At 31.5% G+C, this 57,671-nt stretch carries 51 protein-coding genes and 1 tRNA gene (2 of these 52 running past the window's edge); 24 read left to right on the top strand and 28 right to left on the bottom strand.

The window, feature by feature from the left end; all coding sequences use genetic code 11:
- Window positions 1-231, top strand: the 3' portion of a protein-coding gene (locus ACUN3A_RS00930) for an Lrp/AsnC family transcriptional regulator (RefSeq protein WP_445549471.1). The gene continues 222 nt to the left of window position 1, outside the view; the window shows 231 of its 453 coding nt (coding positions 223-453); the start codon falls outside the window, past its left edge; it ends in the stop codon at window positions 229-231.
- Between the two features lie 213 nt (window positions 232-444).
- On the opposite strand, the gene ACUN3A_RS00925 is transcribed toward ACUN3A_RS00930, so the two are convergent.
- From ACUN3A_RS00925 to ACUN3A_RS00900, 6 genes are all read right to left on the bottom strand, one after another.
- Window positions 445-518: transfer RNA gene (locus ACUN3A_RS00925), tRNA-Arg, on the bottom strand.
- Between the two features lie 276 nt (window positions 519-794).
- Window positions 795-932, bottom strand: a complete 138-nt coding sequence (locus tag ACUN3A_RS00920) for an SsrA-binding protein (protein WP_445549470.1) — start codon at window positions 930-932, stop codon at window positions 795-797.
- An 86-nt stretch (window positions 933-1,018) separates the two neighbouring features.
- Window positions 1,019-2,890, bottom strand: coding sequence for a M56 family metallopeptidase (locus ACUN3A_RS00915; RefSeq protein WP_445549469.1), 1,872 nt, complete (start codon window positions 2,888-2,890; stop codon window positions 1,019-1,021).
- Window positions 2,891-2,896: 6 nt separating this feature from the next.
- The gene (locus tag ACUN3A_RS00910; protein WP_445549468.1) at window positions 2,897-3,256 is read right to left on the bottom strand and encodes a BlaI/MecI/CopY family transcriptional regulator; all 360 of its coding nucleotides are present in this window, start codon (window positions 3,254-3,256) and stop codon (window positions 2,897-2,899) included.
- 5 nt (window positions 3,257-3,261) lie between these two features.
- Window positions 3,262-3,654, bottom strand: coding sequence for an ankyrin repeat domain-containing protein (locus ACUN3A_RS00905; RefSeq protein ID WP_445549467.1), 393 nt, complete (start codon window positions 3,652-3,654; stop codon window positions 3,262-3,264).
- Between the two features lie 523 nt (window positions 3,655-4,177).
- Window positions 4,178-5,395, bottom strand: a complete 1,218-nt coding sequence (locus ACUN3A_RS00900; RefSeq protein ID WP_445552800.1) for an MDR family MFS transporter — start codon at window positions 5,393-5,395, stop codon at window positions 4,178-4,180.
- Window positions 5,396-5,541: 146 nt separating this feature from the next.
- On the opposite strand from ACUN3A_RS00900, the gene ACUN3A_RS00895 reads away from it, so the two are divergent.
- The 5 genes from ACUN3A_RS00895 (at window position 5,542) to ACUN3A_RS00875 (ending at window position 9,499) form a co-directional block, all read left to right on the top strand.
- Window positions 5,542-6,144, top strand: a complete 603-nt coding sequence (locus ACUN3A_RS00895; RefSeq protein WP_445549466.1) for a DUF1684 domain-containing protein — start codon at window positions 5,542-5,544, stop codon at window positions 6,142-6,144.
- Window positions 6,144-6,800 (top strand): TatD family hydrolase, encoded by a 657-nt coding sequence (locus ACUN3A_RS00890; RefSeq protein ID WP_445549465.1) that lies wholly within the window; start codon window positions 6,144-6,146, stop codon window positions 6,798-6,800. The genes ACUN3A_RS00895 and ACUN3A_RS00890 overlap by 1 nt, the downstream gene beginning before the upstream one ends.
- 107 nt (window positions 6,801-6,907) lie before the next feature.
- Window positions 6,908-7,624, top strand: coding sequence for a tRNA threonylcarbamoyladenosine dehydratase (locus ACUN3A_RS00885; protein WP_445549464.1), 717 nt, complete (start codon window positions 6,908-6,910; stop codon window positions 7,622-7,624).
- Between the two features lie 94 nt (window positions 7,625-7,718).
- Window positions 7,719-8,372: an HAD family hydrolase gene (locus ACUN3A_RS00880; protein ID WP_445549463.1), complete on the top strand. Its 654-nt coding sequence runs from the start codon at window positions 7,719-7,721 to the stop codon at window positions 8,370-8,372.
- A 281-nt stretch (window positions 8,373-8,653) separates the two neighbouring features.
- The gene (locus tag ACUN3A_RS00875; protein ID WP_445549462.1) at window positions 8,654-9,499 is read left to right on the top strand and encodes a DUF2911 domain-containing protein; all 846 of its coding nucleotides are present in this window, start codon (window positions 8,654-8,656) and stop codon (window positions 9,497-9,499) included.
- A 119-nt stretch (window positions 9,500-9,618) separates the two neighbouring features.
- On the opposite strand, the gene ACUN3A_RS00870 is transcribed toward ACUN3A_RS00875, so the two are convergent.
- The 3 genes from ACUN3A_RS00870 to ACUN3A_RS00860 all read right to left on the bottom strand — a co-directional run bounded on the left by ACUN3A_RS00870 (window position 9,619) and on the right by ACUN3A_RS00860 (window position 15,297).
- On the bottom strand, window positions 9,619-10,728 hold the full coding sequence (locus tag ACUN3A_RS00870; protein ID WP_445549461.1) for a Fic family protein: 1,110 nt from the start codon (window positions 10,726-10,728) through the stop codon (window positions 9,619-9,621).
- A 188-nt stretch (window positions 10,729-10,916) separates the two neighbouring features.
- Window positions 10,917-12,644: a sodium:solute symporter gene (locus ACUN3A_RS00865; RefSeq protein WP_445549460.1), complete on the bottom strand. Its 1,728-nt coding sequence runs from the start codon at window positions 12,642-12,644 to the stop codon at window positions 10,917-10,919.
- Between the two features lie 121 nt (window positions 12,645-12,765).
- Entirely contained in the window at window positions 12,766-15,297 is a 2,532-nt protein-coding gene (locus tag ACUN3A_RS00860; RefSeq protein ID WP_445549459.1) for a PIG-L family deacetylase, read from the bottom strand.
- Window positions 15,298-15,579: 282 nt separating this feature from the next.
- Here ACUN3A_RS00860 and ACUN3A_RS00855 point away from each other — a divergent pair, with 282 nt between their 5' ends.
- The gene (locus ACUN3A_RS00855) at window positions 15,580-16,536 is read left to right on the top strand and encodes an alpha/beta hydrolase (protein WP_445549458.1); all 957 of its coding nucleotides are present in this window, start codon (window positions 15,580-15,582) and stop codon (window positions 16,534-16,536) included.
- 82 nt (window positions 16,537-16,618) lie between these two features.
- On the opposite strand, the gene ACUN3A_RS00850 is transcribed toward ACUN3A_RS00855, so the two are convergent.
- The 8 genes from ACUN3A_RS00850 to ACUN3A_RS00815 all read right to left on the bottom strand — a co-directional run bounded on the left by ACUN3A_RS00850 (window position 16,619) and on the right by ACUN3A_RS00815 (window position 23,835).
- On the bottom strand, window positions 16,619-18,436 hold the full coding sequence (locus ACUN3A_RS00850) for a hypothetical protein (protein ID WP_445549457.1): 1,818 nt from the start codon (window positions 18,434-18,436) through the stop codon (window positions 16,619-16,621).
- An 87-nt stretch (window positions 18,437-18,523) separates the two neighbouring features.
- The gene (locus ACUN3A_RS00845; RefSeq protein WP_445549456.1) at window positions 18,524-19,624 is read right to left on the bottom strand and encodes an AI-2E family transporter; all 1,101 of its coding nucleotides are present in this window, start codon (window positions 19,622-19,624) and stop codon (window positions 18,524-18,526) included.
- A gap of 201 nt (window positions 19,625-19,825) precedes the next feature.
- Window positions 19,826-20,377 carry a hypothetical protein gene (locus tag ACUN3A_RS00840; protein WP_445549455.1) on the bottom strand — a complete coding sequence of 184 codons (552 nt, stop codon included), beginning with the start codon at window positions 20,375-20,377 and terminating at the stop codon, window positions 19,826-19,828.
- Between the two features lie 41 nt (window positions 20,378-20,418).
- Window positions 20,419-20,952, bottom strand: a complete 534-nt coding sequence (locus tag ACUN3A_RS00835) for a mechanosensitive ion channel domain-containing protein (protein ID WP_445549454.1) — start codon at window positions 20,950-20,952, stop codon at window positions 20,419-20,421.
- Between the two features lie 3 nt (window positions 20,953-20,955).
- On the bottom strand, window positions 20,956-21,537 hold the full coding sequence (locus ACUN3A_RS00830) for a Maf-like protein (RefSeq protein WP_445549453.1): 582 nt from the start codon (window positions 21,535-21,537) through the stop codon (window positions 20,956-20,958).
- Complete coding sequence (locus tag ACUN3A_RS00825; RefSeq protein ID WP_445549452.1) at window positions 21,530-22,456, bottom strand: geranylgeranylglycerol-phosphate geranylgeranyltransferase; 927 nt, start codon at window positions 22,454-22,456, stop codon at window positions 21,530-21,532. The genes ACUN3A_RS00830 and ACUN3A_RS00825 overlap by 8 nt, the downstream gene beginning before the upstream one ends.
- 106 nt (window positions 22,457-22,562) lie before the next feature.
- Window positions 22,563-23,090, bottom strand: a complete 528-nt coding sequence (locus tag ACUN3A_RS00820; RefSeq protein ID WP_445549451.1) for a KdsC family phosphatase — start codon at window positions 23,088-23,090, stop codon at window positions 22,563-22,565.
- The gene (locus ACUN3A_RS00815; protein WP_445549450.1) at window positions 23,074-23,835 is read right to left on the bottom strand and encodes a Rossmann-like and DUF2520 domain-containing protein; all 762 of its coding nucleotides are present in this window, start codon (window positions 23,833-23,835) and stop codon (window positions 23,074-23,076) included. The genes ACUN3A_RS00820 and ACUN3A_RS00815 overlap by 17 nt, the downstream gene beginning before the upstream one ends.
- A gap of 196 nt (window positions 23,836-24,031) precedes the next feature.
- Here ACUN3A_RS00815 and ccsA point away from each other — a divergent pair, with 196 nt between their 5' ends.
- Window positions 24,032-27,241, top strand: a complete 3,210-nt coding sequence (gene ccsA / locus ACUN3A_RS00810) for a cytochrome c biogenesis protein CcsA (RefSeq protein ID WP_445549449.1) — start codon at window positions 24,032-24,034, stop codon at window positions 27,239-27,241.
- A 356-nt stretch (window positions 27,242-27,597) separates the two neighbouring features.
- Here ccsA and ACUN3A_RS00805 read toward each other — a convergent pair whose 3' ends face one another.
- Together ACUN3A_RS00805 and ACUN3A_RS00800 are read right to left on the bottom strand one after the other, a co-directional pair.
- Entirely contained in the window at window positions 27,598-28,386 is a 789-nt protein-coding gene (locus ACUN3A_RS00805) for an anti-sigma factor (RefSeq protein ID WP_445549448.1), read from the bottom strand.
- A complete protein-coding gene (locus tag ACUN3A_RS00800) occupies window positions 28,386-28,916 on the bottom strand; it encodes an RNA polymerase sigma factor (RefSeq protein WP_445549447.1) in 531 nt (176 codons plus the stop codon). Before ACUN3A_RS00800 ends, ACUN3A_RS00805 begins: the two co-directional genes overlap by 1 nt.
- A 361-nt stretch (window positions 28,917-29,277) precedes the next feature.
- Between ACUN3A_RS00800 and ACUN3A_RS00795 the strand changes: the two genes are divergently transcribed.
- Both ACUN3A_RS00795 and ACUN3A_RS00790 read left to right on the top strand, forming a co-directional pair.
- Window positions 29,278-29,526, top strand: a complete 249-nt coding sequence (locus ACUN3A_RS00795; RefSeq protein ID WP_445549446.1) for a hypothetical protein — start codon at window positions 29,278-29,280, stop codon at window positions 29,524-29,526.
- A 143-nt stretch (window positions 29,527-29,669) separates the two neighbouring features.
- On the top strand, window positions 29,670-30,215 hold the full coding sequence (locus ACUN3A_RS00790; protein ID WP_445549445.1) for a glutathione peroxidase: 546 nt from the start codon (window positions 29,670-29,672) through the stop codon (window positions 30,213-30,215).
- 134 nt (window positions 30,216-30,349) lie between these two features.
- On the opposite strand, the gene ACUN3A_RS00785 is transcribed toward ACUN3A_RS00790, so the two are convergent.
- The 3 genes from ACUN3A_RS00785 to ACUN3A_RS00775 form a co-directional block, all read right to left on the bottom strand.
- Window positions 30,350-30,544, bottom strand: a complete 195-nt coding sequence (locus tag ACUN3A_RS00785; RefSeq protein WP_445549444.1) for a hypothetical protein — start codon at window positions 30,542-30,544, stop codon at window positions 30,350-30,352.
- A 140-nt stretch (window positions 30,545-30,684) separates the two neighbouring features.
- Window positions 30,685-31,632: a tRNA dihydrouridine synthase gene (locus ACUN3A_RS00780; RefSeq protein ID WP_445549443.1), complete on the bottom strand. Its 948-nt coding sequence runs from the start codon at window positions 31,630-31,632 to the stop codon at window positions 30,685-30,687.
- A gap of 232 nt (window positions 31,633-31,864) precedes the next feature.
- Complete coding sequence (locus ACUN3A_RS00775; RefSeq protein ID WP_445549442.1) at window positions 31,865-32,362, bottom strand: GNAT family N-acetyltransferase; 498 nt, start codon at window positions 32,360-32,362, stop codon at window positions 31,865-31,867.
- 137 nt (window positions 32,363-32,499) lie between these two features.
- Between ACUN3A_RS00775 and menD the strand changes: the two genes are divergently transcribed.
- From menD to ACUN3A_RS00750, 5 genes are all read left to right on the top strand, one after another.
- Window positions 32,500-34,161 carry a 2-succinyl-5-enolpyruvyl-6-hydroxy-3-cyclohexene-1-carboxylic-acid synthase gene (gene menD / locus ACUN3A_RS00770; RefSeq protein ID WP_445549441.1) on the top strand — a complete coding sequence of 554 codons (1,662 nt, stop codon included), beginning with the start codon at window positions 32,500-32,502 and terminating at the stop codon, window positions 34,159-34,161.
- 419 nt (window positions 34,162-34,580) lie between these two features.
- Window positions 34,581-37,025 carry a hypothetical protein gene (locus ACUN3A_RS00765; RefSeq protein WP_445549440.1) on the top strand — a complete coding sequence of 815 codons (2,445 nt, stop codon included), beginning with the start codon at window positions 34,581-34,583 and terminating at the stop codon, window positions 37,023-37,025.
- A gap of 75 nt (window positions 37,026-37,100) precedes the next feature.
- On the top strand, window positions 37,101-39,539 hold the full coding sequence (locus ACUN3A_RS00760) for a hypothetical protein (RefSeq protein WP_445549439.1): 2,439 nt from the start codon (window positions 37,101-37,103) through the stop codon (window positions 39,537-39,539).
- Between the two features lie 59 nt (window positions 39,540-39,598).
- A complete protein-coding gene (locus tag ACUN3A_RS00755) occupies window positions 39,599-42,031 on the top strand; it encodes a hypothetical protein (protein ID WP_445549438.1) in 2,433 nt (810 codons plus the stop codon).
- Window positions 42,032-42,356: 325 nt separating this feature from the next.
- Window positions 42,357-44,786 carry a hypothetical protein gene (locus ACUN3A_RS00750; protein WP_445549437.1) on the top strand — a complete coding sequence of 810 codons (2,430 nt, stop codon included), beginning with the start codon at window positions 42,357-42,359 and terminating at the stop codon, window positions 44,784-44,786.
- A gap of 405 nt (window positions 44,787-45,191) precedes the next feature.
- Here ACUN3A_RS00750 and ACUN3A_RS00745 read toward each other — a convergent pair whose 3' ends face one another.
- Window positions 45,192-45,368 (bottom strand): hypothetical protein, encoded by a 177-nt coding sequence (locus ACUN3A_RS00745; protein ID WP_445549436.1) that lies wholly within the window; start codon window positions 45,366-45,368, stop codon window positions 45,192-45,194.
- 114 nt (window positions 45,369-45,482) lie between these two features.
- Here ACUN3A_RS00745 and ACUN3A_RS00740 point away from each other — a divergent pair, with 114 nt between their 5' ends.
- Window positions 45,483-45,800, top strand: a complete 318-nt coding sequence (locus ACUN3A_RS00740; RefSeq protein ID WP_445549435.1) for a roadblock/LC7 domain-containing protein — start codon at window positions 45,483-45,485, stop codon at window positions 45,798-45,800.
- A 20-nt stretch (window positions 45,801-45,820) separates the two neighbouring features.
- Window positions 45,821-46,195 (top strand): hypothetical protein, encoded by a 375-nt coding sequence (locus ACUN3A_RS00735; protein WP_445549434.1) that lies wholly within the window; start codon window positions 45,821-45,823, stop codon window positions 46,193-46,195.
- 428 nt (window positions 46,196-46,623) lie between these two features.
- Here ACUN3A_RS00735 and ACUN3A_RS00730 read toward each other — a convergent pair whose 3' ends face one another.
- Complete coding sequence (locus ACUN3A_RS00730; RefSeq protein ID WP_445549433.1) at window positions 46,624-47,880, bottom strand: MFS transporter; 1,257 nt, start codon at window positions 47,878-47,880, stop codon at window positions 46,624-46,626.
- A gap of 700 nt (window positions 47,881-48,580) precedes the next feature.
- On the opposite strand from ACUN3A_RS00730, the gene ACUN3A_RS00725 reads away from it, so the two are divergent.
- Both ACUN3A_RS00725 and ACUN3A_RS00720 read left to right on the top strand, forming a co-directional pair.
- Complete coding sequence (locus tag ACUN3A_RS00725) at window positions 48,581-48,922, top strand: DUF2853 family protein (protein WP_445549432.1); 342 nt, start codon at window positions 48,581-48,583, stop codon at window positions 48,920-48,922.
- A 138-nt stretch (window positions 48,923-49,060) separates the two neighbouring features.
- The gene (locus ACUN3A_RS00720; RefSeq protein WP_445549431.1) at window positions 49,061-49,915 is read left to right on the top strand and encodes a CvfB family protein; all 855 of its coding nucleotides are present in this window, start codon (window positions 49,061-49,063) and stop codon (window positions 49,913-49,915) included.
- 633 nt (window positions 49,916-50,548) lie between these two features.
- On the opposite strand, the gene ACUN3A_RS00715 is transcribed toward ACUN3A_RS00720, so the two are convergent.
- Window positions 50,549-51,403: a DUF3943 domain-containing protein gene (locus ACUN3A_RS00715; protein WP_445549430.1), complete on the bottom strand. Its 855-nt coding sequence runs from the start codon at window positions 51,401-51,403 to the stop codon at window positions 50,549-50,551.
- Between the two features lie 288 nt (window positions 51,404-51,691).
- On the opposite strand from ACUN3A_RS00715, the gene ACUN3A_RS00710 reads away from it, so the two are divergent.
- From ACUN3A_RS00710 to ACUN3A_RS00695, 4 genes are all read left to right on the top strand, one after another.
- Window positions 51,692-52,573, top strand: coding sequence for a pirin family protein (locus tag ACUN3A_RS00710; protein WP_445549429.1), 882 nt, complete (start codon window positions 51,692-51,694; stop codon window positions 52,571-52,573).
- A gap of 394 nt (window positions 52,574-52,967) precedes the next feature.
- A complete protein-coding gene (locus ACUN3A_RS00705; RefSeq protein ID WP_445549428.1) occupies window positions 52,968-53,525 on the top strand; it encodes a hypothetical protein in 558 nt (185 codons plus the stop codon).
- Between the two features lie 82 nt (window positions 53,526-53,607).
- Entirely contained in the window at window positions 53,608-53,976 is a 369-nt protein-coding gene (locus ACUN3A_RS00700) for a hypothetical protein (protein ID WP_445549427.1), read from the top strand.
- Window positions 53,977-54,038: 62 nt separating this feature from the next.
- Complete coding sequence (locus ACUN3A_RS00695; RefSeq protein ID WP_445549426.1) at window positions 54,039-54,713, top strand: SRPBCC family protein; 675 nt, start codon at window positions 54,039-54,041, stop codon at window positions 54,711-54,713.
- Window positions 54,714-54,805: 92 nt separating this feature from the next.
- Here the strand turns inward: ACUN3A_RS00695 and ACUN3A_RS00690 are convergent, their stop codons facing one another.
- Window positions 54,806-55,375, bottom strand: a complete 570-nt coding sequence (locus ACUN3A_RS00690; RefSeq protein WP_445549425.1) for a YciE/YciF ferroxidase family protein — start codon at window positions 55,373-55,375, stop codon at window positions 54,806-54,808.
- A 189-nt stretch (window positions 55,376-55,564) separates the two neighbouring features.
- On the opposite strand from ACUN3A_RS00690, the gene ACUN3A_RS00685 reads away from it, so the two are divergent.
- On the top strand, window positions 55,565-56,785 hold the full coding sequence (locus tag ACUN3A_RS00685) for a DUF763 domain-containing protein (protein WP_445549424.1): 1,221 nt from the start codon (window positions 55,565-55,567) through the stop codon (window positions 56,783-56,785).
- Window positions 56,786-56,856: 71 nt separating this feature from the next.
- Here the strand turns inward: ACUN3A_RS00685 and ACUN3A_RS00680 are convergent, their stop codons facing one another.
- Window positions 56,857-57,315 (bottom strand): SRPBCC domain-containing protein, encoded by a 459-nt coding sequence (locus ACUN3A_RS00680; protein WP_445549423.1) that lies wholly within the window; start codon window positions 57,313-57,315, stop codon window positions 56,857-56,859.
- Window positions 57,316-57,354: 39 nt separating this feature from the next.
- Window positions 57,355-57,671, bottom strand: partial view of an SRPBCC family protein gene (locus ACUN3A_RS00675; RefSeq protein WP_445549422.1) — the 3' portion only. The gene runs 142 nt beyond the window's last position; only the last 317 of its 459 coding nucleotides appear in the window; the start codon falls outside the window, past its right edge; its stop codon occupies window positions 57,355-57,357.

Raw genomic sequence — 57,671 nt, 5'->3', positions numbered from 1 at the left:
AAACAGCACGATCGTAATATTGGGAATCAGTTTGTTAGTGATATTATGAAAATAGAAGAAGTTGTGGAATGTTACAATATCTCAGGTGATTACGATTTTTTAATGAAAGTTTCTGTCAAAGATATGAAGCATTATCAGGATTTTGTTTTTAATAAATTGGGATCAGTTGAAAGCATAGGGAGTACCCAAAGTTCCTTTGTTATGTCGGAGATAAAAAATATGTATGGATAGTTCCGCGATGGTTTATTTATTTAAAATTGTCAAAATTTTTTTATCATTTGTATAAAATTTTCCTAAACTAAGAGCTTGATTTCGTCAAGGTCCTCGGTTGGTGCGAGCTTCTAGCTCGTAAACGCTTACGTTGAAAGTGATAATGCATTAATATACTAAACAGTAAAGAAAAAGCATAAAAAAATCCCATTTCGTTAGAAATGGGATTTTTTGTGACCTTGACTGGATTCAAACCAGTAACCTCTTGAGCCGTAATCAAGTGCGCTATTCAGTTGCGCCACAAGGCCATTTTGCTTACTTATTCAATGTTTTCAACGATGTGCATTGAACGTGTTTGCGGGTGCAAATATAGGAATAAATATGTATTCTGCAAGTATGTATTTAGATAAAAAATGAAAAAAATGTGTTTAAAAAAATATTCGGTTGATATTCAATACTTTTCAAATGAATAAATTTTAGTTAAAACGATTACTTCGTTATTAATAGATGTAAAAGCGAGGCAAGAATGCTTAGAAATATTGATTTATAGGGTAAAGTAAAAAGCATAACACAAGATACCATGATCAAAGCGCTCTTGAAGTCACATAATAGCGGTAGCCAATAATAGCCAACTGCCATTTTTTGGCTTTGGATATATCTAATCCTTGTTTAGTAAAACTTGGTAAAAGAAGTTTGTTGATTCGGGCAAGAATTTTAAACATAACTGTATATTTTTTTCAAAGGTATAAAAAAAGACGGTCTTGATGAGGAACCGTCTTTTTTGGTTTTTAAGTAACCGAATTATTTTTTATCTTTTTTTATCTGCTAAATATTTTTCTAATTCTTTTTCGTAAACTTTCATTTTTTCTTCGAAAGCTTCCATCTGTTTGTTAAATGGTTCCATTTGTTTGTCAAATTCTTCCATTTGTTTGTCGAAGGCTTCCATTTGCGGTTCGATTTTTTTCATTTTGGTGTCAAACTCTTCCATTTGTTTTTCAAATTCTTTCCAAGCTTTTTGATCCCCATGAATAGGATCTCCTTTTGGAGCTTTAGGAGCTTTTGGCATTGCAGGAGGAACAGGATGTTTAAATTTTATAGTAGGAGCTGTCGGAGGTGCTGGTGGAACAGGAGCATTTTTGTCATGACTAATAGTTAAGCCATTGTTTTTAACAATTCGAATAGTATTTGTGCCATTATTGGTGTTAACATCTATTCTGTTTATAGCACTTGGATCTGTTATTTCAAATGAACTTTTGCCTCTGACAATAAATTCTTCTTCAGAAGTATTGTCAGATTTTTTTTTAGTGGTAATTCGAACTTCATTTATATCCGAATTTTTGATGACATCTATTCTTTCAATTGCTTCAGGGTCTAATTTTTCCATTTGAGCTTTATCGGCTTTTTCGTCGTTAATGATGATTTTTGTATCATCAGAAATGTTGTTTACTTGAGAGGTAAGATTATTACATATGACTATTTTTTTGTCTTTATGATTAGATTTATTGTTCTCGGCAAAGTCAATTTTTAGCTTCCCATTTTCATCTTTGGAAATGATTATTGCAAAAGCCTTTATCGGATCAGAACTTTTTACTATTTTATTAATTTCCTTTCCTTTTTTTATTTCGACCGCAATAGCAGTAAGTTCATCATTGGCATTTCTTTTTATTTTGGAAAAATTTACAGTAACGCCATAGTTTTTGCTAATTGTTTCGGCTTTCTCTTTTAAATCTGCTTCAGTAGTGTTTTTGTCAATTTTATAAACTTCATCTTCTTTCAAAGCTAATTTTATATTTTTTGTTTTTTGGATCTGTTGTTTCTCCTTTGCAATAACTTCCATTTGGAATAAAAATACAAAAGCGACTAATACTGGAACAACCAAAGCATACTTCCAGGAGTTCCTTTTTTTTGATTGATTTTTGTTTAACATAACGATTCGTTTTTTGATTAATGATTGATAAAAATGATTGGTAAGCACAACACAATTTTCGTGTGTTGTAATTTTTAAAAGCGTGAGCTGATACGTTTTTTTGTCCGATATGTTTTTGGTGGCTTCGCTGTCGGCGATGAATTCCAGGTTTTGTAAAATGGCTTTTTTATATAGCCAAATAAAAGGATTAAACCAAAATAGTATACAAAAGAATCGGGTGATTAATACGTCTATTGTATGGTATTGTTTGCTATGCACTTTTTCATGTTCCAGAATGCTTTCCATTTCTAATTCGCTATACAATGATGAGTTGTAAACGATAGTGTTGAAATAGGAAAACGGAGCGATGTTTTCTTGTAGGTCAATAAATTTGTGGTCGGCTTGCTGATGAGTTGGTCTCCCTTTTAAAACACGATTAAGATGATAAAAGTCAAATACAAATTGCATTACAAACAATGCTATTCCTATGATATAAGTGGATACCAAAACAAGATACCAATCGATTTCGAAAGTTTCCTCATGTACTGGTGATACAGGCATTTTTGACCAATCATAATTGGTTGGTGTTGGCTCTACCCAAACAATGGTGGTAAAAACTATCCAGGGCAAAATTACAGATGTTAGCAAACCTGCTAAAAGAAACCAACGATTTGCCGTGAAAAAGGTTTCTTTTCGCAGTAGAAAATAATAGGCAATATAAAACATTCCTATCAAGCCACTTGATTTTGCAATATATATGAATAGTGTTTCCATAATTGATTATTTTTTTTGTTCGATCATTGCAAGGATTTCGCGTAATTCTTCAGCTGAAATTTTCTCTTCTTTAGCAAAAGAGGAAACCATATTTTTATAAGAGCTATTAAAATAATTATCAATAGCGGTACTCATAAATCCTTTTCGGTACTCTTCAATAGTTACAATTGGATAGTATTGATGGGTGTTCCCAAAAGCATTGTGACTTACATATCCTTTTTCTTCAAGATTGCGTACAATTGTAGATAAGGTATTGTAATGCGGCTGATCTTCGGTGATTTCGGCCATGACTTCTTTTACGAATGCTTTTTTGAGCTTCCATAAAATGTGCATGATTTCTTCTTCTTTGTTGGTGAGTTTTTGCATGTGTATTATTTTTTGTTACTACATTTTTTTAAAACTAGAATTGCTTCTGCTGCATTCGAAATTTCTGCATATTTTAATGCAGTAAATCCATTTTCATCTTTTTCATCCTTACGTGCTCCTTTTGATAATAAAAAGGTAATGATTTCTACTTTATTGTAGCGGGCTGCAATCATTAACGGACTCATCCCGTTTGAATATTCGTTTACATTTGCGCCGTATTCAATAAATTTTTTTACGGTTTGCAAATCTCCTTTAAAAACAGCCTTTGCTAAAGGTGTTATTGTTTCATTAAACCCAACTTCATATGAAGCATTTGAATAGGTATGTACATTTGATGCAATTACAACATTTGATGTAGTAATTAAAGCAATTCCTAAGATTAAAACTGATTTTTTCATGATTGATTGATTGATTGATTGATTGATTGATTGATTGATTGATTGATTGATTGATTGATTGATTGATTGATTGATTGATTGATTGATTGATTGATTGATTGATTGATTGATTGATTGATTGATTGATTGATTGATTGATTGATTGATTGATTGATTGATTCTTAGTACATAACAAACGTACAACTATATTTTTAGTTTACAAACTAAAAATATAGTTATTTAACTAAAAATTTAGTTTTTAGTTGGTTTTACTGCATTTTTTGAATAGGTTGGAGACTAGTAATGAGGTTTTTGAGAGTAATATATTTTGATCTGTGACAATTTTAACTTGTAAATTTTCAGGTTTGAATGGGTTGAGTATTAAAAGTTGTTTTATGCACAATAGGTGTAGTTTACCGCGTGAGGGATAGAAATAAGCTACCAAAGTAGCATGGATAGCCCGACAGCATCCTGATAAAAGGGCGTATAACCGCAAAGTGAAATAGCCCTTTTATCAGGATGGTGGCACGCCCGTATGAATCTTTTATTCTTGAGAGTTGTGTATCATTTTATTGAGCCAAATTCCACAAAATAAAGCTACCATGGCTAGACTTCCCATGATAAACCAATTGGCTTGATAATTATAATGTGCAATGATTTCCAGACCCGTTTTGGAACTCGTAATATGTGCCAGACTGAAACTCATGGTATATAGTCCCATATATTGTCCTTCCTGTCCTTTTGGAGCTCTGCTGAGCGCAATAGCGTTGGTAAATGGGAAGGCAAAAATTTCTCCAAAAGTAAGTAATACGATGCTAAGTACTAGAATAAATGCCCAGGAATCCAGTAGCAAAATGTAATATCCTGCTGCTATGCATAAAGAACCATAACTGATGATTTTGACTTTATTTACTTTTTTTCGTTCCAGCATACTAACGATAGGCATTTCTAAAAGGAAAACCAATAGTCCGTTGAGAGAAAGCAGCATTCCAGTTTGGAATTCGCTTAGTCCAAATTTTTCGTTATGATACAATGGTATAGTAGTAAATATTTGGAAAAAGACCATAACAGTAACAAAACTAATAAAAAGCAATAACCAAAAAGGGGAGTCCTTGAAGATGGATTTTTTGGCAGGTTTGATTAGCGTTTCATCAATTGGTGCAGGGATTCCCTTTTTCTCTTTAACAAAATATGCAAATATCAGAATTGCGATGATGCAGGAACTTCCGTCTACCCAAAATAATCCTTGATATCCCATTCCCAGAATAATCAATCCGCCAAGTGATGGTCCTGCTGCAAAACCTAGATTTACCGCTAGTCGAACTAATGATAAGGCACGAATTCTGTTTTCGGGTTTGGCATATACACTCAGAGATACAAACATTGCTGGACGAAACATATCGGAAATGGCCATAATAATAAACATTCCAAAACATAATCCCCAAAAGGTTGTAATGTATTGCAGCATAAAAAGCAGTATTCCGCTGGTAAAAAGACTGAATATCATTATTTTATAAAACCCAATTTTGTCACTTAATCTACCTCCAATCCAAGAGCCTAACATGGATCCTAAACCAAAAGAGACCATAATCCATCCCACTTCGCCGTAGGTGAAATGTAAATTTTCTTTTAAGTATTTTGATAAAAAAGGCAAAACCATGGTGCCTGCTCTATTGATAAAAGTCACTAAAGCAAGTATCCAAATTTCTCGTCTGAATCCTTTAAAATTGTTGATATAGCGTCCGAGAGCAGTTTTGAGCATGAGGAGTAATTGAATTTTCAAAGATATAATTTTAACAATTAGACTCCAAATTGTTATAGGATTGATTTTTCATTGAAAAATTTTAAATAGAAGCAGTTTTGTGTCCTTGATAACTTTAAACTATTTTTGCATAAAAATTTAACTTTATGAAAGTTATAACGACTTTGATTGTATTGACACTTTTTAATTTTGGTTTTGGTCAAAAGAAATTTGATAGGACAGTTGTCGAAAAATTTCAAAAAGATCTTAATACTGAATATGCAGATGCAAAGACAAGCCCTTTGGCAGCTGAGGATTTGGCAAAATTCAAGTCATTAGATTTTTATCCCATAAATGAAAAAGCTTTTGTGGTGGCTCAATTCACAAGGACAGCCAAAGAAAAGCCATTTGGAATGAAAACTTCAACAGCTCGAAAACCGATGTATGTAAAATATGGAGAGGTTCGTTTTCAGCTGGAAGGAAAAGAGTTTAATTTGAACGTATATCGCAATATTGAATTTTCAAAAATAGAAGAGTACAAGAACGATTTGTTTTTACCTTTTTCGGATTTGACTTCAGGTAAGGAAAGTTATATTGGAGGGAAATACATTGATTTGAAAATTCCAACTGGCAATACCATTGCTATCGATTTTAATTTATCATATAATCCGTATTGTGCTTATAATCATAAATATTCGTGTCCAAGAGTACCTTTGGAAAATGATTTGGCGATTGCAATCAAAGCCGGTGTTAAGAAATTTCACGACTAATGGAGTTTTTTAATTTACATACGCACCAATTTACGAATCAGGAAACGGTTTTGGAATTAGTAAATCAATATCCGAAAGAGTTTGATGCTTCGATTTCGTTTTATTCGATTGGCATTCATCCTTGGTATATTGATGAGCAAAGACTTGAAACTGATTTACAAATCATAGAAAGTAAATTGCAAGAACCGAATTGTCTCGCTCTAGGCGAATGTGGGTTGGATAAACGCATTGAGATTCCGCTAGCTTTACAACAAACGGTTTTTGAGAAGCAGTTGTTATTGGCTCAAAAATATAACAAACCCGTTGTAATTCATTGTGTAGCGGCGTTTCAGGAGGTAATTACACTTAAAAAACAATTAAAAATAACGGTGCCAATGCTTATTCACGGTTTTTCGAAAAATCAACAAGTAGCAAAGGAACTTATCGATAACGGTTTTTACCTTTCGTTTGGAAAATACCTATTGCGAAATCCTGAATTGGAAGCTGTTTTTTTAGCGGTTCCTAATGATAGTTTTTTTCTTGAAACCGATACAGTTGAAGAGGGAATCGAAGCTGTATATGATTTAGCTTCACGTTATAAAAAGTGGAGTATGGATGAATTGAAGCAACAAATAAACAGTAATTTTACAACAGTTTTTAGAGGTATAAATGATTGAGTTATCGGTTTAAGAGTGAGAATTTTAACGATTAAACCAAAACAAGAACGATTAAACCTTTAAACAATTACACTATAAAACTTTTAAAAAAAATTAAACAAAGAATTATGGCAGATTGGACAGAAAGAGCCGAATTATTATTTAAAAAAGAAGGATTACAAAATTTACAAAATGCTCATGTAATGGTGGTTGGGCTAGGAGGAGTTGGTTCTTTTGCGGCTGAATTTTTGGCTAGAGCAGGAGTGGGAACGATGACAATTGTAGATGGAGATGTTGTGGATATTACCAATATTAACAGACAATTACCAGCTCTGCATTCTACGGTTGGACAACCTAAAGTGGATGTTGTAGGGGATCGTTTGATGGATATCAATCCAGAATTGAATTTGATACGAGTGAAAGAATTTCTTTCTCCAGACCGTGCTTATGAAATTGTTACCAATGAATATGATTATGTTTTAGATTGTATTGACAGTGTTACTCCTAAATTGAATTTGATTATGTCGGCCAAAAGAAAAAGAGTCCGAATCATAAGCAGTATGGGAGCTGGAGGTAAAATGGATGCTTCTAAAGTAAAAGTTACTGATATCTCTAAAACAATCAATTGCTATTTCGCAAAAACTATCAGAAAGCGTTTGAAAAAAGAGAAAATCAATAAAGTGAAAGTGGTTTTTTCATCTGAAATTCAAGATGAATCAAGTTTACGCATGACAGATGGCTCGAACTTCAAAAAATCATTTTATGGTACAAACAGCTATATGCCAGGATTATTTGGATTGTATGCTGCCGAAACAGTGATTAGATTTTTAATTAAGAAGGAGTAAGGGGGTAATCGTTTAAACCAAATTCAAAACTAAAAAATATAAACAAGACGTCTTAGTCTCTTAGGAACTCAGCATCTTAGAATCTAAAAAAAAAATGATCAAAACAGTAATTTTTGATATGGATGGTGTAATTGTCGATACTGAACTGGTACATCGTTATTCTTATTATAAACAATTTGGAGAGCTTAACATTGAAGTTCCAGAGGATATGTATACTTCTTTTACAGGATTATCCACCCGCAATACTTTTCAGATATTGAAAGATTATTTTAAGTTGGAACAGGAAGTTGAAGATTTGATTCTGAGAAAAAGAGCGATTTTTAATGAAGCTTTTGATAGTAAAGAAGATTTAACATTGTTGGATGGAGTAGAAAATTTGATTAAAGATTTTTATCAAAATGGGATGCAGTTAATTGTAGCTTCATCGGCTTCAAAAGTGACAATAAACAGAGTTTTTACCCGTTTTAATTTGCATCAATATTTTACACACATTGTAAGTGGAGAAGATTTTCCAAAATCAAAACCACATCCTGCTATTTTCTTACACGCTGCTTCTTTATCGATTGCTCCAAAAGAAAATTGCATTGTGATTGAAGATAGTACCAATGGAGTCAAAGCGGCAAAAGCGGCAGATATTTTTTGTGTGGGCTATAATAGCTTTCATTCAAAAGATCAAGACCTATCATCAGCTGATATTGTAGTCAATCATTTTAATGAATTGAATTTTGAAATAGTATCACAATATTAAGTATTGTTTTAGCCTATAAATTAAAGATATATTTAATTTCAACGCAGTAATACATACTTTGATAAGCAAGGTATTTTATTTTTTGAAATATTATTTTTTGATTTTTCATGATAATATTTTTTATAAGTTGAATAATGTTTTAATATCATTTTTTTAAATCAATCCTGATTTCTAACATTACAAACTTACATCTGCGTTTGGCTTTACGTGTTATATTATTTTTTTAAAAGCTTATATGATTTCTAAAATTTGTAAATTTGAATAAACACAAAAATATTAGTATGAAAAAGATTCTTATTGCTTTCGCTTTTATAATAGCGCCATTATTTACTCAAGCTCAGTTGAAAACACCACTAGCAAGTCCTAGAGCTACCGTTTTTCAAACTGTAGGATTGACGGATGTGGAAATCGTTTATTGTAGACCTGCAGCTAGAGGAAGAGCTGTATTTGGTAATTTGGTGCCTTTTGGAAAAGTTTGGAGAACTGGAGCCAATGAAAACACCACAATCTCTTTTAGTGAAGATGTTGTTATAGATGGCAAAACTTTGAAAAAAGGGAAATATGCTTTGTACACGGTTCCTAAAATTGAAAGTTGGGAAGTGATTTTTTATTCCACTACAAACAATTGGGGAAATCCGGAAACTTGGAATGAAGCTAATGTGGTATTAAGAACAAATGTAAAAGAAGATGCGATTTCAAAACCAGTGGAATCTTTTACAATAGGTATTGGTAACCTGACTGCTGATTCTGCTACTTTGGATATGGCTTGGGAGAATTCGTCTGTTTCGATGAAGTTTACAGTTCCTACTCAAAAAGAAGTATTAGCAAGTATTGAAAAAGTATTAGCTGGACCAACATCTGCGGATTATTTTTCGGCTGCACAATACATTTATCAGTCTAATGGTGATAATACTAAAGCAATGGCTTACATTGATAAAGCAATGGAATTGAGTACCGAAAAACCATATTGGTACACGCGCCAAAAATCATTAATTCAAGCTAGAGCTGGAGATAAAAAAGGAGCTATTGAAACGGCAAATCTTTCACTTGCCGCTGCAGAAGCTGCTAAAAATCAAGATTACGTAAAAATGAATAGAGAGAGTATCTCAGAGTGGAGTAAGAAATAATCTTTATCAATTTATAATTTTAAAAAGATTCGCTAAGATATATTTTTTAGCGGATTTTTTTTTGTTTTTTACTTTGTGAAGTTTTAACATTCGCTTGCTAATAGTGGTTTAAAAAAAAATTAAACTTTGTTTTTGAAGCTAGTTAATTCATAATTTGCATTTCGTCCGCCTTCGTTTGTTTGTTGTAAAATACCTTTCCCTATTAAGTCTTTTATATCTCTTAAAGCTGTATCGGTAGAGGTTTTAGTAATTTTTGCCCATTTAGAAGTTTGTAGTTTGCCTTCGAAATCATCAAAAAGTTTGTTGAGCACTAGTCGTTGTCTTTCGTTGATGAGAGTTTGTTCGTGCAGTTTCCAAAATTCGGCTTTATGCATTATTTTTTGTGTGGTGTTTTCAGTAGCAAATATTGCATTTTTCAAGCAATGTAAAAACCATTCAATCCATTCGGTAATATCACCTGTACTATGTTGAACTTTTTGTAATACTTCATAATACTGTTTTCGTTCTATTAAAATTTGGCTTGACATGCTGTAAAAACGTTCGCCACTATTTTCAGCACGAGCAAGCAACATATCCGTTATAGCTCTTCCAATTCTACCGTTTCCATCATCAAAAGGATGAATTATGATAAACCAAAAGTGTGCTATAGCAGCTTTTAATACAAGATCAAGACTGTTGTTGTTATTAAACCAATCTAAAAACTTATCCATTTCTGCTTTTACAAGTTCTGGTTTTACGGCTTTATAATGCACTTTTTCTTTTCCCATAGCACCTGAAACTACTTGCATTTCATCTGTTCGGTATTTTCCTGTTTCTATTTTATATGGCCCACTAAATCCTGTAGGGAAAAGTGCTGCGTGCCAACCAAATAGGCGGTCTTCAGTTAGAGTAGACGTATATCTTTGTGTGGCATCAAGCATCATTTCTACGACGCCTTCTATATGACGATTGCTAGGCACAAGTCCTGCGGTATTAATACCTAAACGCCTTGCTATAGAGGAGCGTACTTGATCGTAGTTGAGCAATTCGCCTTCTATTTCCGAGGATTTGACCACGTCCAAAGTTAAGGCAGTAAGTGTGGCTTCTTCTTTTGCAGAAAAGCCTAAAGTATTCATTTGCCCAATAATTTTGCCTTGCATCAGGCGAACTTTGCCAAAGATGACATTTATACTTTTATCTTGCCAAGTAAATTTTGTCCAATTTTGATGTTCGTAGATATATTTAGCCATTGCCTAAAATTATTTTGCGGTAAATATATGATTTATTTGCCGCAATTTTGCGGTGTTTATGTTGTTTTTTCACCGCAAGAAAGTATTTTTTGATGTCTTTATGTTTTTTAAGATGTATTATTTTACATCATTGTCTGTTAGTTTTTTTGTTTCATCTCGGTCGTACTACCATTGACAATAACTATTAACTAAACATAACGCTCACTTTCTTTATCATTAAATACCAATACCTGAAACAAATAAGATAAGATAATAGTAAGTAAAGCTCCAATGAAATTAAGCCATAAATAACCTAATTTTTCGGATCCGCTCGGGTAAATAAAATTGGTGAAATAGTAAATGATAAAAATTGCAATTTGACTAATTATTGCACTGTAATAAATGGCTTTTCCACGTATTTTTTGGGTGTAAAAACCAACAAGGAAAATTCCCAAAACGGTTCCGTAAAATATAGAACCTATGATGTTTACCAATTGAATTAAGTTTTCAAAAAGCGTTGCGATACAGGCAAACCCTATTGCGATAATTCCCCACATGAGCGTGAAAAGTTTGGAGGCATTTAGATAATGTTTTTCACTTTTTTCTACTTTAACATTGCGTTTGTATATATCAATAGCAGTTGTAGAAGCCAGTGCGTTTAGACCTGAAGCCGTTGAGGACATAGCCGCCGAAAAAATTACCGCTAATAATAAACCTATCAGCCCTTTGGGCAAATAATTAAGAATAAAATAGAAAAAAACATAATCCTTATCATTCGTTTCTGCTTTGTCATCAGCTTTCGAAATAATTTCTTTGGCTTGTGCTCTTAATTCCTTTTCTTTTATAGCTAAATCGACGAGTTCTTTTCGCAGAGTTGGATTATCATACTCTTGATTAAGCTGGTCGATATATAACAAATTAACTACTTTTTCATCCTCGGATAACGAATCTAAATTGTTTTGCAGTTTTTGATATTCATTCTTGTATTTTGAATTTTCAACTATAATTTTATTGTTTGGATTAAAATTTATTGGAGTTCTGTTAAATTGAAAAAAAACAAAAACCATTACACCAGTAAGCAAAATCAAGAATTGCATAGGTACTTTTAAAAGCCCATTCATGATTAATCCCATTTGACTTTCACGAACAGATTTTCCAGATAAATAGCGTCCTACTTGTGATTGATCTGTGCCAAAATATGCTAAAGCCAGAAAAAAACCTCCCGTAATACCACTCCAAAAAGTATATTTTTCATCTAAATCAAAAGAGAAATTAACAATATTCATTTTTTGATTAGCTCCAGCTATATGTAAAGCATTGTCAAAGGTCATGTCATTGGGTAAATAATCCAGAATAAGGAAAAAAGTAATGACCATTCCAGCCAAAATCACAAACATTTGCTGTTTTTGAGTCACATTTACCGCTTTTGTTCCTCCCGAAAAAGTATAAATGATCACCATAATACCAATAATGATATTCATATAGGTAAGATCCCAACCCAATAATGCCGATAAAATAATAGATGGTGCATAAATTGTTAGTCCAGTTCCCAATCCTCTTTGAACTAAAAATAAAATTGCTGCTAAGGAACGTGTTTTAACATCAAATCTTTTTTCTAAATATTCATAAGCGGTATAGACTTTGTATTTGTGATAAATAGGGATAAAAGTGACACAAATTACAATCATGGCGATAGGTAATCCAAAGTAGAATTGTACAAAACCCATTCCGTCATGATACGCCTGACCCGGTGTTGAAAGAAACGTAATCGCACTCGCTTGGGTTGCCATCACCGAAAGTCCAACGGTAAACCAAGGCGTTTCGTTATTGCCTAGAATATATTCCTCAACATTTTTACTGCCTCGGGTTTTCCAAGCGCCATAAATCACTATAAATAATAGCGTTACAATCAGTACAATCCAGTCAAATAATTGCATAGCTTAAGAGTATAATTTCATAATTAAATAAAAAATAATGATAAACAAAGCATTTGAAATCAATACGATTGTATAGCTTTTTGACCAAATTTTAGGATTTTTAGGGTCCATAATTTTCGTTTTATTTTTTTATTTGTTGATTTGGAATACTTACCGAAGATTTAACAGAGATTAAATTGGATAACAATTTATAGGCTCCAGTAACACCTTCGGGTAATTCTCTAAAAAGACTTAAACCAGTGTAAATATAATTTCCTTTTCCATAAGGAGCAATCAATAAAGCACCTTCTTTTGCACTTTCACCCTTGTCATTTGATGATAGAATAGGAGTAAAAGCTTTATCGAATTCTTTTGGATAATACAATCCTTGTTCTTGCGTCCAGCCTTTAAAATCATCTTGGGTAATTGTATTCGGATAATTTAGCAGGGGATGTTCAGGAGCTATAAATCGAACCTCTGCGTTTTCTTCTGTTACTCGGTCATTTGAAATTTTTAGAGGAAAAGGAGCAATTTTTGTAGTAACTAAATCATTGGGGGTATTGTATTGTACAATCATTGTTTTTCCGCTTTTTACAAAATCAAATAAAATATCTTGTTTGTATGCTAAAGTTTTAATGGTGTTATAGGCACGTATGCCAGTCATGACAACATCAAAAGATTCTAGTTTTTCGGGAGTTATTTCATCGGGTTTAATAAGTGTTACTTGGTAGCCCATTTGTCTTAAACTCTGAGGAACTTCATCACCAGCTCCCATGATATAAGCAATTTTTTCGTGATTGGTTTTCAAATCAATTCGAATGCATTTTATTTCGGCTGTTTTTAAAACTTGCTGCTTTGTAATATGATCATAATTAATGATTATTTGTTCTTTATCAAAAGATTCGCTGTCTATAGTTGCTATGCTTTTGGCCACAACTTCGCTCATTTGAGTAGGTGGAGTAACTTCAAAATAGACGGTTTGCTCAGTTCCTTTTTTGTCAAGTTGAAACGCGATAGTTTCGGGAGAAACTTTCCATTCTTTTGGTAAATCGAGTTTTAAATTTCCTTTAACAGCATCTTTTCCTGATTTTAAACTTACCCCAATATATTTTGATTTCGTATTTGGAAAAAGCAATACTTTATCTAGAATTGTTGTCGTTATTTCGGGAACAATATCCAGGTAACTATACATTTCTCCTTTTACATTATCGTTGTATTTGTAAACAACGGTTCTTTCAAAAGGGATTTCTACATCATTAATTTTTACATTAAAAACTACTTTGACATCTCTTATAATATCAGGGATTCCAATGTTTTTTTGATCTTTAACAGTGTATAAACCAACAGTTCCTTTTTCTTTTAACCAATACGGCTGCGTGTAGTTTATTGATTGTGGTAATTGTAAGTCTAGCGTACTATTTTGAAGAGTGTTATTCTTTAAATCAGTATTCAAAACCGTAGTTTTTTGCTCAGGAAAAGTAGTAATGTTCAGTAGCTGCATGTTTACCGAACTTCGATTAATAGCTTCCAAATTTAGTTTTACGATACTTCCAGGAGTCGCTTCTTGAGCAGTCGAAACAGCTTCTAGAAACAAGCCAGAACAGTCTGCAATTATCTTTTTTATTTCGTCAGATTTAATTGTTTTCCAATGATTTTCGTCCAATGCCTGAATCATGCTATAAGCTTTAACTAAATTTGGAATACTCTCCGATGGATTTTTAAAATCATATTGATTGGCAATAGTACTGATTAATTCTCCAATAGGTTTTCCACCTTTTACTCGATTCCAGCTTGTATCAACACCTTCAAAAATGGATGTTTTATTTTGTAAAGGTTTCCCTTTTAGAAATTCTAAATATTCAGTGTCTTCACCACGAACTCCAGTACTTCCAAATCCTTGAGATTTATGACTACTGCGACTCAATGCCGCTATTTCTTGATTTGATTCCCCTAAAGTTTGGTAATAAACACCCGTTTGGATGGAAGTTAAATTGGATTTATTAGCGGAATCAAATTTTTCTCTGCTACCATAAAACCACCAAGAAGTATTAAAAAAAATTCTTTTAGGTTGCCAAACGTTTACTAATTTTAATTGTTCAGGAAAAGCAGTAGTACTATTAGCAAGATCAAATCCTTCCATACTTAGCATTGCTGATGATGTATGATGACCATGTGTAGTTCCTGGTGATCTATGATCAAATCGATTGATAATTACATCAGGTTGAAATTTTCTAACGACCCAAACTAAGTCGGATAATACTTTTTCTTTATCCCAAATTTGCAATGTTTCCTCAGGATTTTTGGAAAATCCGAAGTCATTCGCTCTGGAAAAAAATTGTTCTCCACCATCAATTTTTCTAGCTTCAAGAAGTTCCTGCGTTCGAATAACTCCTAATAATTCTCGTAACTGAGGACCAATTAAATTTTGACCACCATCTCCTCTGGTCAAAGATAAATATCCTGTTCTGGCATGAACCTTATTGGCCATATAGGAAATTAAACGGGTATTTTCGTCATCAGGATGAGCTGCTATATAAAGTACAGTTCCTAAAAAATTAAGCTTTTGAATTTCATTATATATTGATGAAGAACTTGGTTTTTGAGGTTTTTGGGCGTGTAAGAATGTCGTGAAAAACAAAAAAAACAAAAAAGGTCTTAAAAAAAGATTTCGCATATATTGAGTTTATTATTTTTAATGAAAATGGAATTAGTGCAACTTCAAAAATACTATTAAATAAAAGAATATTGGCTCATAGTTTTAGAATTTATGTTAATGTTTAGTGCTTTATGGTCTAATTTTTTAAATTAAATTATTTTTAAAAGCCGCAAAAATTAATCAAAATAATGCCGTTTAATACTAATTAATTAAAATTAGAATGTTAAATTTGAGAATGATGTAATCTGAATTTTTACAATGATTTTGACTTTCCCTTTGTCTACTAGTAATCTGAACTAAATGAATATACACTACACGGAAGATATTTTGAAGAATGGTTTTGAACAAACTGTCATTATGCAACCCGATGATTATGAAGGGGAGGTTACGGCTACATTAGTTAGAAAACGTGGTTCAAAACTGGGAACCAAAGCTATTTTGTGTATTCATGGTTTTAATGATTATTTTTATCAAGAGATCATTGCAGAGGAATTTATCCAAAAAGGGTATAATTTTTATGCTTTGGATTTAAGAAAATATGGTCGATCTATTTTGAAAAACCATAAACATAATAATATGAGGTCTTTATCTGAATATTATGCTGATATTGATCAAGCATTAACAATAATTAAAGTAGAAGGAAATGAACAAATCGTTCTTTTTGGACATTCAACGGGCGGTTTAATTATAACGCTGTATGCCAATTTTCGTAAGGAAAAAGAATTATTTGATGTATTAATTTGCAATAGTCCGTTTTATGATTTTAATGTGCCTTGGATTCAAAAGAAAACCGTTATTCCTGTGCTTTCTTTTTTAGGCAAAATAAATTCCAATTTGCCTTTGCCTATTGGTCTATCTAAGTTTTATGGTAAGAGTTTGCATAAAAATGATTTTGGCGAATGGGACTATAATTTGCAATGGAAACCTCATGTTGCACCTTCTATAAATGCGGGATGGGTACATGCAATACATTTGGGGCATTTAGAAATTGAGAAAGGAGTTTCGGTTATGAAACCAATTTTGATATTACATTCTTTAGAGTCTGTTTATCCTTCTAAATGGACTGAAGCTATGTTTCAAGGAGATGCTATTTTGAATGTGAAAGATATTATCAATAAATCAAAATTAATTGAATCCCCGAACAAAAAGGTTATTGGTTTTAAAGGCGGAATGCACGATTTGGTACTTTCAAAAAAGCCAGTTCGGGATTTAGTATTCGAAACTATTTTTGAGTGGTTGGATAAAAATTTAGAATAATAATCAGTAGGGTATAATTTTTTAGGTAATGTGGTCAAAAATAGTTGTTGACTTTGGACTTTACGACTTTTAAACTTTCGAGTTACTTATATTCTATGATTCTTGGTTTTGCCAATTCAAAAGAAAGAAGACCGTAGTCAGAATTGGCAAAAGTATTCGTTTTAATGACATTCTCTCCCTGTAAAGGAATACTCGGATAATATGACAATGATATTTGAAAAGAACTAAATACCAAGTAATCATTGCTAATTAATACTCCAATTGTAAATTTAGAATAGGCTTTATTTCTTGAAATAGAATTATCAGAATTTCCTAAAGCTGCAATCGTATAATTGAAATATGGATTCAGACGAAATCCCCAAACTTCATTTGGCGAATAGGTTTGTGTCTGCAATGACAAAACCATTTTATCAGCTCCGTATAATGCAGCGCTGAAACCAGCTAAGCCATTATCTTCATTTATAGTAAGCTGATCTCCAATAATATCTTCATGATTTATCCCCATGAGCACTTTAGGGTTTATAAATTGTCTTAATTTCCATTTTCCAATGCTATACAGTTTTGTAAAATAATTGGCTTCAAATAAAAATGAAGTCTGATAAGTTTTAGATTCCTCAAAAAAAGTTCCCGCTTCGAAATTCATACTTAAAAAACCTAATTTATAATAATTTCCATAAGAAATTTGACCTCCTAAATATGGTCTCCAGGAAGCATTTTTATTCTGATATCCGAAAGTTAACCCATAGATTTTGCCAATTGGGACATCCTCGGTCATTCCATTTCTAAAAATGTAACTATCCTTTATAAATTTTCGTCTGTTAATACCGATACCGCTTAAAATTAGTCTTTCGTCAGAATAAAAATGGTTAGGATCATACTCGTCTGTTGGGCTTTCTAAATAGTCTATATTCAAAAAGCGTCCTGTTATAATCAAATTAGTTATTTCTTCGTTTTCATCCTGATAAATCTTAGTTGCTTTTCCTGCCCATACATCTTCAAAATTATATTTAAAACGTTGATAGGCATATCCTAAATCAGCTCTTTGCAAAGTATCTTTCTTAAATACCTGACCTACATAAACACCGCCAGCCCATTTTGTAAGCTGAGAAAAGAAAGCGCGTTCTACATCAATACTTTTAGAATAATTATTATCTAAATCCTTATTGTAATAAAACACAGTACTTATAAAAGTGTTTTTAATATTTGGTATTGAATAGGATATTTCATTAGCATTTTGACCATCACTAAAACGATTCGTAAAACGATAATCCAACTGTTGACCTGTCCCGAAAAAATCTTTTTCTTTTATTCCGGCAGAAACCTGATTACTAGATATCGAAAAGCGTGGAATCGTACTCCATGAATCTAGAACACGAATGGTAACATCTACCGAATCTGATTTTTTGTTTGCGAATTCTTTTGAAATTCGTACTGCACTTACATATTTTTGGGAACGTATGATACGCTCTGATTCCTGTATTTTGTAATGATCATAAGGAGTATTCTTTTTGATTAACAATAAATTGTAAATCGCAATTTTTTTAGTTTTTAAATGCAGTCTGTTACCTGCTCTTTCTCCCCAAAGATTTGGCTCTGCCGTAGTGTCAACAACGGAATACCCGAATGGATCTAAAGTGATTATGTTTATTTTTCTAATGATTTTTCCATCATAATTTACAGTATCGTTTAGCACAAGTAATTCTTCCTTTTTTTTAGGTTTTCTGGATTTAAATAAAAGTTTATGAAGGGTTTTTGTGAAATTATTTTTTTTAGAATAATTACGAATTTTAGAATAGATTTCTTTTGTACTGTCTTTTTTCATCGTGTTTACCTGAGCAAAATTGCTTTGAAAGCAAAGGCATAAAAAAAATGACAAGACTATTTTTATTGTAGGAGACATCTAAATAATGTATTGGCTAGATTTAAAAAATAGATATACTAGTAAAGAAGTTTGAATTTAATACTTAAAAAGTTAAGATTTGTTTTTTTATTTTGTTTGTGATCTAGTTTTTCGGATTCGCCATGCGAAATTTTTTGGCATATCATTTCCTAGCAGATAACCCCAAGGTTCTAAAGATTCTATTCTATCAAAAATTATTTTTAAAATAGCCAAAAGAGGAATTGCCAAAAACATGCCTGAAATACCTGCTGAAGCACCTCCAACAATAATTCCGATTATGGATACGAATGCATTAATTTCGACTTTAGAATTAATAATTAAGGGAACAAGTATGTTATTGTCAATTAATTGAACAATAATATTTACAATCAAAATTCCTAAAATAATTGATGTTTCCCCAGAACCTGTTAGTGACGCCAAAAGCGTTATTACACCAGCTATTAAAATACCGATGTACGGAATAAGATTTAAAATACCTGTAATCAGTCCCAACAGTATAAAATATTTTACCCCAATAATCCACAGTCCAAAACTCGTTAGAACAGAAACAATAACCATTTCAAGGATTAAGCTTATGATGTAGTTATTTATTGAAATTTTTATTTGAGATAAAATATCCTTTAAAACTGAATGATTTTCTTTGTTGATTAACTTACTAAGGAAAAGAGTAAAATGATCTTTGTATAATAAAAACAAGAAGATATAAATAGGAATGATAGTGCTCTCCAAAAGAAGATCACTTATAGTCATTATTGCAGAACCAATAGTGCCACTTCCGTTTTTAACAGAATCTTTAGCGACATTACCAATATATCTTTTTTGTTCCCAAATACTTATATTAAACTTGGCTTTTATAAATTTATGAATATCAATTATAAATGAGTTTGCATTTTTTTTGATAGTCTCAAAATCATTAGCCATATCCGTAACTTCATACGATATGAATGCCAGAATACCTAAAATGAACGCAACAAAGAGAAGAACGCAGGTTATTGCTGCAAAATATCTTGGGAGTTTTAATTTAGTATTTAAAAACGTAAATATCGGAACCAATAAAATAGCAAATAAAAAAGCCATCAAAACAGGAGTAATGATGTCATTTCCGATGTAAAAAATATAACCGAAACAAATTAAACTTATAAGGATGCAGGAAATTTTTGCGTAGAAAGGTAATTTTGCGAGTTCCATAATTATATTGGAATTAATTTTGAAATTAAAAAGTCATTAACAAAATTGATACTTTATTCAATAAATCATGTTGTATTTTCTCTTTATTATTTTATAAAATTCCCATTCAAAATGAAAACATTTTTTGCTATTAAATAAAAACTATAAACAAAAAAGAGCGCTTAAATAGCACTCTTTTGTTTATAATTTTAAAGGAACTTTTTAATGTTTTCCTTTTCCTTTATTCCCTTTTTCTCCATGATTACCATTGTCATGATGCTCTTTACCATGATTATCATTGTCGTGATTTCCATTGTCATGGTGTTGTTTAGGAGCATTTTGAGGATGATATTCTCCTCTGTTTTTTTGAGGTGCTCCTTTGTAGCCTTTGTAGTATTTCACTTTGTGAGCATTGAAATACACATAAGGCGCATTACCATGATAATCAGTCAAAACTACTTTATAACCATTGTACAAGTTGTAACCTCTACAATATGCTGGTAATCTTGAAGAGCGAATCCAACTTCCATTTCCAAAATAGATGTACTGTGATAATCTAATATCATAGTAAACTTGTATGTCTGGAAGATAGTAATATTCCATATTGTCATATCCTACTGGTCCCCATTCAGGAGGTGTTCCAATAACAACTCTTGGTGATGCTACTACAACTGGCGGAGGTGTTCCGATGTTAACATTTACAGAAACTTGTGCCTGTGTTGAACTTGCTCCTAAAAAAAGGAGTCCAATAATTAATAATTTAATTGTTTTCATTGTATTTAAAATTAGAGTTAGGGTTTAGTAAAAAAAAATGCTTAATCTGTAAATTCATCATTAGAAATTTGGGGTTTTTTAATAATCGAAATTCCTTTTTGAAAAAATAAATTATTGGGATATATTATAATTTCACCTTCTTTGGAACGCATGGTTACATGAAAGGCACCAATATCTTCAATTTCACCTTCTTCAATAAAATCTTTGTCATGAATTAATATTACGTCTCCAATTTTAAAAGGAAACGAAAAAAACAAAATTATTCCCGAAGTAATATTACTCAAAATAGACCATTGTGCAAACATGGCTACACCAATAATCGTAGCAATTGATGAAAGCGTAATAAAAATATCTTTGGCTTGAACTCCCCAAATTAATATCAAAGTAATTAGAGCCAAAACGGTAATTAGTATGTTAATATATTTAATAACTAGATTGGTTCTTCTTTCTATAATTTCACTTGTTTTGGCATACTTTCTTATGATTTTTGAAAAGATTGCACGAGACAAAAAAACAATCAATAATAATACTCCCGTACTAATTTCCTCTTTGATATATTGATTGAAAAATTCCATTTTTTATAAATTGTTTAAATAAGCAAATACTTTATCAGTAGGCAATCCCATCACATTAGCATAAGATCCTTCAACTTTTGATACGCCAATAAAACCAATCCATTCCTGTATTCCATAGGCTCCAGCTTTGTCATAAGGCTTGTAATTTTCTAAATAATAAAGAATAGCTTCGTCACTTAACGTATTAAAGGTAACTTTTGTTGTTTCGGTAATTAAATTTATAGACAAATTTGTCTTGAAACATACCGAAGTGATGACTTCGTGCGTAGCATTCGATAATGATTTTAGAATATTAAAAGCATCTTGATGATCCTTAGGCTTACCTAAAGGGCAATTATTGTGCCAAACAATAGTATCACTTGTAACCAAAATTTCATTGGGTTGTAATTCACCCTCAAAAGCACTGGCTTTCAGCTCAGCGAGATAGTTTGTTATTTCTTCTGCTTTTAGTTCGGGTGGAAAAATTTCTTCAATATCTTTTAGACGAATTTCAAAATCTAAGTCTAAATCTTTAAAAAATTGTTGTCTTCTCGGTGAACCCGAAGCTAATATGAGTTTGTGATTTTTGAGTTTTTCTTTAAGCATGATGAAGAATATTATAAGTAATAATGGCAATGGAAAATAATCCAAATAAAATAATCAGTTTTAAAATAGTGCTTAGGTGATGGAAATCTTTAGTTTTTTTGGCATCGGCCATTTTTATTGCAAAATAGAGTAATGGAGCGACTATAAATATTAAAGAATATAATGTTGCTAAATATAAATTATTGGCAAAAATGTAAGTTTTAATATAAAAGATAACCATTACTAAAGGAATCAAACTTAAAACTAACACTACTTTTGATGTGCGTTTTATGCCTAGAGCAATTGGTAAAGTATTCATTCCTTGATTATAATCTCCATTAACATCTTCGAGATCTTTTACAATTTCTCTAATAAAATTAATGACGAAGGCAAATAAAGCATAATCCAAAAGTACCGAAAACAAGTCGGCCATAATTATTTTATTCCCTGGATTGATCACTGGTAAAAGATCGAAAACACCAATGATAACCACGCTAAAAGCAAGCAAAAGAGCCACAACAAAATTTCCGATAAGCAACATCTGTTTTAGACTGGTAGCATAAAGATATAAAGTTGCGGAAATACCAATAAAGATAGCTGAAAATCCTGGTTTTTCAATCACATTCGACAAATAAAAACCTGCTCCAACACCCAAAATAGTTACAAAAAAATAAACATTGTAGGCACTGACTTCGGAAATACTTTTGCCAACAACAACTTGATTGGGTTTATTATCATTATCAGTTGCCTGATCCATGATATTATTAATCACATAGCCGCCAGCCGCAATCATAACGGTAGCCAATACTAATACCAGATATTGCCAATCGTTTAAAGCCAAAGGGATGCTTTGATAATTTAAAAATCCATATCTAAAAAGCAATTGCATTAAAGCGAGCATCAGTAGGTTCTGGTAACGTATTAGTTTGAGGTATTTCATAATGAATGGTAAATGGTGAATTGTAAATTGTAAAATTTGAGTTATAATAAAGTTATACTCTCTGATCTCTGCAATCTAAAATCTGCAATCTGAATTCTAAAATCACTTAGTCATGTTTTCCATCAAAATACTCCATCCATTTTCCTTGTACTTTCATCACTTGTTCAATAACATCGCGAACAGCGGCTTTTCCTCCGTTTTTATGTGAAATATACTTTGAAATTGTTTTTATTTCGGGAGCAGCATCTTGGGGACAACTTGGTAATCCAACTAATTTCATTACATGAAAATCTGGAATATCATCGCCCATATACAAAACCTGTTCTGGATTAATACCGTTAACATCAGTATATTCTTTGAAAGTTTTTACTTTATCTGGTGTTCCCAAATGAATATCGGTAATTCCTAAATTACGTAACCGCACTCGAACTCCTTCGTTACTTCCTCCCGAAATAATGCATACATGATAACCACTTTCTATAGCAGCTTTCATGGCGTAACCATCCCGAATATTCATTGTTCTTAGCATGTCTCCTTCATTAGTAACAAAGACAGAACCGTCAGTAAGTACGCCATCTACGTCAAAAATAAACGTAGTAATATCATTCATTATTTCTTTATAGCTTTTTGCCATGATTTTGTATAGATTGGGTTAATATTTTATAAATTTTAGATTGATTTTCATCGGATAAAAAAGATTCATGCGCATTGATAGTTGTACTATCATTGCGTTTTGCAGGACCAGTTTGAGCATCTTTTGGCGAAAGCGTCATTATTTTTTCGGCAGTTTCAAGGATTAAAGGTTTTAAAATATTGAAAGGAACATTATTTTCCTGACAGATTTCATTTCCTATTTGGTATAAATGATTAGTGAAATTATTAACAAAAACGGCAGCCACATGCAATGCTTTTCGTTGATTAGAATCAATAGAGTATACGTTGTTTGAAATGGAAACCGCCACTTCATTTAAAATAGTATAATCTTTTTCAATCTGAGTTTCAAGACAAAGCGGAATGGTTTTAAAATCGATTGCTTTTCCTTTGGTAAAGGTTTGCAAAGGGTAAAAAACACCTTTTCTGTTTTTGTTATCCAAAGAGGTTAACGGTGCACTTCCAGAAGTATGAACCACTAATCGATTCTCAAAAGGTAATTGTGAAGAAACCTTAGTAATAGCATCATCAGAAACTGCAATAATATACAAATCAGCTTCTTTCAAAGCATTCCAATCAGTAGTGATTTTACTAAAATCAATATTGGAAATAATTTGGTTTTGGGTTCTTGAAAATACCTGAATGACGTCTATTGCTTTGCTTTTTGCGAAAGCATCAATAAGGTGTTGCGCTACATTTCCTGAACCTATAATCGCTATTTTAATCATTTGGCAAAATTAACAAAAAAAAAGAAGAGTTGAATTCAAAATTTTGATTGATGATATAACAGCACGAGGCATGTTTTATTGTTTTTTGCTAAAAAAAGCATACTAATTTTGGTTTAAATTAACAATTGCATTCTAAAACAAATGGACATTTTTAAGTACTTTTGCGACACTTTATACAAACGAAATTTATTCCCAAATGGATAAAAAATTATTCTCTGTTCTATTCTCCACTCGATTAATGGCTATGTTGTTCTTAACTTTTGCAATTGCAATGGGTACCGGAACTTTTATCGAAAGTAAATACAATACTGATACCGCTCGAATTTTAATCTATAACACTTGGTGGTTTGAAGCTATTATGGGCTTTTTTATGATTAATTTCATTGGAAATATTAAACGTTATAATTTATTAAGAAAAGAAAAATGGGCAACTTTAATGCTTCATTTGGCTTTTGTATTTATAATCGCTGGGGCTTTCACTACGCGTTATATTAGTTTTGAAGGAATGATGCCTATTAGAGAAGGTGCTGCCGAAAATCAATTTTACTCAGATAAAATGTTTTTGACTCTTTTTGTTGATGGAGAATACAAAGGAGAAATGAGACGCAGAGTTTTTGATAAATCACTTTTATTATCACCAGTTACCGATAATGATTTTTCGATGAAAGGTGATTTTGGAGGAGCTCCATTTGAAGTGCAATATCAAAATTATATTATGGGAGCCAAAGAATACGTAAAACCTGATCCAAAAGGGACTTTGTATTTTAAATTGGTAGAAGCTGGTGATGGCGGCAGAGAAGAACATTTTTTAAAATCAGGTGAGGTACAAAACATTCATAATGTCCTTTTCGCATTGAATAAACATACTGATGGTGCTATAAATATCATAACTACCGATGGTGATTATAAAATTCAAATGCCTTTTGAAGGTAATTTTATGCGAATGGCAGATAAGTTACAGGGCAAAGTTGTAAAAGACATCGAACAACCTTTGATGATGCGTTCGTTGTATAGTATTGGGGATATTCGTTTTGTTTTTCCAGATCCAGCAGTGACAGGAGTAATTGATTATGAAACTAAAAATGATTTTAAAGAAAAAAATCATGATGATGCTTTAGTTATAAAGTTGACTGCTAATGGCAAGGAAGAATTGGTAACATTATTAGGTTCTAAGGGGAAAGTTGGTGACCCTAAAACTGTAAAAATAGGAAATGTAGAATATTCTTTTTTCTACGGAAGTAAAGCGTATACACTGCCTTTCAAAATAAAATTAAATGATTTTATCGCTAGTAAATATCCAGGTACAGAGAAAAGTTATTCTTCTTTTGAGAGTCAGGTAACGGTTCAGGATTCTGTTAAGCCATTTGATGCTCGAATTTTTATGAATAATGTATTGGATCATGAAGGATATCGCTTTTTTCAATCTTCATTTGATCCAGACGAAAAAGGAACAGTTTTGTCTGTAAATCATGATTATTGGGGAACGACTATTACTTATATTGGGTACTTTATGTTGTTTTTTAGTATGATGGCGATTATGTTTGTTAAAAATTCTCGTTTTGCCGATTTGAAAAGAAAATTGGATGTTGTAAAAAATAAAAAAGCAAAACTTATAACAATTTTGGTATTGTTCTTTAGTATTACTGGATTTGCTCAAGATCCAGCAGGACATAATCACAACCACGAACATGATCATGCTGGTGATGCAAGTACGGAAAGTGCAGGTCCTGCACATGTACGCATAAAACCAACTCAAAAGCAATTAGATTCTGTTTTGACTTCTTTTACGGTAACAAAAGAACATGCTGCAAAATTTGGTCGATTGATTATTCAGGATGCTGGCGGTAGAATGAAACCTATTAATACTTTCTCGTCTGAATTGTTGCGAAAAGTTAGCCATTCGGATACGTATAACGGAATGAATTCTGATCAGGTGTTTTTGTCAATGACACAAAGTGCACAATTATGGATTGAAATTCCGCTTGTTTATATAAAATCTGGAAACGATAGTATCCGAAAAATTATCGGAATTGACTCTAAAGATCAATACGCTCCTTTTATTTCCTTCTTCGATGAGAAAGGAAATTATAAATTGTCACCTTATTTAGATGCAGCATACAAAGCAGGAAATCCAAATCAATTTGAAAAAGATTTCGTTGAAACTGATAAAAAGGTAAACTTAATGGAATCGGCATTAAGCGGAAGTATTTTAAGAATTTTTCCAATTCCGAATGATCCAAATAATAAATGGATTTCTTATTTAGAACTGGAGCATGCAGGTTTAAAAGGAATGGATTCTACTTATACTAAAAGTATTTTGCCACTTTATTTTGGAACATTAAGCCATGCTATTCAAACTAAAAACTATAAAACTGCCGATGAATTATTGGTAAGTATTGATGGTTTTCAGAAGAAATTTGGGGCGAAAGTAAGACCAAGTGAAGACAAAATCAACTTAGAGATTGCTTATAATAAATATGACTTACTTCAAAAGTTGCCTTATGCATATTTGTTTGCCGCTATTTTGATGATGTTATTTACTATTCTACAAATATTTAAAGATTCAAAAATAATACGCATTTTAGTCAACTCTATGCATGTCGTTATTGCTGTGTTATTTCTTTTGCATACTCTTACATTAGGAGCACGTTGGTATATTTCTGGACACGCACCTTGGAGTAATGCATATGAAGCTATTGTATATGTGGCTTGGGCAACGATGTTTTTTGGATTGGCATTTGACATAAAATCAAAATTAACTGTGGCTTCGGCAGCATTTGTAACAGCAATGATACTTACGGCGGCTTACGCCAATTGGATAGATCCAGAAATTGCCAATTTACAGCCTGTTCTTAATTCATATTGGTTAATGATCCACGTGGCAGTTATTGTAGCTAGTTATGGACCGTTTGCTTTAGGGATGATTTTAGGTTTTGTATCACTTGTTTTGATCTTTTGTACCAATGAGAAAAACAAAACCAAGATGGCGCTGAATATAAAAGAGATTACTTACATCAACGAAATGTCTTTGACCATTGGTTTGATTATGTTGACTATCGGAAACTTCCTTGGAGGACAATGGGCTAATGAAAGTTGGGGACGTTATTGGGGATGGGATCCAAAAGAAACTTGGGCATTAATTAGTATTATGGTTTATGCCTTTGTGATTCATGCTCGATTTGTACCTTCATTAAGAGGAAAATGGATTTTTAATCTAATGAGTATGTTTGCTTTTATATCTATTCTATTTACTTATTATGGAGTAAACTTTCACTTAGTAGGATTGCATTCTTACGCAAGTGGTGAGGCACATTCATTGAGTTGGATTTGGTATTCTTTGGGTACAATTTCTTTGATTGGAGCTGTGACTTATCCAAAATATAGAAAGTTTTATAAGAAGAAGTAATTTGTCTAATGACAATATAACAAATAGAAAGAGGTTCAAATGTCAATTTGAACCTCTTTTTTATATAATAAATACTTTTAAGACTTTTAAAACAGTAAAAAACTTATAAAGTGCTAGTTATCTGCCTTTTAGTGGGTGAAAAGTGCTCTTTATTGGTGTTTGGCATGGTATTTGAAATATAACTAAAAGATAACGGTATTAGGTTTGTATCTCTTTGAAAATTAGTAGGTTATTTTTCATAGTAAGGTTTTGTTTAGTTAGTTAAAAGAAAGCAACCTAATGTCAATTATCAATTACAGTTAGTTAATTGATGCCCCTTTTTGGGGCATCTTTTTTTTAATATAATTAGTATTAAACTAAACTTTTCCTAAAGTATATAATTGTTCCATAGTAGGCGCTAAACTTCCTCCTTCTGGTTCTAAAGTAATTCCAAAAGCTTCGGCATAACCAGTATCGCTAACTTCGAATAGTTTTTGTTCGTTGGTATCGAAATTTTTCAATAATCCAATGCTTGTCGGAGTTAAAACTGGTGCTAATTTTAATGCCCAAACCTGATAAACCATTCCTTTTGGAGGTTTTGGCAAACCTGATGCATCAACATAAACCACTTTCGTTTCTTTGTTCCAATATATTTTTGCAGATGAAGTAGGGGAGACTACTTGCCCTCCTAATGTTACTACAGTATTTTTTGGATCGCGAACCACCGCTAAACTTGTTTCGATAGTTTTATTTTTCAATGCTAATGAATCGACTGCCTTAATTAAATTTTCTTTTTCAGAATTGATAGAAACCACTTGATTACTGGTCTCGTTCAGTTGTTGATATTGATAACCAATTCCTAAAAGTAAAATAACAGCAGCGGCCCAACCCACATAAGCATATCTTGATTTGCTTGGCGTCATTTCTATTACTTTTCCATGTTTCAACTCTAATTTAGCTTTGATTTTTTCATAGTTAGCAACCGAATGAAAAGGTGAAAATGTAGACGATAAAGCAACAATCGCTTTTTCTATTGAAATTATTTCATCGTTTATTTCGCTATGTTCTTTTGCCAAAGCAGCAACTTCTATGTTTTCGGTTTCACTGAGTAAACCGTACACATAAAGTTCTAAAATCCCTGAGTCTATATATTGTTTTGTATCCATTATAATTTTAAATAAAGTCGTAAATCGTTAATACAATTTCTGTTGTGTGTTTTGACAGTTCCCAAAGGAATGGCCAATTCCTCAGAGGCTTCTTGTTGTGTATATCCTTTAAAGAATAACAAATCTATAATTTCAATACACTTGGGTTTCAGTTTTTTTACAAATTCTTGAATTCCAATTGAATCAATTATATGCGATAGTTTGTTACTGTCGTCTAATAGATGTACGAAATTATCGGAGGAAAGGTTTTTTTGACTGTTATTAAAATTTTTAGATCTCAGTTTGTCAATCGAAGTATTCCTAGCAATATTAAGAATCCAAGTATAAAAACGCCCTTTACTTTCGTGATACGAATCGATGTTTTTCCAAATTTTCACAAAGACTTCTTGCAAAACATCTTCGGCTTCTTCTCTGTTTTTAACTAAAGTATTGATGACAGCAAACAAACTTTTAGAATACATATCGTATAAATGAGTAAAAGCTTTTTCATCCTTCTTGTAAATTAAAACTAATAATTCGTCCTGAGTCATAATGATTTTGATTAATGTCTTACAAACATATACATTTCATTTTAAATAGTAACTAATTTCAAATTTATTGGAAATTAGAGGCTTATTTTTTATATATCATTAAGCTGTTTTTATTTAAAAAAGAAAACATCTTTGATAAAATTCAATTTATTAATTCATTAAAAATTAAATAACATTCAAGGGTATAAATAATTTGGATTTAAGTTGTTGTTAATTAGTTGTTTATGTGAAATATCGATTTTTTTTTCATTTTTTTAAAACCAAACTTCATAGAATTACGTAAATAGTTTTTATAGTCATAGAATGTATGATTAATTGGTATGATCATATATACTAATGAAAAAAGTTCTGATAATTTTTTATGACTTTACTTGGCTTATGTTCTCATGCTCAAAATGTAAAAGGTAAAATTATTGATGTGTTCGGACACCCAATAGAAAATGCGTATGTACTAAATACCACTACTGAAAGTCATGCGCATACTAATGAGTTGGGTGTCTTCAACATCGAAAAAACTAACGTTGGAAACGAAGCTGCTCCAGTTGAAGAAATTCACTTCACCCCCGGAACTCCTTTTTTCTTAAAAGGAATGATTACGTATGTTTTTTAATTGTTGTAAGTTAATTTGCTTAGGAGCCTGTTGTTGATAACAACAGGCTTCTTTGCTACTCAATGAATATTTCAATCATAATTAATAGTAAAATGATAACATGTTATTTTGATTTTGATTAATTTTATAAAAAATAATAAACCATGAAAAAAATAGTAGTCGCTATATGCGCAATGTTCCTTTTTAATATTCAAATTCAAGCACAAGTGAAACAAACGATCTATCAGTTTAAAGTAGAAGATTTATACGGTAAAACGTTTGATTTTGCTTCTTTAAAAGGTAAAAAAGTAATGATTGTAAACACCGCTTCAAAATGTGGATTAACGCCACAATATAAAGATTTAGAAGCTTTGTATAAAGAATATTCAGCCAAAGGATTTGTAATTGTTGGTTTTCCTGCTAATAATTTTAATTCACAAGAGCCAGGAACTAAAGAAGAAATTGCAAGTTTCTGTCAATTGAATTATGGAGTTACGTTTCCTATGATGGATAAAGTTTCTGTGAAAGGAGATGATATGTGTGCTATGTACCAATTTTTGACTCAAAAGTCTAAAAATGGATTGCAAGATTCAGAAGTAAAATGGAATTTTCAAAAATATCTTATCAATGAAAAAGGAGAATTAGTAAAAGTGATTGCTCCAAAAACCTTACCAACAGATCCAGAAGTTGTGAATTGGATTAAGGCGTAGTTTTTTAATCATTCTACTTATCAATATAAAAAGAGTTTGGCAGTTGTCAAGCTCTTTTTTGTTGTGACAAAGGATGTTTGTAAAAATGCCTGATGTATTTTTTTAGATAAATAAAAAAGCTATTCTAAAAAAAATTACGATTCGTCTTTTGTTGTTCGCACCAAGCTAATTCCTGAGCTGAAAAATACAATTCCCAACACTCCGAAAATAATTAGTGATTTAATATCTTTTGTCTGACCCGATGTACCTGTAAATAGTACTGCCGCATAAATAAGTCCAGTTATACCAAGCACAGTAAGTAATGCTCCGAAAATTCTTTTTAGGTTCATGATGATTTTGTTTAAGATTAGATGCAAATATATTGGCATACGCACTTAAAGATGTTACATGTTTACTGTTGAAACTTATAAGATTCGGAGTTTATTAAATTGTTTTATTGATATTTATTTAAAAAAAACAAACTAGAAAATTATTTTTCTTTGGCAATAATTTCCTTAACCGTAGCTTCGTAATTCTTGATGCTTTTGGATTTTTTGATGTTTTTATGCACTTTATGCGGATTTGAAAATATTACAGAAAAGTACTCCCACAGATGATGCATTTTTAATAGAATATGTGTCTGACCAGATAAGGATTCACTATAACCTTCGTATAAAGTATCGTGAAAGGCACTAAATAATTCCATTTTATCCTTAGGATATTCTGAAGAGTTATTTTTAATCATGCTTGGCAAAAAAGGATCTGAAATTAATCCTCTGCCAATCATCCAATGGTCAATTGATGGGAAACGCTGTTGCATTTCATGGAATTTGGCTACCGAAGTGATATCACCGTTATAATACAATTTGTGCTTAGTATTGTCGATACATTGTTGGAACGCATCAAGATGAACTCCTCCTTTGTATAATTGCTTACCTATACGTGCGTGTATGGCTATGTTTTTAATTGGGTATTTGTCTAAAATAGGCAAGACATCTAGAATTTCTTCGGTAGTGTCATATCCCAAACGCATTTTCATAGAGACAATAATATCAGTTTCAGAATGCGCTCTTTCAAGTATATGATTAATTTTTTCGGTATTACTAATAAGCCCAGAACCCATACCAGATTTCGTAACCATAGGGTAAGGACATCCTAAATTCCAGTTTAATTCTTTGTATCCTAATTCTCTAACATATTTGGCTACAAATAAAAATTCCTCAGCATCGTTTGTGATTACCTGTGGAATTACTTCCAATTCTGAATTATTTTCGGGTAGCAAATCGCGTTCGTAAGATGATTTTATAACCAGTTTTCCGTTTAGTCGAATGTATGGAGAATAAAAAGTATCGATTCCTCCAAAATATTTATTTTGGGCATTTCGAAATCGAAAATCAGTAAATCCTTGTAGGGGAGAAGAGAGCAAAGTGAAATCCATAGTATTTGTAAAAGTGCAAAGATACTATTCTTTGTGAGGATATGATTTACTGTGGTAATTATGTTTTGATATACGAATCATTGCCTATACAAATTGTAAAGGTTAAATTTGAACACTAATTTCACTAATTTACACGAATCAATGCGGTTAATTTGATTCGTGTAATAATTTCACGAACGAATTCGTGGCAATTTGTGAAATTCGTGTTTGCTTTTTAGACTTAGATCAAATTTTATTCTAAAATCAATTGCATAAAAACCGAATGTAGCCAACGGTCAAATTTATATCCAGATTCTTTTATAATTCCGACAGTTTCAAAACCAAATTTTTCATGAAAATGAATACTGCTTTGATTTTCGGCGTCAATCACCGCAATCATCGTATGAAGGTTCTGTTTTTTTGCTATTTGAATTAATTCTGCCAATAAAATTTTTCCAATTCCCATTCCGTGATAATCGTTGTCTACATAAACAGAGTGTTCTACGGTAAATTTATAGGCTTCTCGAAATCGAAACTCACTATACATTCCAAAACCAGCTACTTTTCCGTCACATTCAGCAACAATAACAGGGAAGCCTTTGTTGATTTTTTCTTCTAATATCGCTTTCTGCTGCTCATAACTTCGAATGTTATAATCGTATAAGGCAGTTGAATTTAGGATGTTGTAATTGATAATGTCTAATATAGCTTGAGTATCCCCAGTTTGATAAGGTCTTAATTTGATTTCCATGGGTAATTATTTGTTGTTCAAAATTATGAAAATATGACCAAAATCAGCTGAAAAGCTTTAGCAACTTTGTAACTTTGCAAAACAATTTTAGAAGTTTTGTTTTAAACTTTTAAACGTTAAACTTTTAAACCTCTTAAATGACTTACCCCAAAATACCTTTAGCACAAAGCATTCTTCAAATTTTTTTAGCAAAAGGAATCACTAATATCATTATATCTCCCGGTTCAAGAAATGCACCTTTAACGATAGGTTTTGCGAGTAACCCCGCTTTTCAATGTTATAGCATAGCTGATGAACGTGTTGCGGCTTTCTTTGCTTTGGGAATAGCACAACAAACTAGAAAACCTACTGTGCTTGTTTGTACCTCTGGTTCGGCTTTGTTGAATTATTATCCTGCGCTTGCCGAAGCTTTTTACAGTGAAATTCCGCTTATTGTAGTTTCTGCGGATAGACCTCAAAGTAAAATAGATATTGGAGATGGCCAAACCATTCGCCAGCAGAATGTTTTTGAAAACCATTCTTTATATAATGCCAATTTAACCGAAGAAGTTTCAGATGAAAACGACAGAAAAATAAATGAAGCTATCAATACAGCAATTGATAAAAAAGGACCAGTTCATATCAATGCTCCTTTTGAAGAGCCTTTGTATGAAACCGTTTCGGATTTAAGTGTAGAGAGTAAAGTTTTCGCTTCCGCAAATGTGCCGCAGACAATTGATACTATAGAGTTATTAGAATGTGCGAGTCTTTGGAACTCAGCTACCCGAAAATTGATTCTTGTAGGTGTGAATGAACCCAATACAATCGATTCGGCAATTATTGAAGCTTTGGCAAATGATGAATCGGTGGTGGTAATGACCGAAACGACTTCAAATTTGCATCATTCCTCTTTTATAAATAGCATAGATACTGTTATAACGCCTTTTACTGCCGAAGATTTTGAGGAATTTCAACCAGAAATCTTAGTCACTTTTGGAGGAATGGTAGTTTCTAAACGTGTAAAAGCGTTCTTAAGAAAATACCAACCCAAACACCATTGGCACATAGATTCTTTAAGAGCGTATGATACTTTCGGTTGTTTAACGAAACATTTAGAGCTGGATTCTAATACTTTTTTTAAGACCTTTTTGCCATTAACTTTAAAAATTGAAAGTAATTATTTCAGTAAAATGGATGCGGTTAAAGCATTGCGTAATCAAAAGAGCGAAATCTACTTATCTAAAATTCCTTTTTCGGACTTGAAAGTTTTTGAAAAAGTGCTTGGTAGTTTACCCAAAAACAGTCAGTTGCAAATTAGTAACAGTTCGGCAATCAGATATGCTCAATTAATTGCTATTGATAATTCGATTGAAGTGTATTGCAATCGAGGAACAAGTGGAATCGATGGAAGTACTTCAACAGCCATTGGAGCAGCAGTAGGGAATATTAAACCAGCAGTTTTTATTACGGGTGACGTTAGTTTTTTATACGATAGCAATGCGCTTTGGAACAATTATATTCCAAAAAATTTCAAAATTATTTTGATAAATAATGGAGGAGGGGGTATTTTTAGAATTTTACCAGGACATGCAGAAACACCAGTTTTTAATACTTTTTTTGAAACTTTTCATTCTTTGACTGCTGAGCATTTAGCGAAAATGTATGGTTTTGAATATCTTATAGCTAAAGATGAAGCTAGTTTAGATACTAGTTTAAAGGATTTGTACGAACAAAATGATAAACCAAGTATATTAGAAATTTTTACGCCAACTTTAGAAAATGACAACATTTTGTTACAGTATTTTAAAGAATTGGTTTAATTTTTTAAAACAATTAATTGTTTTTAGGGCTCTGTTGTAATATCCTAAAAACGATAAAGCTTTACCTCGAATTCACAGATTTAAAAAATATTTTAATCTATGAATTTGGGGTATTTTTTTACAAAATAGTGAATGATTCGCTAAAATGGAATGGTTTCAACTGTTTTAAAATCAGTAAAAAAGCATTCTATAATAATAGTGATATTAACAAAACAAACTCTTTTATTTAATTCAGCTTTTAGTAAAAATAGTTTAAAACAATTGTTTTCATGAATAGTAATAATATTTTTACTTAAAAAAAGTTAAATTCGGCATGATTTTTGATAATTTTTTAATCATATGTCGTAATCGTAAAATCATAATTGATTTTTTATTATTGGTGTTTTTTTAAAATTGTTTAATCTAAAATCAGATTTTATATGCTTGAATCCTTTACTATAAATAAAAAATGCATATTTCTTTGTTTTTTTAGTTGTATACTATCAATTGGGTTTTTACAGGCTCAGGAAAAGAAAACGATTGCTGCTATAGAGAAAGTATATCTTCATACCGACAGATCAACCTATTTTATTGGTGAAGATTTATGGTATAAAGCTTATGATGTACGTGCGTATAACAACTTGCTTTTTGATAATAGCAAGGTTTTATATGTAGAATTAATTTCCTCCGACTCGAATATAATTGCTAGAAATAAGACCAAGTTAGAAATGGGATTAGGGAATGGCGATTTTAAATTAACAGATTCCCTTGGAGTAAAACCAGGGCATTATCAACTACGTGCGTATACCAATTGGAATAGAAATTTTGGTGATGATTTTGTATTTAAAAAAGACATTGAAATTATTAATGTTTATAAACCAAGTCCTATTCCATATTCTTCTCAAAAGAATGATAATACTGAGATAATCAATGCATTTACAAGTGGCAAAAAAAGTTTGTACAAAGTTGATTTTTTCCCTGAAGGAGGTTCACTTTTAGAAAATGTTGCTAGCGTTGTAGGTTTTAAGGCAGTTGATAATAATGGAAACCCAATAGATTGTAAGGGAGAAGTTTTCGATTCTAATGATGAATTGATTACCTCATTTATGAGTTCTCATGATGGGATGGGAAAATTTCAATTTATTCCTATTGAAGGCAAACAATATTATGCAAAAATAAAAACGCTAACAGAATCAGAATTTCGTACAAAATTGCCAAAAGCTATTCAATATGGATATTTGTTAAGTTTTAGAGCTTTCAAAGGAAAAAACATTATTACCATTAATACAAATTCAGCAACTTTCGCGCAAAATTCGAATGGAGTATTAACGGTGGTTTTTAAAGCAAAAGGAATTTCTTATTTAGAAAGCAGTCTGAGACTTAAAGAAACTTCGTTGTCTTTTGAATTGCCAAAAGACTTATGCCCTGATGGTATAAATCAAATTACATTATTGGATAGTAATAATAAGCCACAAAGCGAGCGTTTAATTTACATTGATAAAGAACATGATTTAGAGGTATCTCTAGTTACTGATAAAGCTAATTATATTCCGCAAGAAAAGGTTGCTATAAGTGTTTCTTCAAAATCGAAGGCAGGAGTAGCAAAATCGGCCAGTTTTTCTTTAAGTGTTACTGATATGAATGGAGAGGAAGAGGACAAAGACCTTGGTTCCAATATTTGTACTTATTTCTTAATGGAATCTGATATTAGGGGGAAAATAAATAATCCCGCCTATTATTTTGATACAGCTAATTTAAAACGATTAGAAGATTTAGACAACTTACTCTTAACACAAGGTTGGAGAGATTTTCTATGGAAAACTGCTCCAATAATTGACGAAAGTAGGAACTACCAAGCGGAAAAAGAAATTATAATAGCTGGAAGTATAAAGCAACTTTTTGGTAAAAAGCCAAAAATAAATTGTGGAGTTTCAATGACTTTAATGAATAAAAAAGGTATTAATTTTTATCAAACGTATACAGATTCTATAGGGCGTTTTATATTTAAAAATGTAGCATTTACAGGGAAAAGCAAAATCCTTTTATATAGTAGAGATAAAAAAGGGAAGGCTATCGGTAAAATAGTCTTAGATTCTATTGACCGAGCTTCAATTCCTATTTCTTTCGAAAAGGAACCAATTGTTTTGCTAGAAACACCAAAGCCAATAGTTGATAATGTACTTTCCAAATATGTAGCTTTTGGAGTAAAGCCAGAAAATATTTTAAAAGAAGTTGAAATTACTACTCAAAAGAGATATGATAGGGCTGCTCTTGTTGGATTACCAGAGTTCACTTATTTTCCAGATGCTAGGGTAGCTGATCAGTATATAGATATCTACCAACTTATTCAACAAGTAATTCCTGGAACTATTACAGAATTTATCGATGGAAATAACACTGTTAGATTCACACGTTATACAGGATTTCCACTTTTCGTTATAGATGGTTTTACAGCGATAGATAAAACGCAAGTAGATTTTATTCAGCCAGCTGATGTTTTAAGAATAGAAGCTATCAGAGGGATTGAAGGATCACTATATTATGGTTCAGAAACAGGTGTTATTGGAATTACTACAAATGTAAATAAACAAAAAAAGAAAACTTTTAATTTTATTAAAAAAGAAATGGATGGCTATTATGCAGCTCGAACTTTTTATACGCCAGATCCAGAAAAGCCTAACCCAGAGCTAGATGATATAGCAGCCGTAAATAACACCATTTATTGGAATCCTTATGTGCATCCAGATAAGACAGGAAGTGCTAACGTGAATTATTACAATTCTAAAGTTGAAACTAAAGTAAAGGTAGTTTTAGAGGGAATTACTGGTTCTGGCATTCCTGTTGTAAAAAAGACTTATTACACTATAAAAAACAATAAAATTTAATTCGCTTAGTATTTTGTTGTAGATAAGTTTTATAGGTCTTTTTTAAAAATTGTTTAATCTAAAACTAGATTTTATATGATTGAATCCTTTACTAGAAATAAAAATTACCGTATTTTTTGTTTTTTATGGATTGTTCTATCAATTAGTTTTTTGCAGGCGCAGGAAAAGAAAACCATTGCAGCTATAGAGAAAATATATCTTCACACTGATAGATCAACTTATTTTATTGGTGAAGATTTATGGTATAAAGCCTATGCTGTTCGAGCTTACAATAACTTTCTTTTTGATAATAGCAATATTTTATATGTAGAATTAATTGCATCCGATTCTAAAATAATTGCCAGAAATAAGACCAATTTAGAGTTAGGTTTAGGATATGGTGATTTTCAATTGTTAGATTCTCTTGAGGTAAAGCCAGGGCGTTATCAACTGCGTGCATACACCAATTGGAATAGAAATTTTGGTGACGATTTTGTATTTAAAAAAGATATTGAAATTATTAATGTTTATCAGCCAGGTTCTGCACCTAATCCTGCTAAAAAGAATGATAATACTGAAGTAATAAATGCATTCACCAGTGGTGCAAAAAATATGTCTAAAGTTGATTTTTTCCCTGAAGGAGGCTCGCTTTTAGAAAATGTTGCTAGCATTGTGGGTTTTAAAGCGGTTGATAGTAGTGGGAAGCCAATAGATGTCACGGGAGAAGTTTTTGATTCCAATAACGAATTAATTACCTCTTTTGTAAGCTCTCACGATGGTATGGGAAAATTTCAAATTATTCCCATTGAAGGGAAGCAGTACTATGCAAAAATAAAAACCAAAGCAGGGGTTGAACTCCGTAGTGAACTTCCAAAAGTAACTAAACTAGGATATTTATTGAATTATAGGTTATTCAAAGGGAAAAATATCATAACCATTAATACAAATTCAGAAACCTTGGCACAAAATCCCAATGGGGTGCTTACTGTGGTTTGTAAAGCAAGAGGGATTTCATATTTAGAAAGTAATCAAACGCTCATAGAAACTTCATTGTCTTTTGAATTGCCAAAAGATAAAATTCCCGAAGGTATAAGTCAAATCACATTATTTGATAGCAATAATAAGCCACAAAGCGAACGCTTGGTGTATATTGAAAAAGAACATGATTTAGAGGTGTCACTAGCTACGGATAAAACTAGTTATATTCCAGAAGAAAAGGTTTCTATAACTGTTTCTTCAAAATCGAAGACAGGAGTGCCAAAATCGGCAAGTTTTTCTTTGAGCGTAACAGATATGAATGGAGAAGAAGAGGACAAAGATTTGGGAACCAATATTAGTTCTTATTTTTTGATGGAATCTGATATCAGAGGTAAGGTAAATAATCCAGCGTATTATTTCAATTCTAAAAATCTAAAGCGATTAGAAGATTTAGATAACTTGTTATTAACTCAAGGTTGGAGAGAATTTTTATGGAAAACAACTCCAATAATCAATGAAAGTGTTGATTATGTAGCAGAAAAAGGAATTACAATAAAAGGAAAAGTAAAACAACTTCTAGGATCCAAGCCATTGGTAAATACTAATTTGACTTTGGGTTTAATGAATAAAAAGAATTTTAATATTTTTAATGCTGTTACGGATTCTATTGGTCGTTTTAAATTTGAAAACCTAATGTTCTCTGGAAAAACAAAAATGTATTTAAGTACCAGAAATGCAAAAGGGAAATTTAGAGGCGAAATAGTATTAAGACGGATTGAAAACCCTGCGATTCCTGTTACTTTTAAAAGTGAATCAATTGATTTTCCTGAAACAACAAACCAATCAATTGAAAATGTGTTCAAGAAATTTTTAGCTTTTGGTGGAAAACCTGATAATTTTTTAAAAGAAGTTAAAATTACTAGCAAAAAGAAATTTGATAGTACTTCAATGATTGGAATACCAGAATTCACTTATGTTGCAGATACAAGTGCTGCCAATTTTGTAGATATTTATCAACTTATTGAAAACGTAATTCCAGGTACTACTGTAGAATTAACTGAAGGAGATTTTCCACGCTTAACTGTTCGGTTTTTTCGTTATAAACATCCACCAGTTTTCGTTATAGATGGTTTTAGAGAGGGACTTGATCGATTAGACTTTGTTCTACCCTCTGAAGTTTTGAAAATAGAAGCTATCAGAGAACCACAATCAGGGCAATATTATGGTTCAAAGTCGGGTGTAATTGCCATTACTACAAATGGAAATAAACGAAAACCAAAAGTCTTTCATACTATATATAACGAGTTAGAAGGATTTTATACCGCTCGTGTTTTTTATGTTCCAGATCCAAGTAAGCCTAATCCGGAGTTAGATGATAATGCGGCAGTAAGGAACACCATTTATTGGACGCCTTATTTAAATCCAGATAAGACAGGAAATGCTAGTGTAAGTTATTTCAATTCTAGTGTAGAAACTAAAGTAAAAGTAGTTTTAGAGGGGATGACTGCCAGTGGGATTCCAGTTGTAAAAAAGATGTACTACACTATAAAGAAATAAGATTATTTTTATGTTTCTTTGGTCTTTCTTAAGTTGTTTAATGTAAATTTTGATTTTAAATGTTCGAATGTTTCAGTAGAAATAAAAAAAGCGCGTTGCTTTGTTTTATTGGGTTTGTTTTATCAATTGGTTTTTTGCAGGCACAGGAAAAGAAAACCATTGCAGCTATAGAAAAAATATATCTTCACACCGATAGATCAACTTATTTTGTTGGCGAAGATTTATGGTATAAAGCTTATGATGTCCGAGCCTATAATAATTTTCTTTTTGACAATAGTAATATATTATATGTAGAATTAATTGCACCCGATTCTAAAATAATTACAAGAAACAAAACCAATTTAGAAATTGGTTTAGGATATGGTGATTTTAAATTATTAGATTCACTTGGTGTAAAACCTGGGCATTACCAATTGCGTGCGTACACCAATTGGAATAGGAATTTTGGTGATGATTTTGTATTTAAAAAAGATATAGAAATTATTAACGTTTTTGAACCAAGTCCTGCGCCTGATCCTGCTAAAAAGCATGATAATACAGAGGTAATCAATGCATTTACAAGTGGTGAAAAAAACACGTCTAAAGTTGATTTTTTCCCCGAAGGAGGATCTCTTTTAGAAAATGTTACTAGCATTGTTGGTTTTAAAGCTGTTGATAGCGGCGGTAAACCAATAGATGTCATGGGAGAAGTTTTCGATTCCAAAAACGAATTGATTACCTCTTTTGTAAGTTCTCATGATGGCATGGGGAAATTTCAAATTATTCCTATTGAAGGTAAGCAGTATTACGCAAAAATAAAAACCAAACCAGGAACTGAACTTCGTGTTGAACTCCCAAAAGCTACCAAGCAAGGATACTTACTGAATTATAAGTTATTGAAGGGGAAAAATATTATCACTATTAATACAAATTCAGCAACCTTGGCGCAAAATCCTAATGGAGTACTTACAATTGTTTGTAAAGCAAGAGGAATTTCTTATTTAGAAACGGCTCAAACACTTACAGAAACTTCATTATCTTTCGAATTACCAAAAGATAAAACTCCCGAAGGCATTAGTCAAATAACATTGTTAGATAGTAATGCTAAACCGCAAAGTGAGCGTTTGGTATATGTTGAAAAAGAACATGATTTAGATGTGACGCTAGTTACGAATAAAACTAGTTATACTCCACAAGAAAAGACTTCTATAGGTATTTCTTCAAAATCAAAAACAGGAGTGCCAAAATCGGCAAGCTTTTCTTTAAGCGTAACGGATATGAATGGAGAAGAAGAGGATAAAGACTTTGGTACAAATATTAGTTCTTATTTTTTGATGGAATCAGATATTAGAGGTAAGGTAAATAATCCAGCATACTATTTTGATTCTAATAATGTAAAGCGATTAGAAGATTTAGATAACTTACTATTGACTCAAGGGTGGAGAGAATTTCTATGGAAAACGACTCCAATAATTAACGAAAGTGTTGATTATGTAGCAGAAAAAGGAATTACAATATCTGGAAAAGTAAAACAGCTTCTAGGAGCAAAGCCATTAGTGGGTGTTACTATGACACTGGGTTTAATGAATAAAAGAGGTCTTAATATTTTTAATTCCGTTACAGATGCTGAGGGAGTTTACAAATTTGAAAATCTTATGTTCTCTGGAAAAACTAACATGTATTTAAATTCTAGGAATGAGAAAGGGAAGTTTAGGGGGGAAATTTTGCAAAAACCTATTGGACAACCTCCAATTCCGGTTTCTTTTGAAAGTCAAACAATTGGTTTTTCTGAAGCAACAAGTAAATCAACTGAAAATGTGTTTAAGAAATTTGTAGCTTTTGGCGTGAAGCCAGAAAATGTTTTAAACGAAGTTAAAATTACTAGCCAAAAGAAAAATAGCGGAACTTCAATTGTTGGAATACCTGAGTTCACTTATATTGCAGATGAAAGTGCGGCGGAGTTCCCTGATATTTATCAACTTATTCAACAAAAAATCCCAGGTACTATTGCAGAATATGTTAATGGAAATAACACTGTTCGATTTTACCGTTATAATTCGCCACCAGTTTTCGTTATAGATGGTTTTACGATGATAGATAGATTTCAGTTAGATTTTATTCAACCCGCTGATGTTTTGAAAATAGAAGCAATCAGAGGGATGCAAAGTGGACAATATTATCATTCAGAAACAGGAGTTATTGCTATTACGACAAATGGAAATACACAAAAAACAAAATCCTATAATACTGTTAAAAAATCGATAGAAGGATTTTACACGGCGCGTATTTTTTATGTTCCAAATCCAAGCAAACCCAATCCAGAGTTAGATGGAAAAGCAGAAGTAAGAAACACCATTTACTGGAACCCTTATTTAAATCCAGATAAAACAGGAAATGCGAGTGTAAATTATTTTAATTCTAATGTAGAAACTAAAGTAAAGGTAGCTTTGGAAGGGATTACCGCTAGTGGAATTCCAGTTGTAAAAAAGACCTATTATACAATTAAGAAATAATATGCAGTTAAAATAAAGATTAAAAAAGAAGATTTTAGTTATCGTTATGCAAAAAATAGATTTTGAGTTTGGAATTTGATAGAGAACAAAATTCTTTATTTTGCGGATATACTAAAAAATTAAAGTATTTATTGAAAGAACGTGTTAATTTTTGGAATAGTGTTTAAACCTTTTTTAATTTTTTAAGTCCTATTTTAAAAAGTAGATTTTAATTTTATATTAAAAATTATATTCTTTTTATAATTGTTATTTACACACTTTTACAAGGTTTTTTATATATATTTGTCAGTTTTTTAATATTGTTTAACATAAATTTTGATTTTAAATGTTTGAATCTTTCAGTAGCAGTAAAAAAAGCATATTGCTTTGTTTTTTTGGGTTTGTTCTATCAATTGGTTTTTTGCAGGCGCAGGAAAAGAAAACCATTGGGGCTATAGAGAAAATATATCTTCACACCGATAGATCAACTTATTTTGTTGGTGAAGATTTATGGTATAAAGCTTATGATGTCCGAGCCTATAATAATTTTCTTTTTGATAATAGTAATATATTATATGTAGAATTAATTGCACCCGATTCTAAAATAATTACAAGAAACAAAACCAATTTAGAAATTGGTTTAGGATATGGTGATTTTAAATTGCTGGATTCTCTTGGTGTTAAACCGGGACATTACCAATTGCGTGCATACACCAATTGGAATAGGAATTTTGGTGATGATTTTGTATTTAAAAAAGATATTGAAATTATTAATGTTTATGAACCAGGCCCTGCAAAAGATCCTGCTAAAAAGCATGATAATACTGAGGTAATCGATGCACTCACAAGTGGTGCAAAAAATACATCTAAAGTTGATTTTTTTCCTGAAGGAGGTTCTCTTTTAGAAAATGTTGCTAGCATTGTGGGGTTTAAAGCGGTTGATAGTAGTGGGAAGCCAATAGACGTCACGGGAGAAGTCTTCGATTCCAACAACGAATTAATTACCCCTTTTATAAGTTCCCATGATGGCATGGGCAAATTTCAAATTATTCCTATTGAAGGGAAGCAGTATTACGCAAAAATAAAAACCAAAGCAGGAACAGAACTTCGTGTTGAATTGCCAAAAGCTACCAAGCAAGGATATTTACTGAATTATAGGTTATTCAGAGGGAAAAATATTATAACCATTAATACAAATCCAGCAACCTTGGCACAAAATCCTAATGGAGTTCTTACGGTTATTTGTAAAGCAAGAGGAATTTCTTATTTAGAAACTACACAAACACTTACAGAAGCATCATTGTCTTTTGAATTGCCAAAAGATAAAACACCTGAAGGGATTAGTCAAATAACTTTGTTAGATAGTAATGCTAAGCCACAAAGTGAGCGTTTGGTATATGTTGAAAAGGAACATGATTTAGATGTGACGCTAGTTACTGATAAAACTAGTTATATTCCACAAGAAAAGACTTCTATAAGTGTTTCTTCAAAATCAAAAACAGGAGTAGCAAAATCGGCAAGTTTTTCTTTAAGTGTTACAGATATGAATGGAGAAGTAGAGGACAAAGATTTGGGAACTAATATTAGTTCTTATTTCTTGATGGAATCTGATATTAGAGGTAAGGTAAATAATCCAGCGTACTATTTTGATTCTAATAACGTAAAGCGACTAGAAGACTTAGATAACTTACTATTGACTCAAGGTTGGAGAGATTTTTTATGGAAAACGACTCCAGTAATTAACGAAAGTGTTGATTATGTAGCAGAAAAAGGAATTACAATATCTGGAAGAGTAAAACAACTTCTTGGTGATAAGCCATTGGTAGGTGAAAATATGACTTTGGGTTTAATGAATAAAAAGGGTTTTAATATTTTTAATGCTACTACTGATGCTGGCGGAGTTTACAAATTTGAAAATCTTATGTTTTCAGGAAAAACTAGTATGTATTTAAATTCTAGAAATGAAAAAGGAAAGTTTAAAGGAGAAATAGTACCAGATCCTATTGAGCAAGATCCGATTCCTGTTTCATTTGAAATTGGAACAATTGGTTTTCCAGAAACATTAAGTAAATCAACTGAAAATGTGTTTAAGAAATTTGTAGCATTTGGTGTAAAACCTGAAAATATTTTAAATGATGTTAAAATTACAACCCAAAAGAAAAATAGTAGAACTTCTATTGTTGGAATAGCCGATTTTACTTATGTTGCAGATGCAAGCGCAGCCGAATTTACAGATATTTATCAGCTTATTCAGCAAAAAATACCAGGGACTATTGCAGAAAACATTGATGGAAATAACACTGTTCGATTCACACGTTATCAAGCACCGCCGCTTTTCGTTCTGGATGGTTATAATGTGGTAGACAATTTACAAGTCGACTTTGTTCAACCTGCTGATGTTTTGAAGATAGAAGGCATTAAAGCATCATTTGGAGGGTATTATAATTCAGAAACAGGCGTTATTGCCATTACTACAAATGGAAAGAAACAAAAAATAAAAGTTTATAATACGGTTAAAAAAGATATAGAAGGGTTCTATACGGCTCGTGTTTTTTATGTTCCAAATCCAAGTAAGCCAAATCCAGCGTTAGACGATAAAGCAGCTGTAAGAAATACCATTTATTGGAATCCTTATTTAAATCCAGATAAAACAGGGAATGCTAGTGTAAGTTATTTTAACACTAGTGTAGAAACTAAAGTGAAAGTTGCTTTAGAAGGTATTACAGCTAGTGGTATTCCAGTTGTAAAAAAGACTTATTATACGATTAAAAAATAAGAAGATTTTTATTTGCCTTTCAAAGTCTCATTATTCTTTGTTGTTTTGAAAGGTGGTCAATTGCTCCATTCCAAAAATCACCATCTTAGTGAATTTCGGAATGGAGCAATTGATTATAATAATAGAGTGTAATAAATTTAATACTTCTTTATACTGCTAAATTTCCATCGAAAACTTGAAGTTAGAATCTCTTACTAATTTGTATAAATAGTGCTAATTCATTTTAATTCCTGTCAAAAAAAGGGTGTAAATAACAGATGATTTTAAATTTTTATTCCGATTTTTATTTTGTGTTATTTTAATTACAGTAAATCAGGTGATTAGTTTAATGTTAATTAAAAAAAATAGTTAAACAATTATTTTTTTATATCGGAACCATATCGTAATTTAAACATCAGAATACAGCTATTTTTTTAGAAATTTTGAAAAGAAACTTTTTGATTTAGTTTTTTCATTTTCAGGAGTTATAACCACTTCTACCTTTGGAATATTAGAAATTCTTAGTTTTCGAAAATCTTCTAATTTTTTATTTAAAGCAGCTTTTAATAATTTGATTTTTCTGGTATCTTTAATCTCTTTCATACATTTTTTTTAGCAAAAATACTTTTTTTAATGATTGTTTTATGTACTTTTGTAATAAAATAATACTTTTTTTTTAAATAGATATGTGTATTATTGCACAAAAAATAATTTTAGATGGATTTAAAAAAATTAGAAAATACAGGACTAGAAACGGCTTTAGTCTTTGATAAAAATGGAGATGTTATTGATTCTTTTAAAATAGAATATCCAATAAACATAGCCGCAATGTCTAACGTTATTTTTACAATGTGCAAAGAAATGCTGGAGGATATGAAATTCAGTGATTTGAAACAGATTGTGTTAAAAACAGACTCAGGATTATTAATTGGAAATAAATTTGATGATAATTTATTTTTAATTACAACAACTAATGATATTTCTAAATTAGGATTACTCCTTAAAGGAATAGATAATTTAGTTCTTAAAACTTAACCCATTTAACTATATACACTATGTCAGACTTTTTAAAACAATTTGGAGAAAACTTAAGAGACAACATGCCAGGTTTTATTGCAGTTGCAATTGCAGAAATCAAGAGCGGTATTTCTTATTATTCGTTGTCAACTGTAGATACATTTGATCCTGAATTAGCATCAGCTTTTAATTTAGAAGTAGTAAAATCAAAAATGAATGTTATTGCCTCTTTAGGTTTGAAAGAGAAAATAGACGATATCATTTTTACACTTTCTTCACAGATTCATATTGTGGATGTTTCAGATAACGGAGAGTATTTAATTTATTTAGCAGTAGATTCTTCAAAAGGAAATATTGGAATGACTAAAGCAATGCTTAATCGTTATAAAAAAGATATCGATAATAAAATTTAGTATGCTGGAATAATTACATTTAAAGAGAATTTATTCTAAAAGAAAAGACCTTAAGCATTTATGTTTAAGGTTTTTTTTGTACTGCTACATTTTGATTTTAAAAGTATTTTACAGAAGTAGTGCTTAAATGAATTAATCGGCCTAATGTTGTGCCAAAGTATTAGTATAAGATGGTTTACTTTGACATCGAGTGCAATGTTATTATTTTAGATTTGGTTTTGTTAAATAGTTGGTTTTATAGAGGGTGTTAGACCCGAAATCAAAAAAAAACGTTAATAAAGAATCAGTAATCATTTTATCTTTTATACTTTGATAGTTAATGGAATAATAATCTAGAACTAAAAAAAAAACACTTATAAAATTTTTTATAAGTGTTTAGTTAAAAATTATTTTTTTAAAGAATAATTAGTTTGTCAAAATAGCAAAAATCAGACAGCTTCTTTTTGAGAAAAAAAGGATTGTTTAATTTTAAGTTCAATATCAGTTTTTTCAGCCTTTAGCATTAGTGATAAACAATAACATAAAGCTAAAGCGATACAACCAAGAGTTCCCATAAAAATCCAGTTTGCCTGATAAGAATATGCTTCGATAATTCCCATGCTTGTTTTTGCACTTAAGATGTGAGCGAAACTATAGCTCATTGTAAATACCGCTATATATCTACCTTTAAGATCCATATGGACTCTGCTCATTGCGAATGCATTAGCAAAAGGAAAAGTAAGCATGACACCTATTGACATAAAAGCTATCATGACGATTAAAATACCGCTCCAACTGCTTAATAGCATTAGTAATAGGCTTATGGACATAGAGAGAATTCCTAAAGAAATTACCTTAATTCTGTCGATGTTTTTTTCTTCAACATACCTTACTATTGGAAGTTCAAAAAGGATTATAAATAAACCACTTAAACTCAATAATAAACCAGTTTGAAATTCGGTGAAATTAAATTGCTCTTTATGATATAATGGTAATGTGGTAAACATTTGGAAAAATAGTATTCCAGTTATCATTGTAATTAATAAATGCAATAAAAAAGGTTTGTCATTAAAAATAACCTTATTTGGATTAGTGATGCTTTTTATTTTTTTAAGTTTGAATGGTAATTTCTTTTCTTTCACATATATGCTAAAAATTAGGATAGCAAGTATGCAGGTTATGCCATCAACCCAAAATAATCCACTGTAGCCAACTTTCATAATTATTAATCCTCCTAAAATAGGACCAATTAAAAAGCCCATATTTATGGCAATTCTAGTTAGCGTTAATGCGCGGGTTCTTGTTTCCTTATTTCCATAAGTATCTAAAGCCAATAACATAGCAGGTCGATACATATCAGCAATCGAAGTTAGAATTAAAATCCCGATGCAAAGGCTTTCAAATGAAGTCAAATATTGCAAAACAATAAAAACTATCCCGCTCATAAATAAACTAAAAACCATCACTTTATAAAAGCCTATTTTATCTGAAAGTTTTCCACTTAGCCAAGAACCAATTATTGAACCAGTTCCAAAGAAAACCATAATCGTTCCAATTTGTGTGTATGAAAAAGACAAATCATCTTTCATGTATTTGGAAAGGAAGGGTATTACCATAGTTCCTGCACGATTGAGAAAAGTAATAAAAGTAAGGATCCATATTTCTCTGCTGAATCCTTTAAAATTTGTTAGGTAGGTTTTTAACATGTTTTTTTTTTTTTTTTAAGTTTATAAATAGATTTGTGGGAGCGAGGGAAGAACTTTAAAAAGTTTATTTTTAATTAATAGTGTAAATTTTTCTCTACATTTTATTTTATCATTTTAAGAAAATACAGTAAAATGTTGTTTTTTAATGTATTAGAAATATCCATGAAATAATAAAATATTTTTTAAGAAACCATCGATTTAAACTTTTTCTATTGCGCAAACATAGTAATTTGAATAATTAAATAATTATAAGTTTAATAAAAAATCAACGGATTATTCCTTTTTTAACATATTAATTAATATGTGTAAAATAGCACATAAAAATCATTTTTAAAAATAATATTTTAGTTTTTTTTAAAATTAAAATGTTAAAAAGTTGGATAAATTTTTAGGTATCAAAGAGCATTAGAAAAGCAGAATGTTCAAAAACGATAAAAATATTTTAAGCTAATTAGAAGATGATGTCTTTGTTTTAATATTTTAAAAGCAATAGTTTTTTGTTGGCCCATTTTAGATAATTAATAGTATTGTAGTAATTCGGCTTAAATCTAATGTAGGAACTGTTTTCATAATTAAAAGACCTATTAAATTTGAGGGATAATAATTCCATAAAAAATAATGAATAAAAATCGCACACATAAATAATAAATTACTAAATTTGAGTTAGTTATAAAAAAGAAACTAACTTAATTTTATTGTTATGAGCGCAAAAGATGTATTAATTATAAAGTATGCTGCCGACTTGAAAGAAAAGTGTGGAATTAATCCTGATATGGAGTTATTGACTAAAGTAACGATAGGTTGTGGTCCCTCTATTTACAATCCTGATTCTTCTATTATAGCAGGGACACAACAATCGGAAATAGTAACAGTAAAAAAGAATTTTTTAATCAAGAAATTAGGTTTGTCAGATAGTCCAGCACTCAAAGCAGGAATTGATGCAGTATTAGAGCAATATGGCAAATCCAATAAAAATAAATATCGCGCAGTTGTTTACTATTTGTTAACTCTTCATTTTGGAAGAGAGAGTGCTTACAATTAAAAATTTAGAATATTATTTTAAAAGCGTCTTTATAAGACGCTTTTTTTTATTTAAAATGTTTTATAAATCACATTTTCAAAGTTCGTACCTTTGCAACTTAAAATGAGTTGAATTTTATAACTCAGAATCTCAATAAAAATGATTGAAATAGGAAAATACAATACACTTACTATTTTACGTGATACCAAAGTAGGTTTGTTTTTAGGAAACCCAGAAAAAGACCCTGAAGGAATACACGATATACTATTACCTAATAAATATGTACCAAATGAATTTGAAATAGGTGAGGAGCTTATTGTTTTTGCCTATTTGGATCACGAACAACGTCCTGTTGCTACCACTTTAGAGCCATATATTTTATTAGATGAGTTTGCTCTTTTGCGAGTAAATTACATTAACCAAGTTGGAGCTTTTATGGATTGGGGAATGGAAAAAGATATTTTGGTTCCGTTCAAAGAGCAGGCACGTCCGATGGAAAAAGGAAAACGTTATTTGGTGTATCTTTATTTAGATAAACAAACCAATCGTTTGGTAGCTTCAAGCAAATTAAACCAATTTCTGAAAAATGACCATCTAACTGTTGAAAAAGGGGAAGAGGTAGATTTAATCGTATCGCATATTACAGAATTAGGAATTAATGTTATCATCAATGAAAAGCATAAAGGATTGCTATATAAAGATGAAGTGTATGATGATGCTATACGTACAGGTGATCGTATGCGTGGGTATATAAAAACAATTCGACCTGATAATAAAATTGATGTAGCGCTACAAATTCAAGGCTACCAAAGTATAGAACCGAATGCTGAAAAAATTCTGGACGAATTAAGAGCCAGTAGAGGTTTTTTACGTCTAACAGATAATTCGCATCCAGAAGACATAAAAACGGTGTTAAAGATGAGTAAAAAAACCTTTAAGAAAGCAATTGGAGCTTTATATAAAGAAAAACTCATTGAGATAAAGGAAGATGGAATATACTTGGTTAAAGAGTAAAAAAAAGAAAGACTAGTAATATTTACTAGTCTTTCTCTTTTTATTTTTATTTATACCGTATAGGTCGAAATAAAAATAAAACTTTCCTGTTCATTTTAATAAATGGATTGTCTATAAATCAAAGCATTTGTTATAATCTACAAAGGCTAAATTTCACATTACGACCATCGGTTATCTATACATTTAAAGTTTACCATCTTGATACAATTTTTTGTTATGACACAAAATTATTGGATTGTAAATCTTTTACTGGACCTCTAGGTGTTACTTTTTATCAATTCGGATTGTGACAAATTTTTCATTTATCTGCTTATATTTTAAAATAGTTCTTAAAAAATATATATAATTTAAAACCACAAAAATTAAAGCGACAATAATTTTAAATTCACTCAAAAAAAATCATTTTTAAAGGTTAATAAATTAGTGAACAATCAGATGCTAATCGGAATTAATAACTAACATAGATCTACTATAAAATAGTGATTAGCAGGAGTTAAAAGTAATAATTATTTTCCCTTACCGATGTTAAAATCTAATTTATTTTTAAATTTTAACGCTTTAATTTGATTTGAATGTTTAATGCAGGAATTGATTTAATAAAATGATTTTCTGTGTATTAAAAATAGTTATCAATTAAAATTGCATATTGAAGTTTAATCCCCAAACACTTTTATTACTTCCTGGACCAAGGCCAATTGGGGCAATATTCATTTGTGTTTTTACGTTTTCTTTATAACCAAAACTATCCAATAAAGTATTGAATGGATCCATTAGAAGTAAAGAAGTATATCCTAAAAATCTAGATTTAAGAACGCGACGATCATGTCTTAAAATACTTTTTTTGGCATAAAAAAAGCCTTCTCCAACAACGGATCCTAATACAGGTGTAACAATAAGGTCTTGAGTAGAGGGTACTTCGGCAAATGCTTCTATTCCATATTCCCAAAAGAAAGTAGACATAAGAGCAGAATATCCAAAAGATTCAAGCACAGTAAAACCACTGCTTCTTGCGGTCATATAGTAAACTCCTCCAGAATAAGGGTGTGTTATATAATTAAGAACCCAATCATCGTCATCCCAAACTGGACCCGCTTTTACATTTTCTTTCCATTTCCAAAAAACGCCCTTTTCTTTAATTTCTTCTTTGTCCCAATTACTTACACTCTCTGGCATTGCCCATAGTATTCCAAAAGCAATTACAGCTGTTCCAGCATACATAGAGGTTGTTATTCCTAATCGTTTATAATCTCTGTGATTGGGTGGGTAAGTAGTTCCATTTTTTAGCATTAAAACAGTATCTCCCAAAGTAAGCATATCGTAATTGTATGCTTTTTCTATTTGAATATCAGAATAGGCAATGGAGTTTGCAGTAATAAATTTAGGTAGTTCGCTTTGATTTATTGGTGTTTCTTCTACTTGTTGAGCAAAGATTGCATTTTGTGAAAGTAAAAGTATAAAGGCGTATAAAACGGTTTTGAATGGATTCATTATATGAATTAAATACTGTTAAAAATGAGGGCCAATTTACATTGGTTTGAAAGTTAGATATTTTTGTAACTATTGAATTATAACTATTTCATATTTAAATGAGGATAGTTTTAAGACGGCGCAAATATAATTAATTTAATTTATTAAGATTAGGGTTTTTTGTAGCTTAATCTAAAATTAATTGATGGAAAGCAACAATGATATAATCTGATATATTTTTTATAAATTTAAAGAGTCTTACAAATTAAGGATTGTGCTTTTTTACTAAGAAATATAAATTTTATAAACATGTCAAACATTGGATTAATTATAGAAGAACGAGCTGCCGATATTGGTAACTTTCTTGTGGGTAGGTTGTTGCCTTTTCGTGAAAAACGTGCCGTTGGACCTTTTGTGTTTTTGGATCACATGGGACCAGCAAAACTCAAAGATTATCAAAACTTAGATGTGCCCCCACATCCACACATTGGACTTTCAACGCTTACTTATTTATTCGAGGGTTCCATAATGCATAGGGACAGCGTGGGAACCGAAATGGAAATCACACCAGGAGCAGTTAATTGGATGACAGCAGGAAAAGGTGTGGTGCATTCGGAGCGAACACCAGAGTATTTGAGGACTACCGATAAAAGTCTTCACGGTTTACAAATTTGGGTAGCATTACCAAAAGAAAAAGAAAACATTGAACCTTCGTTTGTACATGTTGAAGCCAAAGATATTCCAGAATGGCAACAGGATAATGTTACCGTAAAACTTATTGCAGGTGAGGCTTTTGGAAAAAAATCACCAGTACCTGTTTATAGTCCGCTGTATCTGATAGAAATTAAAAGTACAAGCCAAGCGACACTCAATATAGGTAAAGATCTTTTTGGAGAAAGTGCCTTGTATATTCTGGAAGGTGAAATCAAAAATGATGGAAATACTTATCCTTCAAAACAAATTTTGGTAGCGAAGGAAAGTAGTCTTTGTCAGTTTGAAATGGGCGAGAATACGACCGTTTATATTTTTGGTGGGGAACCTTTTCCTGAAGAACATTTCATCTATTGGAATTTTGTGCATTCGGATAAGGCGGTAATTGAAAAAGCAAAACAAGACTGGATTGATCAAAAGTTTCCAAAAGTTCCTAATGAAACGGAATTTGTACCCTTACCACAACCTAGAACAAGATAATTCACTTACCAATTTAACATATTCGAAATGTTAATAATCTGAGCAAATCATCTAGGGATGCGTTCTATGCTGAATCTTTTCTTTTACTATAAAATTTTTAAAAAAAATATCATTTTACATTGCCCCCAAAAAGCTAAAAACTATTTGGGGGTAATTTTTTTTTACGCGTTCAATAAATTAACTTTTTATATGTATAGTGCTGTAAATTATATAATTGAGTGTTTTAATTGTGTAAAGAAGTATCTCTACTTATCTCTAATTTTGAGAACATTAATTATTAAATCAAATTACCATCAGCGCAATACAACTAAATGAAAGTAAAAAAATAGAGGGGTAATTAAAACTTAAAAAAAAACCGTAAAAAGCAATTTATTAAATCATAAAACAAATAAAAATGGAAGATAATAGAAACCGTAATTATCATCAGGATGATCGTAATTACACAGACACTCCAAGCACGACCGATTTTGAAAAATCAAATTTGAATGATGATCCAAATCAGAATTACCAGCGCACAACAGAAGATTTTGAAGAACTAAGCAATGTTAAACCAAATCTTTATAGTGATAACAACCCAGGTGATAATGAAGAAGAAAACTGGAATGAAGAGAATGATTTTGAATTAGATAGAGAAATAACTTTTATTCCTTCTAATAATTTTGTTAACTCTCATCCCATCTATAATCCAGATGAAAATTTGGAAGTAGATCACGATGATATAGATAATCCAAATCTTGAGCCAGATCCAGATGATGAAGATTTAGATGAAGAAAGTGATGACGATGAAGCATTTGATGAGTCTGATTTAGATGAAAAAAGACATATCAATGATTATGAATCAGAAGAAGAAATTTATATTGATGACGAAGATGACGATGACGAAGATGATGATGATGACAACGATGAATACGACCCTAATGTAGATGATGATTGGATAAATCGTAAAAATTAACTCAATCCTATAGAAAAGATTGTCTTTTTTTAATTCAAATTAAGAAAAGACAATCTAAATACTAATCTAAAATTTATAAAAAATGGATACAGAAAGAGACGAAAATCAAGATCTTAGAAATGATGTTGATGAAAGTAGAAATAAATCGAATGGCACAGATGGAAGCCATAATCAAAATTCGTATGACATTGATGAGGAAAATTTTGAACATCTAGAAGAGCATGATTATGCTGAAGATCAAAATAATTCGAATACTGGTTATACTGAAAAATTATTAGAAAAAGAATCGGATCAGGAAAAGACAAAGAAAGATGCTGATAAAGAAAATGATTCTGATATTATAGACGACGATCTCATTATTAAAAATGGAAACATAGCTGATAATGATACTGAAGATCTAATTCAAAATGATAATCATAGCGATGAAACCCTTTATAGGGATAATGACTAGGATAAAAAATAAACAATAGCAATTTTAATTTTTTTAAATGCAAACAATAACATTTTATAATCATGGAAGCAATAACACAACAATTACCAACACTGTTTTCGAAAACGAAAAAAAATGTATCAACGATTGAGCGATTATTAATGCTTACAAGTGGTGCTTATATTTTATACAATGGGTTAAGTCAAAAAGACAAAAGCCTAGCGCAAAGTGGTCTTGGCGGCGCAATGTTTTTAAGAGGTCTTAGCGGCTATTGCCCAGTATATGATGCTGTGGATCATCTTAAAAATGACAAAGCACATAATGTAAATATCAGAGTAAACAGCGTCATCAATAAACCGCTCAGTGAAGTATATGCTTTTTGGAGAAATCTGGAAAACCTACCTAAATTTATGAATCATCTACAATCTGTCACCTCTATCAATCATACAATATCAGAATGGACTGCCAAAGGTCCAGCAGGAATCGGTAAGTTATCATGGAAAGCAGAAATAGTAAAAGATGAAAAAGAAAAGCTTTTAAGCTGGAATTCTTTACCAAATTCATCCATCGAAAATGCAGGGAAAGTTATTTTCAAGCCAAAAGGGAAAGCAACTGAACTTGAAATCACTATTTCCTATCGTGCTCCATTAGGAATTGTTGGCGAAAATGCGGCCAAACTGCTGAACCCTTATTTTCAAAAAATTGTAAATGATGATATCTTAAATCTAAAAACCTATTTGGAATCGGGTCATAAATAACAACAGACAATCTTTTAATATAAAAACCTGCAGTGAATAGTATCGCTGCAGGTTTTTTTGAGTTCAAATTTTATCAGCATATGAATTTTGTCTTATTCTGCGGCTTCTTCGCCAGCTGCATCAAAATTGATAGTATTGTAAGCAGCTTCAGTTAGAGTGACATCAGCTTCTTTCTCTTCTTCTAACGTTTGTAAAAGCAGGTTTACGGCATCGTCTTCTCCTAAAGTTTTAGCAAATGCAGCAAGCGTTCCATAAGTTGCTATTTCATAATGCTCGATTTTTTGCGAAGCAGCAATAATTCCTGCATCTCTTACGGCTCCTGGTTCTGTTTCTTCCAGAATGCCTTCGCCTTCTTTGATAAGACCTTCCATAGCATCACACTTTTTGGCTGTTGCTTTCTCTCCAAAAATAGTAAATACTTCTTCCAATCGGCTTACTTGTTCGTGTGTCACAGTAAGATGATCGTTAATGGCATCTATTAAATTTTGAGATGTTGCATTTTTTGCCATTTTTGGTAATGCTTTGGTCAATGCTTTTTCTGCCCAGTAAATATCTTTCAATGAATCAATAAATAATTCTCTCAAGCCATCTGCTGCAGATGATTTAGCAGCAACTTTTTGTTTGCTCGCTGTGTTTTCCTTTTTTGTTTCTGTGGTTTTCATAATAAAATTTATTTAAAATTAATGTAGTCAAATGTAAATTACCCTATATAGAAATGCTTATAGAATTGTCTTTGATTTTTATATCATTAAAATGTGTAACAGTCATAAAATCAATTTAATAGAGTTTATTTCTTGTTAACAACTGCTTTGTCGATAATTGTCTAATTTTGTATTTATAAAATATCACATATGAAACGTTCCGGTACCGCCGATCTTCCATTACATTATGGTCATGTTCCTTTATGGCTTGCTGAACGCATGTCCAAACTTGGATTAGCGATCGTAGAAACTATTGCCATGGAATTTTCAACATCCGAAGTTATCAGTAAGCTGAGCAATCCATTTTGGTTTCAAAGTTTTGGTGCAGTCATGGGAATGGACTGGCATTCTTCGGGAATAACGACTTCGGTTCTGGGAGCTTTGAAAAAATCGGTAAACCCACATTCCAAAGAACTCGGAATCTATATCTGCGGTGGCAAAGGCAGTCATTCTATAAAAACACCCCAAGAGCTTTTGTATGTAGGTGAGAGAACTGGACTAGATGGCAATAGTCTTGCCAATTGCAGTAGGCTTACTGCTAAGGTAGATAATACCGCTATTCAGGACGGATTTCAATTGTACCAGCATAATTTTATTGTCGATAATAAAGGACAATGGGCAGTTATTCAGCAGGGAATGAATCCTGATTCTAAAACAGCCAGAAGATACCATTGGCATTCGCAGGATTTAAAATCTTTTATCAATGAACCGCACACTTTTATATATGGAGAAAATCAGGGTTCTATCCTAAATCTTACGGCACAAACTGCCGAAAAATCCCGGGCAGGAATTTTAGAACTATCCAAAGAGTCCCCAACAAAAATCATCAGAGAAATGCAACATCTTTCTATGCCGGCACATCATGATGTTAGGCTCGAAGATGTAAATATGAAAAGGCTAGGGGCGATGTTATGGACAACCCACGAAAATAAGCCTGAGGATTTCGAAGAACTTTTACTTTTAAAAGGAATGGGACCAAGAGCCTTACAATCTTTAGCTTTGGTTAGCGAAGTGATTTATGGAACTCCAACCCGATTTGAAGACCCGGCTCGTTTTTCATTTGCTCATGGCGGAAAAGATGGACATCCGTTTCCTGTGCCATTAAAAATTTATGACGAGACAATCGATACGTTACAAAGAGCGATTCATCGTGCTAAAATTGGAAATAATGATAAAATCGAAGCCATTAGGAAACTATCTGAGATATCGCGAAGAGCTGAAGAAAGCTTTACACCCAATACCAACTTGGATGCTCTTATAAAAAAAGAAAGGGATGAGTCTTATAAATATGGAGGAAGAACCGTTTTTGGGGATGCAAAACCTCCTAAAATTAAACCGATCAATCCGAACAATCAATTAGAGTTGTTTTAATATTAAATAAAAATCGATGTTATCATAACCTCTATTTAATCCTATGCATTTTTAAAATACTCTTGAAATTGTTATTTTTCACAAATTTCTTTCAACTTGTCTAGTGCTTTTGGGTAAGTCTCGTTCATATAACTTATAAAATCTACGGTGGTGTCTAAGTCAACGGTAACTGTTGTAGTGCCACTGTTTTCTTCGAAGGTATAGTTTTCAAAACCGTTTGCCCATTTTTCTACTTCTGGTCCTTCTGTAATTTCTTTGTCCCCTTTTAAAAGGCCATAATGTTGAATCGATACAAATTGGTTGGGAATGTTTTCAACTATCTTAGAAACCATACCTCCTTTTTCTCCTTTTTCATCTACTCCAAGAAATAGAATTTTATTTCCCTTGTCCCAAGTTCCTTCATAAGTTGATGTCGGGTTAAACAAGGAAGTCCATTGCTCATAAGTTGATTTACTGTTGATGCCAAGCATAATATCATAAATCTTGGTCACAGGGGCATTAATACTTATTTTGAATTGTAACTTTTTCATAATCTTAAAGATTTGTTTCGATTAATCTTTGAAAAAAACTTAATTCCAGTTGTCTATTTTTATGTCATTTGGCGAGGGTTGTCCTTCTCCAGTTTCACAAAGTTGTTTCAGGCTAAGCATAAAAATTGCCCATTTCATGCTGCAATGCGATTTAAATTCTACTTCTTCAGCCCAATTTATATGACCGAATAATACGATAGTGTAATTTTCTTCTTGGTGAAGGTCGAATATAACTTCTGTGCCAATCCATTCTTCGGGGCCGGATGTAAATTTCCAGCCTACTTTTGTCTCAGGTATCAGATCTTGTACTTTGAAATTCATACTGCCAACTTCTTTTCCTTCTTGCGTATGAAATC

It is taken from the genome of Flavobacterium sp. WC2509, from assembly GCF_052683105.1.
This window is presented reverse-complemented; position numbering and strand designations above follow the sequence as displayed.

Excerpts from the sequence above, each read along its gene's own strand:
- ACUN3A_RS00920 (WP_445549470.1), bottom strand. The coding sequence starts at position 932 with ATGTTTAAAATTCTTGCCCGAATCAACAAACTTCTTTTACCAAGTTTT.
- ACUN3A_RS00915 (WP_445549469.1), bottom strand. The coding sequence starts at position 2,890 with ATGGAAACACTATTCATATATATTGCAAAATCAAGTGGCTTGATAGGA.
- ACUN3A_RS00910 (WP_445549468.1), bottom strand. The coding sequence starts at position 3,256 with ATGCAAAAACTCACCAACAAAGAAGAAGAAATCATGCACATTTTATGG.
- ACUN3A_RS00905 (WP_445549467.1), bottom strand. The coding sequence starts at position 3,654 with ATGAAAAAATCAGTTTTAATCTTAGGAATTGCTTTAATTACTACATCA.
- ACUN3A_RS00900 (WP_445552800.1), bottom strand. The coding sequence starts at position 5,395 with ATGCTCAAAACTGCTCTCGGACGCTATATCAACAATTTTAAAGGATTC.
- ACUN3A_RS00895 (WP_445549466.1), top strand. The coding sequence starts at position 5,542 with ATGAAAGTTATAACGACTTTGATTGTATTGACACTTTTTAATTTTGGT.
- ACUN3A_RS00890 (WP_445549465.1), top strand. The coding sequence starts at position 6,144 with ATGGAGTTTTTTAATTTACATACGCACCAATTTACGAATCAGGAAACG.
- ACUN3A_RS00885 (WP_445549464.1), top strand. The coding sequence starts at position 6,908 with ATGGCAGATTGGACAGAAAGAGCCGAATTATTATTTAAAAAAGAAGGA.
- ACUN3A_RS00880 (WP_445549463.1), top strand. The coding sequence starts at position 7,719 with ATGATCAAAACAGTAATTTTTGATATGGATGGTGTAATTGTCGATACT.
- ACUN3A_RS00875 (WP_445549462.1), top strand. The coding sequence starts at position 8,654 with ATGAAAAAGATTCTTATTGCTTTCGCTTTTATAATAGCGCCATTATTT.
- ACUN3A_RS00870 (WP_445549461.1), bottom strand. The coding sequence starts at position 10,728 with ATGGCTAAATATATCTACGAACATCAAAATTGGACAAAATTTACTTGG.
- ACUN3A_RS00865 (WP_445549460.1), bottom strand. The coding sequence starts at position 12,644 with ATGCAATTATTTGACTGGATTGTACTGATTGTAACGCTATTATTTATA.
- ACUN3A_RS00860 (WP_445549459.1), bottom strand. The coding sequence starts at position 15,297 with ATGCGAAATCTTTTTTTAAGACCTTTTTTGTTTTTTTTGTTTTTCACG.
- ACUN3A_RS00855 (WP_445549458.1), top strand. The coding sequence starts at position 15,580 with ATGAATATACACTACACGGAAGATATTTTGAAGAATGGTTTTGAACAA.
- ACUN3A_RS00850 (WP_445549457.1), bottom strand. The coding sequence starts at position 18,436 with ATGTCTCCTACAATAAAAATAGTCTTGTCATTTTTTTTATGCCTTTGC.
- ACUN3A_RS00845 (WP_445549456.1), bottom strand. The coding sequence starts at position 19,624 with ATGGAACTCGCAAAATTACCTTTCTACGCAAAAATTTCCTGCATCCTT.
- ACUN3A_RS00840 (WP_445549455.1), bottom strand. The coding sequence starts at position 20,377 with ATGAAAACAATTAAATTATTAATTATTGGACTCCTTTTTTTAGGAGCA.
- ACUN3A_RS00835 (WP_445549454.1), bottom strand. The coding sequence starts at position 20,952 with ATGGAATTTTTCAATCAATATATCAAAGAGGAAATTAGTACGGGAGTA.
- ACUN3A_RS00830 (WP_445549453.1), bottom strand. The coding sequence starts at position 21,537 with ATGCTTAAAGAAAAACTCAAAAATCACAAACTCATATTAGCTTCGGGT.
- ACUN3A_RS00825 (WP_445549452.1), bottom strand. The coding sequence starts at position 22,456 with ATGAAATACCTCAAACTAATACGTTACCAGAACCTACTGATGCTCGCT.
- ACUN3A_RS00820 (WP_445549451.1), bottom strand. The coding sequence starts at position 23,090 with ATGGCAAAAAGCTATAAAGAAATAATGAATGATATTACTACGTTTATT.
- ACUN3A_RS00815 (WP_445549450.1), bottom strand. The coding sequence starts at position 23,835 with ATGATTAAAATAGCGATTATAGGTTCAGGAAATGTAGCGCAACACCTT.
- ccsA (WP_445549449.1), top strand. The coding sequence starts at position 24,032 with ATGGATAAAAAATTATTCTCTGTTCTATTCTCCACTCGATTAATGGCT.
- ACUN3A_RS00805 (WP_445549448.1), bottom strand. The coding sequence starts at position 28,386 with ATGGATACAAAACAATATATAGACTCAGGGATTTTAGAACTTTATGTG.
- ACUN3A_RS00800 (WP_445549447.1), bottom strand. The coding sequence starts at position 28,916 with ATGACTCAGGACGAATTATTAGTTTTAATTTACAAGAAGGATGAAAAA.
- ACUN3A_RS00795 (WP_445549446.1), top strand. The coding sequence starts at position 29,278 with ATGACTTTACTTGGCTTATGTTCTCATGCTCAAAATGTAAAAGGTAAA.
- ACUN3A_RS00790 (WP_445549445.1), top strand. The coding sequence starts at position 29,670 with ATGAAAAAAATAGTAGTCGCTATATGCGCAATGTTCCTTTTTAATATT.
- ACUN3A_RS00785 (WP_445549444.1), bottom strand. The coding sequence starts at position 30,544 with ATGAACCTAAAAAGAATTTTCGGAGCATTACTTACTGTGCTTGGTATA.
- ACUN3A_RS00780 (WP_445549443.1), bottom strand. The coding sequence starts at position 31,632 with ATGGATTTCACTTTGCTCTCTTCTCCCCTACAAGGATTTACTGATTTT.
- ACUN3A_RS00775 (WP_445549442.1), bottom strand. The coding sequence starts at position 32,362 with ATGGAAATCAAATTAAGACCTTATCAAACTGGGGATACTCAAGCTATA.
- menD (WP_445549441.1), top strand. The coding sequence starts at position 32,500 with ATGACTTACCCCAAAATACCTTTAGCACAAAGCATTCTTCAAATTTTT.
- ACUN3A_RS00765 (WP_445549440.1), top strand. The coding sequence starts at position 34,581 with ATGCTTGAATCCTTTACTATAAATAAAAAATGCATATTTCTTTGTTTT.
- ACUN3A_RS00760 (WP_445549439.1), top strand. The coding sequence starts at position 37,101 with ATGATTGAATCCTTTACTAGAAATAAAAATTACCGTATTTTTTGTTTT.
- ACUN3A_RS00755 (WP_445549438.1), top strand. The coding sequence starts at position 39,599 with ATGTTCGAATGTTTCAGTAGAAATAAAAAAAGCGCGTTGCTTTGTTTT.
- ACUN3A_RS00750 (WP_445549437.1), top strand. The coding sequence starts at position 42,357 with ATGTTTGAATCTTTCAGTAGCAGTAAAAAAAGCATATTGCTTTGTTTT.
- ACUN3A_RS00745 (WP_445549436.1), bottom strand. The coding sequence starts at position 45,368 with ATGAAAGAGATTAAAGATACCAGAAAAATCAAATTATTAAAAGCTGCT.
- ACUN3A_RS00740 (WP_445549435.1), top strand. The coding sequence starts at position 45,483 with ATGGATTTAAAAAAATTAGAAAATACAGGACTAGAAACGGCTTTAGTC.
- ACUN3A_RS00735 (WP_445549434.1), top strand. The coding sequence starts at position 45,821 with ATGTCAGACTTTTTAAAACAATTTGGAGAAAACTTAAGAGACAACATG.
- ACUN3A_RS00730 (WP_445549433.1), bottom strand. The coding sequence starts at position 47,880 with ATGTTAAAAACCTACCTAACAAATTTTAAAGGATTCAGCAGAGAAATA.
- ACUN3A_RS00725 (WP_445549432.1), top strand. The coding sequence starts at position 48,581 with ATGAGCGCAAAAGATGTATTAATTATAAAGTATGCTGCCGACTTGAAA.
- ACUN3A_RS00720 (WP_445549431.1), top strand. The coding sequence starts at position 49,061 with ATGATTGAAATAGGAAAATACAATACACTTACTATTTTACGTGATACC.
- ACUN3A_RS00715 (WP_445549430.1), bottom strand. The coding sequence starts at position 51,403 with ATGAATCCATTCAAAACCGTTTTATACGCCTTTATACTTTTACTTTCA.
- ACUN3A_RS00710 (WP_445549429.1), top strand. The coding sequence starts at position 51,692 with ATGTCAAACATTGGATTAATTATAGAAGAACGAGCTGCCGATATTGGT.
- ACUN3A_RS00705 (WP_445549428.1), top strand. The coding sequence starts at position 52,968 with ATGGAAGATAATAGAAACCGTAATTATCATCAGGATGATCGTAATTAC.
- ACUN3A_RS00700 (WP_445549427.1), top strand. The coding sequence starts at position 53,608 with ATGGATACAGAAAGAGACGAAAATCAAGATCTTAGAAATGATGTTGAT.
- ACUN3A_RS00695 (WP_445549426.1), top strand. The coding sequence starts at position 54,039 with ATGGAAGCAATAACACAACAATTACCAACACTGTTTTCGAAAACGAAA.
- ACUN3A_RS00690 (WP_445549425.1), bottom strand. The coding sequence starts at position 55,375 with ATGAAAACCACAGAAACAAAAAAGGAAAACACAGCGAGCAAACAAAAA.
- ACUN3A_RS00685 (WP_445549424.1), top strand. The coding sequence starts at position 55,565 with ATGAAACGTTCCGGTACCGCCGATCTTCCATTACATTATGGTCATGTT.
- ACUN3A_RS00680 (WP_445549423.1), bottom strand. The coding sequence starts at position 57,315 with ATGAAAAAGTTACAATTCAAAATAAGTATTAATGCCCCTGTGACCAAG.